The following is a 57,671-nucleotide window of genomic DNA, read 5'->3' on the forward strand; positions in this document are numbered from 1 at the left end:
TTATTACCGCCACCTGATCGCCTGCTTTGCTAACTTGGCAAAGCGTCGGAGAATGCCTGATAAAAGATGCACCAGATCCAAGCCTTTTAAATCTAAAAAAACAGGTAGTGCAACAGCCACTTGATCCAAACCGACGCAAAGATCAAGGCTATATTTAGGGCTGAGGATATAATACGTTTAGTTAAAAGTAAAAGCCCATCGTTTTACTAAAATGCCGCCTCCAAAATTTACAGTCAGCACTGGGAGGCACTATCGTTCCTGTAAATTTTGAAGCGGCGAGCTTTCTTTGCTTCTTTTCTTTCGCGGAGAAAGAAAGAAGTTAAAATAAACTTGACGCAGTTTTGCCCTAGAAAAAGTAAAAGAGATGGTGAATATTGTAGTTAATAATTTATCTTTGCCGTTTAATACGCATTATTCCCTACATGAAGCACATTCGCAATTTTTGTATCATTGCACATATCGACCACGGGAAGAGTACCTTGGCAGATCGTTTATTGGAATACACGAATACCATCACGCAAAGAGAGGCACAGGCGCAGCTCTTGGATAATATGGATTTAGAACGTGAGCGTGGAATTACGATTAAGAGCCATGCTATCCAAATGAATTATAGTTATGAAGGACAGGATTATGTCCTTAACCTGATCGATACCCCCGGACATGTCGATTTTTCTTATGAAGTATCTCGTTCCATCGCTGCATGTGAGGGCGCTTTGCTAATTGTTGATGCTTCACAAGGAATTCAGGCACAAACGATTTCTAATTTGTATTTGGCATTGGAACATGATTTAGAAATCATTCCTATTCTGAATAAAATGGACTTGCCGGGTGCGATGCCTGAGGAGGTAAAAGATCAGATAGTTGACCTCATTGGTGGAAAACGGGAAGACATCATCCCGGCATCAGGAAAAACCGGAATGGGGGTTTCTGAGATTCTTCAAGCGATTGTTGAACGGGTACCGGCACCTGTAGGTGACCCCGATGCACCATTGCAAGCTTTGATCTTCGACTCTGTTTTTAACTCTTTTCGAGGAATTATGGCCTACTTCAAGGTAGAAAATGGCGAAATTAGAAAGAACGATAAAGTAAAATTTATCGCAACGGGGAAGGAATATATCGCAGATGAAATCGGAACATTGAAGTTAACACAAGTTCCAAAAGATGTTATCCGTACCGGTGACGTAGGTTATATTATTTCGGGCATAAAGGAAGCACGTGAAGTAAAAGTTGGCGATACAATTACACATGTGAGTCGCCCGAGTAAAGAGGCGATCAAGGGGTTTGAAGAAGTAAAACCAATGGTTTTTGCCGGAATTTATCCTGTAGATACAGAAGACTTCGAAGAGTTACGGGAAAGCATGCATCGCTTACAGCTTAATGATGCCTCGTTAGTCTTTGAACCTGAATCGTCAGCAGCTCTTGGTTTTGGTTTCCGATGTGGCTTTTTAGGCATGCTCCATATGGAAATTATCCAAGAACGCCTGGAGCGGGAATTTGATATGACCGTTATTACAACGGTTCCGAACGTTTCTTACGTTGCACATACTACCAAAGATGGCGAAATAAAAGTGAATAATCCGTCTGATTTACCGGATCCCAGTAAGTTAGAATTCGTAGAAGAACCTTTTATTAAAGCCAACATTATTACCAAAGCGGAATTTGTTGGACCTGTTATGTCGCTCTGTATCCAAAAAAGAGGCGTTATTATTAACCAGAGTTATTTGACGGCTGATCGAGTAGAATTGGTGTTTGAAATGCCTATGGGCGAAATCGTATTTGATTTCTATGATAAACTGAAAACTATTTCGAAGGGATATGCTTCATTTGATTATCATCAGATCGGTTATCGGCAGTCAGACTTGGTCAGATTAGATATTCGGTTAAACGGGGAACCTGTAGATGCACTCTCCTCCCTTATTCACCGAAGTAATGCCTACGAGTTTGGGAAAAAGATTTGTGAGAAATTAAAAGAGCTTTTGCCCAGACAACAATTTGAAATAGCCATTCAGGCCTCCATAGGTGCTAAGGTAATAGCCAGAGAAAATGTACGTGCACTACGAAAAGATGTAACTGCAAAATGTTACGGAGGCGATATTTCGCGTAAGCGAAAACTGTTAGAAAAACAGAAAAAGGGAAAAAAGAGAATGCGCCAGGTTGGGAATGTGGAAATTCCACAATCCGCTTTCATGGCCGTGTTGAAATTAGATTAATCTTGGTTATTTGTTGTTTGTTATTAGTTATTGGCTGTGTATTTAATCACGTTATGACGAATAACGAATAACAGATAACTCATAACTAACAAGAAATGCAATTACTAGATGGTAAGCTCGTATCGGAGAAAGTTAAACAAGATATTGCCCGGGAAGCGGCTGAATTTTTTGCCTCAAATGGTCGAAAGCCTCATTTGGTGGCAATTTTAGTTGGCCATGATGGCGGTAGCGAAACCTATGTCGCTAGCAAGATGAGAAATTGCCAACAGGTTGGTTTTGAATCGACCAATATCCGTTATGAGGATGATATCACCCAAGAAGAGCTTATTGAAAAAATAAAAGAGTTAAATGGAGATAATGCAGTTGATGGCGTTATTGTACAACTTCCTCTACCGAAGCATATCGATCCCGAAATTATAACCGAGGCGATAGATTATCGTAAAGATGTAGACGGTTTTCACCCGGTTAATTTGGGGCGCATGCAGCGCAATTTGCCCTGCTTTATTCCTGCTACCCCCTATGGTATTATGCTTATGTTAGATCATTATGGCATCGAAACTGCGGGCATGCATGCCGTCGTTGTAGGGAGAAGCAATATTGTCGGCAGTCCCATGAGTATTCTTTTAGCGCGAAATGCACAACCCGGCAATTGTACAGTAACATTGACACATAGCCGTACTAAAAATTTGAAAGAAGAGGTTCTACGAGCGGATCTAATCGTGGCCGCTATCGGTAAAAAGAATTTCGTAACGGCAGATATGGTAAAAGAGGGTGCAATTATTATCGATGTGGGGATCAACAGAGAAGTAAGCAGCTTAACAAAATCAGGTTATAAGCTGTTTGGTGACGTTGATTTTGAACAGGTAGCACCCAAAACGTCTTATATTACCCCGGTTCCGGGTGGTGTTGGCTTAATGACGATTATTGGTCTGTTGAAGAATACACTTGCAGCAGCTAAGAAAGAGGTTTATCGTTCGTAGTTCTTGATTGTTCGTTATTCGGATTCAACTACTCCACTTCTCAACCAATAACTACGCAGCTATATAAACAATCTGGCATTTTTATTGTTATGTCTGAAAATGTAAACAAAAACTATTTATTCAGATGAAACCTACATAAATTACCAAGACAATAGAATATCGATAATTTATGTAAGCTTCATTGCCATTAAAAGAAAAATTTATTCAAATGAAAAAATTAAGTTTATTAGCTGCCTTAGCGGTAGCCTTCTCGTTTTCGGCCTGCAATAATTCTTCTAATAGCAGCGAAGGTACCTCTGATACCATTGTTGCCGATACCACTACGCTTGGTGAACAAATTGACGAGGGTGTTGACAGTATGAAAGAAGCTGGAGAAGAAGCGAAGAAAGATATTAATGCGGCAGCGGATGAAGTAAAAGCTGACGCTAAGACTACAGGAGAAGGCATTAAAGGTGATCTAAAGGCAGCGAAAGAAGATGTTGGTGACGCTGCGAAGGCTGCCGGAACAGACATTAAAGATGCAGCCAATAAAGTAGCCGACAAAACGAAAGAAGGTTATAATAATATTAAGGAAAGCTTAAAAAAGGATAGTACAAAAAAATAGGTAGAAGATTTTATTTTTATAACCAATCGATGGGACACCGAATAGGTGCCCCATTTTTTTTACATAAATGCATCAACCTCACGGTAGGCCGTTATTAAGCGCTGCTCCCCTTCTTTGCCGCTGCCAGATACACCATGCTCCATCCCGACTACGCCTTTATATCCTTTCTCATGCAGGTATTTGAATACGTTTTTATAATTGATTTCGCCTGTTGTTGGTTCTTTCCTGCCCGGGTTATCGCCTGTTTGTATATAAGCAATTTCGCTCCAAGTACGTTCCATATTAGCAATTAAATCACCTTCATTTCGTTGCATATGATATATATCATATAGTATTTTACAGGAAGGACTGTTTACGGCACGACAGATAAGGTAGGTTTGATTCGAAGTACGTAAAAATAAATCGGGTGTATCACTTAAAGGTTCTAGCACCATAACAATGCCATGAGGTTCAAGAATTTCTGCGCCCTTTCTCAATGCATCAATAACATTAGCTGTTTGAATGTCGAGCGAAAGATTTCTTGCGAAGTCGCCGGGCACAACCGTCGTTAATTTACCGCCACATCTTTTTGACACTTCGACCGCTTCATGACAACCTTTTAGAAAAATGTCTATATGCTCTTTTTTTCCGGCAGCTAATGTGTTTGCGCCGTTTCCACCTTTATTTAAGACAAATACGCCCATAGCCATACCCAATTTGGCCAATAGGCCTCCTATTTTTTGCTGTTCTTGAGGTGATCTACCGGGCATCCCATTATCTTCAATCCCGCGAAAGCCTTGATCATACATAAACTGAATCTGATCTAAAAAATTACTACCGGCTAAGTTCTTAAACATACCGTCATGCGGGCCGTAATTTAGGTTGAAGGTTTGTGCTGCCTTCTCGACCCCTGGTTGAGAGGATGCATTACTCGTTAGCGAACCGCCGGCGACAAGTGCGCCGGTAGCCATTAATCCTTTCTGTAGAAATTCACTTCTTTTCATTTGTTTTCTATTATATCAACTATTAGGCATCAAGTAGCAAGCAGCTATCATCGCCATTTAAATCTTTTTCTCTTTTTTGAGAACTCCTCCATCTCATTTCACCAGCAGGGGTTTAAATCCATGGGTCATGGTGTCTAATACATTCCCTTGCCTGTCGTGGTATATGATATAGGCTTCTAAATTAGGCTGTTTCGACACAAAATCGAGCGCATCTGGTAAATTCATGGCCATAACTGCATTATCATATCCATCAGCCGTTATCGCATCCATTGCATAAAGTGTAACACTTATCAATTCATTATCTAATGGGAAGCCCGTACGCGGATCAATAAGATGCGAAATTTTTTTGGACCCATTTTTTTTGAATTTTCGATAGTTTCCGGACGTTGTAATAGCTCCTTGGTTTAGTGCAACAACATGACGGATAACGGGGTCTCCGTTGTTTTCGGCAGGGCCTTCAATACCGATTTTCATGGCACTTCCATCCTCTTTTCTGCCCTCAATACGCAACTCTCCTCCTATTTCAACGATAAAAGATCTTATTCCTTTTTCTTTCAGAAAGCTTGCCACTTTATCAACGCTATACCCTTGCGCGATACCATTTACGTCGATACATACGCAAGGCTTTTTTTTGTAAAGGAAATTTCCCTTAAGTTTCAACAGTGAAGAGCCGACACAACCTTTAATGGTCGCAATTTCTAAGCTGTCCGGGTAGTGTGTGATGGCGTTATGTCCGAAACCCCATGCCTCCACCAAAGGACCGACAGTTATATCAAATAAACCACCGGTTTCCCGGGATATTTGTAACGATTTTTCGACAACCGTGCGAAAATCAGCATCAATTACGACACCTTTGTCGCTCTTATTGAATTGGCTGATAAGCGAATAGGGTTTATATATTGACATGGAGCTATCGATCCCGGCCAATAGGCTATCGATACTCTCTTTTCGAATGTTGGACGCGCTATTATAATAGGTGATTTGATAACTGGTTCCTTGAGCATATCCCGTTATTTGATGCTTGCCTTCTTCATGAGCATATTGTGAAAAGGAACAAAACAAGCATACCATAGTGATGGAGAATGAAAACTTTTGCCAACTATTGATGATGCCTGTTTTGTTCATGAAGTAGGGTATTACGCTTTTTCCCAATGGAATAATCCAGGCTGAGCTACCGGATAGAGACCATTTTCGTTCGGTAATATTTTGGGTTTGGCATCCCAGGTTAATGTTTCAGGCATCAGGGAATTATCCGCATTTAATGCGTCATCCCATTTTATAACTTGCCCTGAATAGGTTGCGTAACGACCAATGATTCCCGTAAGCGTACTTTTAGCACCGTACTCGGCATCCCAATGTTTATACTCCCCTTTACTAATTGTTTCGAACAATTCGTCATGTTCTGTTTGATAAGGATTGGCTTGTCCTTTCGTCGGGTGATTGAATAATAAATTGCCTTGGTGATCCCAGAGCTTGCCGGTATTGCTGGCAGATAAATAAGCTTTCCCTTTTGTACCGAAAAATGTTTCATCTACCCGGTTCTGAGTTCCTTCGAAATGCCTACATTGACTGTAAATGACGGAACCATCCGCATAGGTCAATTCAATTGAATGGTTATCATAGATTTCGCCGTACTCTTTTCCTGTACGCCAAGCTCTGCTTCCCGTACCTTGTATAGAGACCGGGTAAGAACCTTTGACCCAGTTGGCAATATCAATGTTATGAACATGCTGTTCAACGATATGATCGCCACAGAGCCAATTGAAGTAAAACCAATTACGCATTTGGTACTCCATTTCAGTTTGGTCAGGTTTACGCGGGCGTACCCAAACACCTCCGCTGTTCCAGTAGACCTGTCCGCCCACAATATCGCCAATCTCGCCGTCGTGTATGCGTTTAATAGCCTCCCGATAATTTTTCTGATATCGACGTTGTAAACCAACAACAACATTCAGCTTTTTTTTCTTCGCTTCTTCTGCAGTCGCCAATACCTTTCGTATACCAGGAGCATCAACAGCGACCGGTTTTTCCATAAACACGTGTTTGCCTTGTTTAATTGCTTCCTCAAAATGTATCGGCCTAAAACCAGGTGAGGTAGCCAAGATAACCACATCCGCCAAAGCAATGGCTTTTGCATAAGCATCAAAACCAACAAACTTATGATCTTCCGGTACATTTACCTTATCCTTGAATTTTTCAGAAAGGTCCTTATGACTGTTATCGAGTTGATCTCTAAATGCATCCGCCATGGCGACAAGCTGGAGGTTAAATTTAGTAGAAAGCGCCTGAGATGCTGCTCCCGTACCCCGCCCACCACAACCTATTAACGCAATTTTAATAGTGTCATTGACAGAAGAGTGTCCCATAAAAGGAATGCTGCTTAACATTGTGCTGCCAGCAATGACGGCGGAAGTTTTTAAGAAATCCCGTCGCTGTTGGTAAAGATTCAATTTATTCATTTCGGTTTATTGTTTGTTATTATCTGTTAATCGATTATTTATCAGGTATAGGTGCTTGGTTGTAATAAGCTTCTATCTCTTCCTTCGCTGGCTGAACTGCAGGCCGTACTAAACGGAAGCCAACAAAAGGTGCTTCGGGAAACCACCAATTACTTTTCGGTATTTGTGGGTCGAGCTGTTTCCAAGCAGGATCTGAAGCCAAGCGAGCTGCTGAACGTAATGCCGTTGCTTCATCATCGTAGGCTCCTCCCCTCACGCTGTGCGGGTATAATTTAGTGGGTTTATTCGCGGGGTTTACTGCAGGTGATGATGCGTAAAACACTTCGTCGTATTGATCATAAGTCCATTCTGATACATTACCATGCATATCATACAATCCCCAAGCATTTGGCTTTTTCTCACCTACTTTATGTGTAGTTCCGTTGCTGTTAGCTGTAAACCATGCGTACTCTCCCAATTTACCATCGTCATCCCCAAAAGCATATTCATCGGTGCTACCTGCCCGACAAGCATACTCCCACTCCGCCTCCGTAGGTAGACGATAGAACACGCCGGTTCGCTCATAGAGCCATTTGCAAAATTGAATCGCGTTATAATGTGTCATCGCAATTGCCGGATGGCCTTCTTTGCCCATGCCAAAGGTCATGTCTAAATAAGGTTTTGTAGGACGGGTGACAGCATCTACGTTGGAGGGAACTTTGCCGTCAATACTCTGCGTTACCTCGTAATCTTTATAAAGAAAGGGTTCAAAGAGATCCCAGGTGACCTCGTGGGTTCCAATCCAATAGGCATCTAATGTGACTTCATGTACGGGCTTTTCATCGGGGTTGCCTTTTTCACTTCCCATTTTGAAACTCCCTTTAGGAATTGCTTTCATGGTGAAATTTAGCTTCGTTCCGTTAATGGTTTGCGTATAATCTGCCACTTCTTGGGCTGAAAGAATGAAACTGGTGTACGTCAGAATTGATAAGAGGGCAAGTTTTTTATTCATTTCTTGTTGTAAATTGGCTCTGCTTACTAGTTTATAGTGATTAGTTTACTAAATAAGCTATATTTTGGAAGATATACAAGAGATAAATGAAATAATTGTGTATTTTGAACACTTTAGTGCAAAACAATCGATTGTGTGAATCCATCAACACAATAGTATTTGAAAATTGTTAGTAATATAACATGAAGCACGATAAGATATGCCTACTTTTAAATTAAAACGTATTTATGAAACACCCGATAAGGCCGATGGTTATCGGGTACTTGTTGATCGGCTGTGGCCGAGAGGCGTAAAAAAAGAAAATGCGCAGCTAAACGAATGGTTGAAAAATTTAGCTCCTTCAACCGAGCTAAGGAAGCGTTATCATCAAGGTTTGGAAAATTGGGACGATTTTAAACGGGAATATGATCTGGAGATTGAAAGCAATAAGGATATAAATAGTATCATAAAGCGGTTAAAAGAAGAGAACGTGGTTACGCTGCTTTATGCTGCTCATAATAAAGAACATAACAATGCAAAAGCCCTAAAAGAATACCTAGAGGCCCATTTTTGAAAAAAATATTTTGTATAATGTGTGTAGGAAATAAAAGATTTTATTAGCTTTGCATCGCTTTTAAGAAGTAGGCCTCGGTAGCTCAGTTGGATAGAGCAACGGTTTTCTAAACCGTGGGTCAGGGGTTCGAATCCCTTCCGGGGTACGTGAACATGAAGTCTCAGTGGAAACTGAGACTTCGTCGTTTATAGACTAATAGTATTTGAGAATAATTACCCTACCAATTTGGATCTTTCAACTAGTGCCTTGAGGTTCAATCAAAACTGGTCTAATTTTATCGGTTATTTTACCGATAAAATTAGATATCGGCTTTTTGACCGATCGATGAATTGTAGAATTCGAGTAAATGCCAATAGTCCGGGCAATTTTGATAATTACCTTTATACACACTGATCGCTGTATAACAAGCTTCCAGGAATCTTTTTGTATTAATGATCTTGGCCCATGGCATCCATTCTACTTCGAAAGGTGGTGGATTGTTGTCAAAATATTCTTTCAGTTCTTGCGGTGTCATGAGAAGTAATCTAAAATAGCGATCAAACTTAGGCAAATTGTGTTTTTTTTACAAGCGTTCATTTTGATGTTTGCATTTTTTATCCGAAAAATGTAGGAAGAATTCTTTATTTTCGCCCCTATATGGAAACAGTTGTCAGTGGAATCCGAAGTACCGGAAAACTACATTTAGGGAATTATTATGGCGCAATTAAGAATTTTATCAAAATGCAAGAAGAATATAACTGCTTCTTCTTTATTGCTGATTTACATTCATTAACGACCCATCCTACCCCTGAAAATTTACATGGTAATGTAAAGCAAGTGATCGTTGAATATCTGGCTGCGGGTATTGATCCTGAGAAGGCAACTATTTACGTGCAGTCGGATGTGCCGGAGGTTCTTGAACTATATCTTTACTTAAATATGAACGCGTACCTGGGAGAACTGGAAAGGGCTACCTCCTTCAAAGATAAGGTACGCGCTAATCCGGATAATGTAAATGCGGGATTGCTTACCTACCCCGTTTTAATGGCTGCTGACATTCTCTTGCATAAGGCAACGAAGGTGCCGGTTGGAAAGGATCAGGAGCAGCACTTAGAGATGACGCGTACTTTTGGGAATCGCTTTAATAGAATGTATAAACACGATTATTTTCCGGAAGCTTATGCTTTTAGCTACAGCAACAATTTAGTAAAAATACCAGGTCTGGACGGAAAAGGAAAAATGGGTAAATCGGAGGGCGATGCGAATTGCATTTACTTATCGGATAAACCGGAAGCGATTCGTAAGAAAGTGATGCGTGCTGTTACAGATGGTGGCCCGACGCAAGAAAATCAAGTTAAACCTGTAGAAATACAGAATTTATTTGACTTAATGAATGTAGTTTCGTCAGCTGATACACTTGCGCATTTTGACGACCTTTACAATAAATGTCAAATTCGCTATGGTGATTTTAAAAAACAATTAGCGGAGGATATGGTGATAGCAACGGAGCCAATGCGCTCACGTATCGAGGAAATTGAAGCCGATGCCTCCTATATTCGGCGGGTCGTTGATATTGGGGCGGAAAAAGCTAGAGAAAGTGCCCGAAGAACCATCAGGGATGTTAGGGAAATCATTGGATTTAAAGCGTTTTAAAAGCACGGAATTAAAGGGCTGCTTAGCAGCGTCAAGCAACAATAACAAATAACCAGAAACGAATAACGAAAAATGCATATAGCGATTGTAGGAAATATAGGCGCAGGTAAAACAACCTTGACGGGTTTATTGGCCAAACACCTAGGTTGGGAGCCACAATTTGAAGAAGTAGAAGATAACCCTTATCTAGAGGATTTTTATAGCGATATGAAGCGTTGGTCTTTTAATCTTCAAATATTTTTCCTTAATAGCCGCTTTCGCCATATCGTTGAATTGCAGAAAAGAAATGCAAATATTATTCAGGATCGTACCATTTATGAAGATGCCTATATTTTTGCAGAGAATTTGCATGATATGGGACTAATGACTACACGCGACTTTCAGAACTACAGTGATATATTCGAGAGTATTGTATCTTTTATTAAGGCACCGGATTTGTTGATTTATTTGAAAGCTTCTGTTCCTACTTTAGTTGACAATATACAACTTAGAGGACGCGACTACGAAGCTGGGATTCGCTTAGATTATCTTTCAAAACTGAACGACAAATACCAGAAATGGATTAGCAATTACCAGGAGGGTAAGCTTCTCATTCTAGATAAGGATAAATTGGATTTTGCTAATAATCCCGAAGATCTGGGATTTGTCATCCAGGAAATCGAAAAGAATTTAAATGGGTTGTTTTGAAAGGGCTTTAGGGCGTCGCTAGTCTCGCGGCGTTCTGTCTGTGAATAATTAACGAATAGCAAGTACATGAATATTATAGGTATCATTCCCGCGCGTTATGCTTCAACACGTTTTCCCGGCAAACCGCTGATCGATATAAACGGAAAAAGTATGATCAGGAGAGTCTATGAACAGGCACTCAAAGCGTCCACTCTTAAGTATGTTGTGGTTGCTACCGATGACGATCGGATTGCCGTTCATGTGCGCGACTTTGGTGGCAATGTGATTTTGACTGCCAATACACATCAAAGCGGCACTGATCGTTGCGCGGAGGTGATCTCAAAAGAAAGATCTTTCGATGTAGCGATTAATATACAGGGGGATGAACCTTATATTGACCCGAGCCAAATCGATTTATTGGCTGGTTGTTTCGAAGACAAGGATACACAAATTGCAACGCTTGTGAAGGAAATAAAAGACGATGAAGAGTTGTTCAATAATAATAGTCCAAAAGTATTGCTTAATACAGAACGAGAAGCCATCTATTTCAGTCGCGCTACTTTACCGTTTTTAAGAGGAATTCCGACAGAGAAATGGCTTGAACGTCATAAATTCTATAAACATATTGGTATTTATGGTTATCGTTGTGAAATATTGGAAGCGTTAACCGCACTTCCTATTTCAAGTTTGGAAAAAGCAGAATCCCTCGAGCAATTGCGCTGGATTGAAAATGGTTATCGTATTAAAACAGCAGAAACGTTGGTCGAAACCGTAGCCATAGATGAGCCAAGAGATTTAGGTAAAGTTAAACAATTAAAATAAGATAAGCAGGCCAACTGTAGGCGATGAATATCGTACATTGGCCCATTTTATAATTGCTAACGAGGATTCCAGATAACCTCTTGTGTGTTGTTATCTTTGGCAATTTTTCTCGCCAGTACAAAAAGATAATCACTCAGGCGGTTAAGATAAATAATGATATTTCCCGATACTTCGGATGAAGCTGCTAAATGTACGACAATACGTTCCGCTCTTCGGCAAATACAACGCGCAATATGTACCTGCGAAACGATGGAACTTCCTCCCGGTAATATGAAATTTTTTAAGGGTTTAAGTTCATGGTCCATATGATCAATAGCTTTTTCCAAAAACTTAATATCGTCGTTCGCAATAGTGTACAGTTTCATCTTTGACTTTTCCGGATCAGCTGCAAGTAAAGCGCCAATAGCAAAAAGTAGGTATTGTATTTCCAACAACTCCTTTTTTAATTCACCACCTATTTCATAGCTTATAATTAGGCCGATGTGAGCGTTCAATTCATCGATTGTTCCATAACATTCTACTCTCAAATGATGTTTCGGTACTCTGGTACCTCCTATGAGGGAGGTTAATCCGGTATCCCCGGTTTTTGTATATATTTTCACCTTATGTTGGTTATTTAGTGTTTTCGATGGTCGTACATTCACGACTGGATATTCCAAGAAAATTTATCCGGAACTTTATTAGACTATACAACGCATGCAAGCTGTTAGATTCCTTCGAAATCAGTGCCTTTTTCTCTTAATGCTGCCAAGCGAGGAGAAACATTCTTAATTTCAGGATTTGGATAATCGTCTTCTATCAGACCATCCCTCATACGGACAATACGATGTGCATGTTGTGCGATATCTTCTTCGTGAGTTACCAAAACAATGGTATTACCTTTGGAATGAATTTCTTCCAGCAGTCCCATGATTTCAACCGAAGTCTTGGTGTCTAGGTTTCCCGTTGGTTCGTCAGCGAGAATAATAGAAGGGTCATTTATCAAAGCGCGGGCAATAGCAACACGCTGCCTCTGCCCCCCCGACAATTCATTTGGCTTATGATCGACACGGTTTCCAAGGTTTACACTTTCTAAAGCCTTCTGCGCTTTTTCAATTCTTTCAGTTTTATTCAGACCGGCATAGATCAAGGGAAGTGCAACGTTGTCTAATGAGGTGGAGCGAGGCAATAGGTTGAAGGTTTGAAAAACAAAGCCAATTTCTTTGTTACGAACTTCTGCCAATTCATCGTCTGTCATATCGCTTACTTTTATGCCATTTAAAACATACTCTCCTCGTGTTGGTGTATCTAAACAACCTAAGATATTCATTAAAGTAGACTTGCCCGAGCCGGAGGGCCCCATTAGCGCCACAAATTCGCCCTTGTTGATTTGCAAGGTTACCGATTTTAGCGCATGAATGGTTTCAGCTCCAATGACATATTTTCTTCCTATCTCTTTGATATCTATAAGCGGTGATGACATAAATTGATAATGATATAACGATGAGACTTCAAAAGCATTATTTTGTTACACTAAAGATCGGAATTTAATTGCTTTTCAAATAGGGAGCGAACGTAATCTTTTAGATCATCGACATCATCAATTTTAAACTGTTGTGTTTCTATGGGGGATAGTCTTTCTATAAAAGAACACCCAGGTCGGCTTCCGCGCTTTCCTTCGTCCCATAATAATTTCCATAAATTGTGAATGACAATGGGAAGTATAGGGACCTGCTTTTCGATGGCTAATCTAAATGGTCCGTTTTTAAACGATTGTAAAACGGGCGGATAATTGTCATCAATTTTACCCTCCGGAAAGATGACAATGCTCCTACCCTCGTCTAATTTTTGTTGCGCCATTTTAAAGGCTCTGTAAGAAGAAATTTTACTGTTTCGATCTATAGGAATGTCGATCGTTTTAAAGAACATACGTGTGATCGGATTGTTAAGAAGTTCTGCTTTACCCATAAAAATAATGTCCTGGTTGCAGTAAATAACTAAAGCCGAAATATCTAGAATGGACGTGTGATTTGCGCAGATAATATAAGGGCGTTTCCAATTAATGTTTGCTGAAGCTTTAATCTTAAAAAAGAATCCGCTGCAAAAAGCACTTAGCTTCGCGATTTTTCTACGAACGCCTGCAATTAACGAGAAATGTTTCTGCGGGTTTTTTGCAGTTATCCATAGCATTGGATAAAATAATACAAAAAAAAAGACAACCCAGAAAATATAAATTCTTACGTGTATTTTTCTTAATAAATTCGTTACCATAAACCATGTAAAACAAAGGTTTTAAGATGCTTTGGAATCTTTATTGTCTCCGGAAGCTGCGGTACGTTTATTTCGGAATTTATCGTTTCTCTTTTTAAAACTTGATCGTTTCTTCTTTCTTTTTGTATCCTGAATAGGGATAATTTGAGGTCCTTCTCCAAGAAATTCAGGCAGTTGTACCTCTTCTATTTTTCTATCCATCATTTTTTCAATAGAAAGTAACTTTCTAAAGTCCCTGTTATTGACAAAAGTAATAGCTGTGCCTGTTCGTTCAGCACGGGCAGTTCTACCTATGCGATGAATATAATCTTCAGGATCACCCGGAACATCATAATTGACGACCAAGTCGATTCCTTCTATATCAATTCCTCGTGAAAGCACATCCGTACCCACCAAAATATTTAATTTTCGATTCTTGAAATCAAGCAAAATCTGCTCTCGTTCGTCTTGTTGTAAGTCTGAATGAAAAGCTCTGACTTTCAGATTATTTTTGAATAATTCTTTTTCCAAAAGCTTAACATTTTCTTTGGTGCCACAGAAAATAATAATGCTATAAAAATTATCTGTCGATAAAATATGCTTTAATAGATTTACTTTCTGCTCATCGAACGTTCTGAAGTATTGCTGTTTTATTTTTTCAGCTGGTTGAGAAATCGCTATATTAACCTGTTGCGGATTTTGCAGTAAAGCCTTTGCAAATAAGCGTATTTTCTGAGGCATAGTTGCCGAAAACAATAAAGTTTGTCTTTGTTCAGGGAGCTGCCTAACAATGCGCATGATATCATCCTTAAAGCCCATGTCTAACATACGATCTGCTTCATCCAAGATTAAAAAATCGATCTTTTCCAGTCTAACCACACTCGATGACATATGCGCTATCAGCCGCCCGGGCGTGGCAATCACGATATCCACTCCTTCCTTTAAGGATCGGCGTTGTTGTTCATAGCCAACTCCATCTCCCCCGCCATATACAGCAATCGAGGTGATCCCGGTAAAATAGGCTAAGCCTTGAATCTGCTGATCGATTTGCAGGGCGAGCTCGCGCGTAGGTGCTAAGATAAGCGCGCTTATTGATGGCCTATCCTCATTCTTGCAAATAGCATCCATTAAAGGTAATAAATAAGATGCCGTTTTTCCTGTGCCTGTTTGCGCACAAGCGATGAGATCGTGTTTCTCTGCGATGATAGGTATTGCCTGTTGTTGGATTGGGGTGGGTGTTTTGAAGCCCATACTCATGAGCCCTTCTAATAGCCTATCATCAAAATTAAATTCGCTAAAATCCAAAATGTATCGTTTTGATTATGACGGTAAAAATAGTAAATTATTTTGATAAGCTATCGGCTTTCCGCTTTCAGTAACAAGTACATTAAGCTGTAGGCTATAAGTTTTATGTTCGTAAAAGCCCATTTTCACATTGGCTAATCATCACATTGGCTAATTAACGACTCCACTACTCAACCATTCAACAACTCAACCACTTACCAATATTTGCTAAGATTTAATCAATATATGACAAAAAAGACCAAAAAAAATTCTACTTTTGTACCCCGTACAAGACAGGCTGTAATTAACTTTATTTTAATAAAACAGCACTAATTTTCCATTTTTATATCATGACCAAATACATCTTTGTTACGGGCGGTGTTACTTCATCTTTAGGTAAAGGTATTATTTCAGCTTCATTAGCCAAACTACTTCAGGCAAGAGGATACAGGGTTACTATCCAGAAATTTGATCCCTACATCAACATCGATCCAGGTACTTTGAATCCTTATGAGCACGGTGAGTGTTATGTGACAGAAGACGGTGCCGAAACAGATCTTGATTTGGGTCATTATGAGCGTTTTTTGAATACATCGACATCACAGGCGAACAATGTGACGACCGGTCGTATTTACCAACATGTGATTGAACGTGAGCGTGCAGGGGATTATTTGGGAAAAACAGTTCAAGTAGTACCTCACATCACAGATGAAATCAAACGTCGGATGCGCTTATTGGGGGAGACAGGTGAATATGATATTGTCATCACCGAACTCGGGGGTACTGTAGGCGATATTGAGTCCTTACCTTTTATTGAGGCGGTAAGACAGCTGCGTTGGGAGCTCGGTAACAACGACTCATTGGTGATTCATTTAACACTTGTACCCTATCTTGCTGCTGCAGGTGAATTAAAAACAAAGCCGACGCAACACTCGGTTAAGATGTTATTGGAGTATGGCATCCAACCGGATATTTTAGTTTGCCGGACAGAACACCGTATAGGGCATGATATTCGGAAAAAAATCGCATTATTCTGCAATGTAAATATAAACGCCGTTATTGAATCTGCCGATGCCTCGTCGATTTATGATGTTCCTCTTTTAATGTTAAAAGAACAATTGGACAAAACAGTATTGGCGAAGTTGAAACTTTCCAACAAAAATGAACCGGATTTAGAAAACTGGAAAGCCTTTTTAGGAAGGGTGAAAAACCCGACAGCAGAGGTTAAGATAGGTTTGGTAGGTAAATATGTGGAGCTTCCCGATGCCTATAAATCAATCAACGAATCCTTCATACACGCAGGTGCGCAAAATGAGTGTAAGGTAACCGTAAGAAGTATAGCTGCAGAGAGTGTTAATAACGACAATGTTGAAGAGAAATTAAAGGGCTTAGATGGCGTATTGGTGGCTCCCGGCTTTGGAGAGCGTGGCTTGGAAGGTAAAATTGCTGCTATCAAATATGTGCGGGAAAATAATATTCCGTTTTTTGGTATTTGCTTGGGCATGCAGGTAGCGGTGATCGAGTTTGCAAGAAATGTATTAGGATTGAAAGATGCCAATAGTTATGAGATGGATAAAAAAACCAAACATCCGGTTATTAACTTAATGGAAGATCAAAAAAATATAAAAAACATGGGAGGAACTATGCGTCTTGGGGCCTATCCCTGTGAGCTAAAAAAAGGTACCAAGGCATCTGCCATTTATGGGAAGCAGCGTATCAGTGAGCGACATAGACATCGTTATGAATTTAACAATGACTATCTAAAACAATATGAAAAAGCGGGCATGATCGCCTCCGGTATCAATCCTGACAATAATTTAGTGGAGATTATCGAGCTGAAAGACCATCCCTTTTTTGTGGGGGGCCAATTTCATCCGGAATTAAAATCAACAGTAGCAAATCCTCACCCACTTTTTGTTAACTTTGTGGCCGCTTCTTTAATAAAAGCGGGGAAACGGTAACAATTTGAAATAAATATAGTCAATTTCAATAAATATATTTTAGACTGATTCAGTAATATTAAAAGATGGATAGAAATACCTTTACTGGCCTGTTCCTGATTATGATCATCTTGGCAGGTTCGGTATTTTTTATGAAACCCTCGGAAGAGGAGATTAAAAAGGAACAACAGCTACAGGATTCCATAGCGCAGGCCAAAAGTCCTGAAACAAAAAAAACGACGGATAGTCTTTTTGCGGCACAACAAGGTTTAGAGGCCTCTACAGTAGATTCGACGCAAATGTCGGGTCCTTTTGGTGGCGCGAAAGTGGGAAACGAAGAACTTATTTCGCTTGAAAATGAATTTATCAAAGCAACAATCAGTACAAAGGGTGGCCGCGTTAAATCTGTTGAAGTAAAAGGAGAAAAAGATTACCTTGGAAAACCTTTGGTATTATTTGGAGGCGATAAAAATCGCTTTGGTTTACAATTTTCTACTGCCGGTGTCAATATAAATACAAACGACCTTTATTTTAGACCGCAGACTAAGGCTCCCATTATTGTAAAAAACACGGATTCGGCTTCTCTCACGATGCGATTAAGCTATGCCGAGAATAAATACATAGACTATATCTATAGCTTGAAAGGAAATAGTCATCAATTGGGGTTCACGATTGCAACTAAAGGCATGCAAGATGTAGTAGCCCCTACGGAAACTAAATTGGTATTAAATTGGCAAGCCGATCTTCCTCAGAAGGAAAAGGACATGAAGGACGAGCGAAATCGTTCTACTGCTTACTTTAAAGAGTTTGATGGGGATGTAAACGAATTAAGCACCACAAAAGATGAAACAAAGGATTTAGGGAAAACCGATTGGGTATCTTTTAAGCAACATTATTTTTCCAATGTATTGATTGCTAAGAATGGCTTTAGCGGAGGCTCGCTGAAGGTGACAACAGTTAATAACGATGAAATTGTAAAATCGTTTGCCGCGAACATGAGCCTTGATTTTAACAGACAGGATGTTAACACGTATCCAATGTCTTTTTACTTTGGACCGAATAAGTTCAGTATCTTGAAGGATCAAGGACACGATCTAGAAAAGCAAATCAACATGGGTTGGGGTCCGATGAAATGGATCAACCGTTTTATCACCCTTCCAGTCTTTAATTTGTTGGAGGGTTTTAACTGGAATTACGGCCTTATTATATTCGTATTAACTGTATTGCTGAAGCTGGTACTTTCACCGCTCACTTATAAATCCTACGTTTCAATGGCAAAAATGCGCGTATTGAAACCCGAAATGGATGAAATTAAAGCCAAGGTAGGTGAAGATAATCAAACGCTTTTACAGCAGGAATATCTTAAGCTGTATAAGCAAGCTGGGGTAAACCCAATGGGAGGATGTATTCCTATGGTTTTACAAATGCCTTTCATGATTGCTTTTTTCTTTTTCTTTCCCAATCTTTTTGAGTTACGAGGAGAGAGTTTTCTTTGGATGAAAGATCTTTCGACCTATGACTCAATCATTAATTTTCCGATGATACCGGTTATCAATATAAATCACATTAGTTTAATGTGTATATTGATGACGTGCGCTACCCTCCTATCCACTTGGTATAACAATATGGTTTCGGGTGCAACCGGACAAATGAAATATATAGGTTATTTCATGCCTCTAATATTTTTCTTTGTATTGAATAGCTATCCCGCAGGTCTTAATTATTATTATTTCTTGTCAACTTGTTTAACCTTTGTTACACAATTTTTCATCAGACAATCGATTAATGATGAGAAAATACATGCGATGATACAGGCCAATAAAAAGAGGCCGGAGTCAAGTAAAAAATCAACCTTTCAAAAAAGAATGGAAGATTATATGCGTCAGCAGCAACAAGCAGGTAAGAATAAAAAATAAAATTTCGTTTTGCAAAAATCGTAGGGCGCGTTTTAAACGCGCCTTTTTTGTTACAGTAAAAGTATTTATATTGGGTGCTTAAGGTGTTTATATGGAAACAGGGAAGCTACTTGAGGCGATTATTCGCAATGCGATTGATGGTATTATTACAATTGACAACAAGGGGATTGTAGAGTCAATCAATCCGGCTGCTATGGCCTTATTCGGTTACTCCGATAACAGCGAAATCATTGGTAATAATATTTCGATGTTAATGCCAGAACCCGACCGCAGTCGGCACGATTCATATATCCACAATTACCTGACGACCGGTGTAAAACATATTATAGGAATAGGTCGTGAAGTAAGGGGAAAACGTCGGGATGGAACAACCTTTCCGTTTCGTTTAGCAGTAAGTGAAGTGAATTATAAGGATCGGAAAATCTTTACGGGTTTTATTCATGATCTTTCTAAGCAAAAAGAGGCGGAAGAGAAATTAAAAGAATATACTGCAGAACTAGAGATGAAGGTTACGGAACGAACCAAGGATCTTATTAAACTGATTGGTGAGTTAGAGGAAGCGAAAGCGGATGTTAGCTTATCTTTAGAAAAGGAAAAGGATCTTAACCAGATGAAATCCCGATTTGTTTCTATGGCTTCTCATGAATTTAGAACTCCCCTTAGCTCCGTACAACTTTCCGCATCTTTAATTGAAAAGTATCTGGACAAACATGATTTTGATAATATTACCAAGCATACGAATAAAATTAAAGGATCCGTTCAATTGCTTACGAATATTCTCAACGATTTTCTATCCTTGGAACGTCTGGAAGCAGGAAAAGTCACTGCTGTTGAGGAAGAAGTCAATTTAATTAGATTAGCAGAAGATATTATTGAAGAAATGCAGCTTTTGGCGAAGCAGAATCAACATATTGTTTACCAGCATACCGGTGAGATTGGTAAATTTCGAATCGACCCGAATCTTCTCAAGAATAGCATTCTTAATCTTATTTCAAACGCTATCAAATATTCGGGTGAAAACACGTTTATTGAGTTCAATAGCGAAATAAACGGAGATTCCTGTATTATTACAATCAAAGATAATGGGATAGGAATTCCATATGATGAACAAAAAAACCTATTTGAACCCTTTTTTAGAGCGAATAACACAGGAAATATTCCAGGTACGGGTCTTGGATTGAATATCGTAAAGCGATACGTACATTTAATGAAAGGTGAAGTAATGTGCAAGAGCGAAGTTAATAAAGGAACGACTTTTACATTGATCTTTAAAAATTAATCGATTAATGGGTTCATGTGTTTGGCAAGCAGATAAAAAATAGTTTTGATGAAGAATGTATTGATCATTGAAGATAACGATGATATTAGAGAAAGCACGGCGGAGATTTTGGAACTGGCCGGGTATCGGGTGTTTAGTGCTACAGAAGGCAGATCAGGTGTTGATCTGGCACTAAAAAATAAACCTGATATTATACTTTGCGATATTATGATGCCTAACCTGGATGGTTACGGTGTTTTGTTTCTATTAGGAAAGCATCAGGAAACTGCAAGCATTCCCTTTATTTTTCTTACAGCAAAGGCTGAGCGTGCCGATATGCGAAAAGCAATGGAAATGGGGGCCGATGATTACCTGACGAAACCTTTTGACGACATAGAATTGCTTAATGCGATCGAAACGAGACTGAGAAAGAAGGAGATTACTGATAAAAGGAAACCTTTGCATATAGTAAGTGAAGAAGATCAAAATAATCTCCTCAACGATTTGCATCTTAAAGGAAGGGCAAAAAATTATAAAAAAAAGCAGAGCATTTATGAAGAAGGGGACAATCCGCTTTATATCTACAAGGTTAAATCCGGAAAAGTTAGAAGCTATCTCTTTTATCATGATGGCCGCGAATTATCTACTAATATCTTTACAACGGGAGATTATTTTGGTTATGAGGCACTTTTGGCACATGAAAAATATTCTGATAATACCCAAACGATTGAGGAAACGGAACTATGTTTGATTAATAAGGATGTTTTTTTTGAGCTGCTATACCAAAACCCGGCCATTGCTCAGAAATTTATTGGTTTACTTTCTGAAAACATACGGGAAAAGGAGGAGCAATTGCTACGGTTGGCTTATCACACTGTACGAAAAAGGGTTGCCGACGCCTTGGTGGTTGTATCGAAAAAATTTTTAGGAGACCAAAATGCCGACGAATGTGTGATCCGTATTTCCAGGGACGATCTTGCGGCCCTTGCGGGGACAGCTAATGAAACGATTAGCCGAACCTTAGCAGATTTTAAAGAGGAAAAATTACTTTCAAAAGAGGGGAATGCAATTCGTATTCATTCTATTTCTAAGCTGAGTACTATTAAGCAATGATTATTGAGGTGTGTTTATCCTGTCATACAAAAAAGTAATGAATATTACTTTTTTGTATGACAGGATTCATCGTGTTCGTGCTCGATTCAATTTAGCTTTGTTTCGGCGCTATAAAAATAGCGATAACGAATCAGCACTATGAAAGCCACCGCTTACAGTATAAATGTCGATGAAAAAGAACACCTTGTTCGATCAAATGCCAAAACGCATGATTTAACGCTTATTTCGAATGCGTTGAATGCTTCCACCCTACCTTATTGCGCAGGAAAGACTGTTATTATTGTTTCGGGAACAGATGTTTTGGGCAAGTCCTTACTTATTTCTCTTAAACAAATGGGCGTAAAGCATGTGATCACCCGATCGAAATCTACTGCCCATATCGACTTAGCAAGTGCTGCGGAACTAGGTATTAAAGTAGCCAATAATCCCAGCGACGATCAGTCGATTGAAAATACAGCCAAACAGACCATTCACAATTTAGATTTATGGGAGGCCGGCCGCTGTGTCGGTCGTGCCTGTTGCTGTCATGACTGCAATAGTACAAATAAACGTGATACGGAAGGGAATCTAACGAAGTAGTATGGAAAAGCAATTGATCAATTTCGCGAAAAAATATAATATAGCTGCACCGCGTTATACAAGTTATCCGACCGTCCCCTATTGGGTAACCACTGATTGGACGACTGACCAGTGGTTATCGGCTGTGCAGGCTGCCTCCCATGTGACTGGCGAAATCAGTTTGTATATACATCTGCCCTACTGTGAGCGCTTATGTACCTATTGTGGTTGTAATACACGGATTACAAAAAATCATAGCGTAGAAAGACCTTATATCGATTCAGTACTTCAAGAATGGCAACTGTATTTGGCACAATTGAGCGTAAAACCAAAAATTGTAGACCTTCATTTAGGAGGTGGAACCCCGACTTTTTTTAGTTCGGAGAACTTAAGCTATCTCGTCAAAGAAATTGTGCAGTATGCGCATGTTGATGAACATGCAGCTTTTTCTTTTGAAGCCCATCCTGCAAATACAACACGTGAACACCTGCAGGCATTGTTTGCGCTGGGATTTCGACGCTTAAGTTTAGGAATTCAGGATTTTGACACCGAAGTGCAACGTATAATCAATAGAAAACAAAGCCCTGCGGACGTTATTCGTGTTACGCAAGAAGCAAGACGGATCGGCTATACATCGATCAATTTTGACCTTATTTATGGTTTGCCAAAGCAATCTCTAATGCGTATCAAAGACACCATTCAAATGACTATCGCTATGCATCCGGATCGAATCGCTTTTTATAGTTATGCGCATGTTCCATGGATGAAGCCCGGGCAGCGTCTATATACGGAAGATGATCTGCCATCGGATGAAGCAAAATTGGAATTCTATCATGTTGGAAAGGAGATGATTGTAAATGCGGGCTACATGGATATTGGCATGGACCACTTTGCTTTTCCGACCGATAGTTTAGCACTTGCCGCTAAAGTAGGTAAGCTTCACCGCAATTTTATGGGGTATACCGATATCAGGTCTTCCCTCCTATTGGGACTGGGTGTTTCGGCGATCAGTGATGTAGGAACAGCCTACGCCCAAAATGTAAAAACAGTAGAAGAATACCGGAGCATGATCGAAAAAGGACAGTTCCCGCTTCAAAAAGGCCATTTACAAACGGAGCACGATCTTTCCGTAAAAAACCAGATACTTCGCTTAATGTGTGAAGGTAGACTTCCTTTGTCTGAAGTACAAGGTTCACCGGGAGTTCTAAAAAGACTAAACCCACTTATCGTAGACGGTTTAGTTTTACTTGGAGCAAAAGAACTGATTGTAACCGATCTTGGTAAGTCATTCCTACGCGTTATTTGTATGGCTTTTGACGAATATCATCATGCTCAAACGACCAATGAACCATTATTTAGTAAAGCTGTATAAGATATGACTCCGCTTAAGGATGTGCAAAAGGAGCAGCGTTGTTTCCATTGTGGTGACGTAGTTGTAAAAGCGAATTATGAGGTTGACGGCCATGATTTCTGTTGCTTAGGTTGCAAAAGCGTTTATCAGGTATTAAACCAGCACAAACTTACACACTATTACAAGTACAACACACATCCCGGCATCTCCATCCGTAAAGATAAGAGTCAATACTTTTATTTAGAAGATGAAGGCATCGCAAATAGCTTGCTGGATTATAAAGATGATCATATAGCCGCCGTTACCCTTTATGTCCCCACTATACATTGTAGTTCTTGCATATGGTTATTAGAGAATCTTCATAAACTTCAACAAGGTGTAACCAATACACGAGCCGATTTTCTGCGGAAAGAGGTACGTATTACATTTTGTCACGACATCATAAAGCTAAAGCAATTAGTTGAACTACTCACAGAAATCGGTTATGCACCGATCATTACCCTGAAAGACACATTGTCGAAGAGCGAGAAAAAAGACAGCAATAGACTGGTGAGAAAAATAGCTGTTGCGGGTTTTTGTTTTGGCAATTCAATGATGATCAGTTTTCCGGAGTATTTTGGACTGGGGACTTTTGAGAGAAACTATGCCCAGCTATTTGGTGTTGTCAATTTGCTTTTTACCTTGCCCATTATGCTCTATAGCGGGCAAGATTATTTCGTTTCTAGTATTAAAAGTATCCGGCAAGGGCATCTAAACTTAGATATTCCGCTCACTTTAGGTATAATTGTTCTTTTTCTTCGCTCTGTGTGGGAGATTTTAAGTGGCTCGGGAGCCGGGTTTTCCGATACACTTTGTGGTTTACTATTCTTTTTACTGATTGGGCGATGGGTACAACAAAAGACGTATCATCATCTTTCATTTGAAAGGGATTATCGATCTTACTTTCCGGTAGCGGTTACCAAAATTGATGCAGGTGAAGAAAAAACAGTGGCATTGTCCGCTTTACAGGTTGGTGATCGTATTTTGATCAGAAACAATGAAATTATTCCGGCAGATGCGATTTTGTTAAAAGGAGCTGCGCGTATTGATTTCAGTTTTGTAACCGGTGAATCAAGCCCTGTTGATAAAATACTTGGCGAAATTATTTATGCAGGTGGCAAACAAACCGAACAAGTAATTGAATTAGAGGTGGTGAAACCCGTGTCACAAAGTTATTTAACAAGCCTTTGGAATGATCAGAAAAATAAGAAAGAGCAAGTTTTCTTTCAATCGTTCAGCAATAAAATCAGTCGTTATTTTACACCCATTCTCTTATTGATTGCTTTCATAAGTTTATTCTTTTGGTTTTACATAGGTGAACCCGGGCGAGCATGGTCGGCCTTTACGGCCGTTCTCATTATCGGTTGTCCCTGTGCACTGGCTTTAAGCTCTCCGTTTACGCTGTCAGCGGTACTTAGCGTTTTTGATCGAAATGGTCTATTTATGAAGGATACATTGGCTATTGAAAAAATGGCGGGGATCGACACGCTGGTGTTTGACAAAACAGGGACCATCAGTACGCTTCATCAGAAGGAACTCCCATTCAAAGGTAGTTTGCCAGCTATGGAAGCATCCATGGTGTTTTCCGTATGTCGAAATTCCAACCACCCGCTCAGTCGTAAAATAGTACAATCATTACAGGATACTTGCGAAATTTTACCGATAAGCTCTTATGCTGAAATACCGGGAAAGGGGATACGAGCGATCATAAAAAATAAGGAAGTTTTAATCGGAAGTTATTCTTTTGTTGTTGGTACCGATGTGCAGTTCTACAAGGGGCCAGGCACCTATGTACGAATTGATGAACATGTAAGAGGTGTTTTCTCCATGGAGCAAAAATGGCGAGATGGACTGGAATCGCTTATCAAAGCACTCAGCAGTTCGTATGAACTACATTTGTTATCAGGGGATGTTGATCGAGATTCAAGCGTCTTATCGTCTCTTTTTCCTCAGCGAGATTATTTGAATTTTAATCAGCTACCGGCCGACAAGTTGCATTATATAAGCAGCTTACAGCAAAATGGGAAAAAAGTTGCGATGATCGGTGATGGTTTAAATGATGCAGGGGCCCTCAAGTGTGCTGATTTAGGATTAGCGGTGAGTGATGACGTTAATAATTTTTCACCTGCTTGTGATGCCATTATGAGCGGGGCTTCTTTTAGTAAGTTCTGTCGGTTTCTCGGGTTTTCAAAAAAAGCTATGCATATTATTTACTGTAGTTTTGCTATTTCCCTTCTATACAATATAGTGGGCATGTATTTCGCGACACAGGGCAATCTATCGCCCTTGTTAGCTGCGATTTTAATGCCTTTAAGCACCATCACCATTATTAGTTTCACCAGTTTGACAACCAGGCTTTATGCTCGTAAATATACTTTGTAATGAGCGCAATATTCTTTTTGATAGCTTGTAGTGTGTTCATCGCGTTATTCTTTTTAGGCGCCTTTTTTTGGGCGAATAAGAATGGACAACACGATGATACTTATACACCGGCCATACGTATTCTTTTCGAAGATGATGTTATTTCCGATGGGCAAGAAAACGAAAAAGGGGTAGATGAGAGCGAATTAAATAAGTGATAACAATCACCTTTTAGTCCGATCAATATCACTCGTCTGTTATTTGGGCCATCGTACTTTTACCTCCGTAAAAATACTAAACTATGCAGCTTGAAACATTCAATTACGATAACAAAATTGTAAGAAATTTTGGTATAGCCACTATTTTCTGGGGAATTGTAGGGATGTCTGTCGGACTTCTCGTAGCGGTACAATTGGTCTGGCCTTTCATGAATTTTAATACCCCCTTTACGACCTTCGGAAGAATACGACCTCTACATACCAATGCCGTTATTTTCGCCTTTGTCGGTAACGGAATTTTCATGGGCGTCTATTACTCCCTACAGCGCCTTCTCAAAGCCCGTATGTATAGCGATTTATTGAGCCGTATTCACTTTTGGGGCTGGCAATTGATTATTCTCGCAGCCGCGATCACTTTACCGCTTGGTTTTACCACCTCACATGAATATGCTGAGCTTGAATGGCCAATTGACATTGCGATAACGATTATCTGGGTCGTATTTGGTATCAATATGTTCGGAACGATTATCAAAAGACGGGAGCGTCATATGTATGTTGCCATCTGGTTTTATATAGCAACCTTCGTAACCATTGCAGTGCTTCATATCGTAAACTCAGTTGAATTACCGATTGCTGCTTGGAAAAGTTATTATTTATATGCGGGAGTACAAGATGCACTGGTACAATGGTGGTATGGTCATAACGCCGTGGCTTTTTTTCTGACAACGCCCTATTTAGGTATGATGTACTATTTTCTTCCAAAAATGGCGAACAGACCGGTTTACTCTTATAAACTAAGCATACTCCACTTTTGGTCGCTCATATTCATCTATATATGGGCCGGGCCACACCATTTGCTGTATACTTCTTTGCCAAGTTGGGCGCAATCGTTAGGTGTTGTGTTTTCAATCATGCTGATCGCTCCAAGTTGGGGCGGTATGATTAATGGTTTATTGACCTTGAGAGGTGCTTGGGATAAGGTACGTACGGAACCTACTTTAAAATTTATGGTGGTTGCACTAACTGCTTATGGTATGGCAACTTTTGAAGGACCGATGCTCTCTTTAAAACAGGTAAATGCAATTGCGCACTTTACCGATTGGATTGTAGCACATGTGCACGTAGGGGCATTGGGTTGGAATGGTTTCATGACTTTTGCCATTTTATATTGGGCTATTCCGAAGATCTATGGTACGGCTTTACACTCTAAAAAAATGGCTAGTGTGCATTTTTGGGTTGGTACCCTTGGCATTCTCTTTTACGCCATACCAATGTATTGGGCCGCGGTAGTTCAAGGGCTTATGTGGAAGGAATTTACGCCAGAAGGTGTGTTGAAATATCCCACTTTTCTGTCGACGACTCTACAGATCCTTCCAATGCATATGTTGCGGGCAATAGGTGGTGCTTTATACCTTAGCGGTGCTTTACTAATGACCTATAACCTTATTCGTACCATGCAGAAAGGAAAACTAATCGCCAATGAACCGGCAGAAGCGATGGCGCTTCCTCCCATCCATACGAATGAGAAATCAATTCATAGAAGACTGGAACGTAAACCGGCACTTTTTATGGTCATTGCCCTTATTGTTATATTGATCGGTGGTATGGTTGAAATGATGCCAACCTTCATGATTTCATCAAATGTTCCTACCATCAGTAGCGTGAAGCCCTACACGCCTTTAGAACTTCAAGGTCGGGATATTTATATCCGAGAGGGTTGCGTTAATTGTCACTCACAGACCGTTCGTCCCTTTCGCTCAGAAACCGTTCGATACGGAGAGTACAGTAAGGCTGGCGAATTTGTCTATGACCACCCTTTTCTTTGGGGATCAAAACGCACAGGGCCCGATTTGCATCGTGTCGGTAAAAAATATCCAAATAAATGGCACTATGATCATTTGCTAGATCCTACCCTCACCTCGCCGGGGAGTATTATGCCTCCTTATCCCTGGTTGATTAATCAAAAAATAGATACAGCGAGTACCGCTGCAAAAATTACAGCCATGCGTAAATTGGGCGTTCCCTACCCGAAGGAATATGAAAATTACGCAAATAAAGACCTGCTACAGCAAGCGAAATCTATTGTAGACGATTTGAAACAAAGTGAGGTAGACGTGCTAAGTGACCGAGAAATTATTGCTATAGTAGCTTACCTACAGCGTTTAGGTACGGATATAAAAGTAACTGAAAAATAAATATTTAAATATGTTTAAGCAAATAATAGATTTAGGAGGAAATGAGTGGTATCTTATTCTCTCGTTATGGATCTTCTTTGTGTTTTTTGTTTTTGTGGCCATATGGCTGCTTCGTATGAGAAAGCCATACAGCGATTACATGAGCCAACTTCCACTGGAAAATAAAAAAATGGAAAAAGAACAGTTTTTAGATTAACGATCAGGTATGAATAACTTATTATTACAGATAAATAATGCGACGTCCGAAAGGGGCTGGGGAAGCGGAAATATCCATCAGGATGTTTTACTGATAAGCCTAATAATCGTGGTGTTGACGGTGCTAATTGCGGCGATCGTACTAAATAAGGCGTTTAAAACGATTGTTCATGTGATGATGCCCGAAATTGAGGCTGCTGCGAAAGCGGCTACCAAAGCTAAACAAAAGGAAAAGCGTGCGCACTTAAAACAATGGTGGAATAATGTAATGGGATTACGTCCGCTTTCGGAGGAAGAAGACTTAGTAATTGACCATGCTTATGATGATATCAGAGAATTGGATAATCCAACACCCGCCTGGTTTATGGGGCTTTTTTACGCAACCATGGTATTTGGTGTCGTTTATTTATCCGTTTACCATGTTTTTGGTTGGGGGATGAATCAAGACGATGAATATAAGAAGGAAATGCGCGTGGCCGAGCAAGAGCGTAAAGCCTATTTAGCGAGTCAAGTAGACAATGTGGATGAAAATTCAGTTGAAGTAGACAAAAGTCCGGAGGTCCTTGCCGAAGGAAAAGCAATCTTCGATCAAAACTGTATTGCCTGTCACGGTGCCGTTGGAGAAGGGGGAATCGGTCCGAATCTCACGGACAATTATTGGCTTCATGGGGCCAGTATAAAAGACGTATTTAAAACCATAAAGCGCGGCGTGCCCGATAAAGGTATGATTGCTTGGGAGCAGCAGTTATCACCTTCTAAAATAGCACAAGTAGCCAATTATATTTTATCACTTCAGGGTACCAATCCGCCAAATGCAAAGGCTCCCCAGGGAGATCTTAATGAACAGCACCAAAGCCCAAATTGAACATATGCTAATGAACAAAAGAACAGATGAAAGAAATGGCCTTAGCAACCAATACCCCAAAGAGTAAGAGGCGCTGGATTTATGCAAAAAAGGTTACCGGTAGACTTTTCAGCTATCGACAATATGTCGGATATTTCCTGTTAACGCTGTTGTTACTAGCTCCCTTTCTCAAAATTGGAGGTGAACCTTTTTTGATGTTCAATATAGTTGAGCGCAAATTTTGCGTTCTCGGAGCGGTGTTTTATCCACAGGATTTACACATTTTTGTGTTTGGCATGCTGATAGCCATGGTCTGTATTGTGCTTTTTACGGTTGTATATGGAAGGGTTTGGTGTGGCTGGGCCTGTCCACAGACTATTTTTATGGAATTGGTTTTCAGGCGCGTTGAATATTGGATAGAAGGTGATGCCAATGAGCAACGGCGCTTAAATGAAGGGGATTGGACCAAAGAGAAATTGATAAAAAAAATAAGTAAGCATACGCTGTTTTTTCTTATTTCCTTTGTGATTGCTAATTTATTTTTGAGCTACATTATCGGTATAGATATGCTTTTTTCTATCATAACCGACCCCTTGCAAAATCATCTCGTCGGCTTTATTTCCATTATGCTATTTACGCTTGTATTTTACGCCGTATTTAGCTTTGTTCGCGAAATTGTATGCACAACGATTTGTCCTTATGGACGATTGCAGGGGGTGCTTTTGGATGAGCAGAGCATTTCCGTTGCCTATAACTATAAACGTGGGGAACCAAGAGGGCCTATTCGAAAAGGGCAAGAAGCTGACTTGCTTGGCGATTGTGTGGATTGTCACTTATGTGTGCACGTATGTCCCACCGGAATAGACATCAGAAACGGGATTCAGATGGAGTGCGTTAATTGCACAGCATGCATTGATGTGTGCAATGGGGTTATGGAAAAAATTCATCGTCCAAAAAATCTAATCGGTTTTTATTCACAGAATGAGATTGAATTTGGATCCGCGCAAAAGAAAAATAAACGTGCGATTGCTTATAGCGCGGTTCTGGTTGTACTTATCGGCGTATTCTCGAGCTTGCTGATTACTAGAAATGTAGTAGACGGAACCTTGCTACGGGCAAGCGGTACAAGTTATATTTTCAGAGATGATGGTACTGTTACCAATCTGTATAATATGGAGCTTACAAATAAATCGTCCAAGGATATCCCTTTTGATCTTAGCTGTGTTGATAAGCATTTTTCAGTTCAAGTGCTTCAAACTAAAAAGGTATTGGCACCAGGTGAAACGGTGCGGTTCTCCCTATTCCTGATAAGACCTAAAAAATCTATCAACATATATAAAACCGATGTCGTAGTAAGGATTAGTTCTGAAGGGAAAATCCTGAAAAAAATGAGGACCAATTTTGTTGCACCGCCCGTAGCCTCAAGTAAATAAGGATTGTTATTAATAATTAGGATATGAATTGGGGAATGAGAATCGTTATAGGAATGGCCATCGCCATGTCATCCATCGTTGCTGTTGGAATCTATATGGTCAACCAAGACACAGACACGCTTGAAGAGACAGACTATTATGAGAAGGGATTAGACTATGAACGTGTATATGAAAAGAAGGAAAATCTTGTTCGGTATCAACGAAAAGTTACCTTGAATGTCGTGAGAGATAGTCTGGTGCTTTCTTTTGCAGAAGAAAATAATAAGGGAGTGGTCGACTTTATAAGGTCATCCAACAGATCTTTAGACCGACGTGTTCATTTTATTACATCAAAGTCGGTCTACCGTCTCCCAATTAAAGACCTGAAAAAAGGAGTATGGCATATTAAGCTCGACTGGGAGAGCCAGCAACGGTCTTACCTCCAGGAAGAGCAATTATATTTGAACTGAACTTTGATTATTAAAATATGATTCTTGCTTTCTTTATTGGAGTAATTTCTAGTGTTCATTGTGTAGGTATGTGCGGACCTCTTATGTTCGCTTTACCGGCAATGAACGTATCGTGGGCAAAGCAAGTGGGTACACATCTTTTATATCAGTTAGGAAGGATTCTCACTTATGGCCTTTTGGGCTTTGTATTGGGATTACTTGGGGCAGGCACTTTAATACGGGGCTGGCAACAATATATGAGTCTTGTTACCGGCATTATCTTGCTCTTATTTGCCCTTTATTATTTTTTACAGCGGTATGGAGGAGGCTCATTTTCATATGGAGGTACTTTTTGGCAACCGTTGTTCAATAAAATGGGTTATTGGATCCAACGTCCCGGAGGGCATTTTGTTGTAGGTCTGCTAAATGGCTTGCTTCCTTGTGGAATGGTTTATCTTGCATTGGCAGCAGCTTTGAACACGGGGTCTCCTGTTAATGGGTTTATTTTTATGGCATTCTTTGGTTTAGGAACGGTTCCAATCCTACTCCTTGCCCTTGTTTTTGGTCATTATTTTCGAAAACGAATTCGTTTGAATTTTATCGGATGGATTCCATTCTTGTTTCTTATAATGGGTGTCTGGTTTATTCTTAGGGGGGCAAACTTAGATATAGCCTACTTGAGCCCACTACTCTATCCAAAGTCCGGAACAATGCTGTGCCATTAAATTACCCGCGAAATATACGTTGAAAAAAATTCCGTTTAATACCTACATACCAGTCTTCTCCTCGTTTTTCCAAGGCATATACGTTAATATAATTACCTTGCCCGGCTGCTCCATGCCCATTAGATAGATCAAAAGCATGTCGGTGATACGGACAGATGATCTGTTTATTTTCGCACCACCCCGCGCTTAGATCTGCACCGGCATGTGGGCATTTGTAGCTTGTAGCAAAAAGTTCCTGCTCGTAGTTGATTAAGCAGAGTGTCTTTCCGCCAATCCGAATCTTTTTAATTGCATTTACGGCAGGAAGCAAATCCGGATCTATCTTGTGCCAATAAAGCATGGATTATTCGTTGTTGGTTATTAGTTATTCGTTATTAGATTTTGTGTTTAATTTTTTACATTAGAAGTACGAATCCATATTATCTCTTGTCCATTTTCAGTATTGTCGGATAAAAATCAGTTTTGTTGTCATCAAAAGTAATATTTCAATGAAAGTTAATGAAAAAATATTAAACAGACTAAGAGAAGCCTTAATGGATATCCCAACAATTAAGGAAAAGACGATGTTTGGTGGTATTTGTTTTTTGGTAGCGGATAAAATGTGCATATGTGTCAGGGACGACCGTTTGATGTGCCGAGTGGGCCCCGCCGTCTATGATCAATGCCTGGAAATACCCGGGTGTGAACCAATGAGACATGGAAAGCGTTTCGTAAAAGGTTATGTTTTTGTTTACGAAGAAGCTTTTTCAAACCCGGCTTCTTTTGATCATTGGATTTCCCTTGCGTTAAAATATAATAGAGAACTTAATAACCCTAATTCAGGTTAATAAAAAGGAATAACAGGCTGGTGGCTAATATTTTGTATATACGAGCTGGTTTGACTAAGTTTGCAGCATGTTACATGTCGCAGAGAAATACTCAAAATTAATTAAAGAAGAAGCGAAACGTTTGGGTTTTGTTTTCTGTGGCATCGCGAAAGCAGATTTTTTAGAAGAAGAAGCACCGCGTTTGGAAAAGTGGCTAAAAGCACAAATGCATGGTGAAATGTATTATATGGAGAACCATTTTGATAAGCGTTTGGATCCTCGTCTTTTGGTAGAGGGAGCTAAGTCAATTATATCGTTAGGTTTTAATTATTTTACTTCTGATATACAGCTAGATAAAGATTCTCCAAAAATATCCAGATATGCTTATGGTGTCGATTATCATACGGTAATTAAAGATAAACTTAAGTCGTTCTTACACTTTATGCAGGACGAGATTGGGGAAGTAGGCGGACGGGCATTTGTGGATTCGGCTCCAGTGCTGGATCGCGCTTGGGCCAAACGTTCAGGATTGGGATGGATTGGAAAGAACAGTAACTTAATTAATAGAAAACAAGGATCTTTCTTCTTTTTATGTGAACTAATAATTGATGTTGAACTGGCCTATGATATACCGGCTACAAAGGATTATTGTGGAACTTGTACGCGGTGCATCGATGCGTGCCCCACGCAGGCTATTGTTGCCCCCCAGATTGTAGATGGAAGCAAATGTATCTCTTATCTTACCATTGAGCTCAAAAATGAGATTCCTGATCAGTTTGTAGGTAAAATGGATAACTGGATGTTTGGATGCGATATATGTCAAGATGTTTGTCCTTGGAATCGTTTTGCTGAACCGCACGAAGAGGACGCTTTTAAACCCCATCCCGAATTATTGGAAATGACAAAACAGGATTGGGAAGAAATTACGGAAGAAACTTTTCAGCGAGTTTTTAAGAAATCGGCTGTTAAGCGCGCAAAATTTTCAGGCTTAACTAGAAATATTAAATTTTTGGAGAAAAGTTGAGTTGTTAAGTTGTCTAGTGGTTTCGCTTCCACTACTTAACTATCCCCCTTTTGACTACTCAACTTTTTACAGATACGTTTTATTAAACCTGGACCTTCATAAATGAAACCAGTATATAATTGTATCAAGGAAGCACCTGCTGCCAGTTTTTCCAAGGCGTCCGATTCGCTGTGAATGCCGCCAACGCCGATGATAGGAAATGCCTTATTTGATCTTTCGGAAAGATATCGTATCACTTCCGTCGAACGTGCTGTGAGCGGTTTTCCACTCAATCCTCCTACTTCCTTCGTCAACGCATTTGGTGAGCGAAGATGGTCTCTTCCAATCGTTGTATTCGTAGCAATAACACCAGCGATACCTGTATCGGTGACAATTTCGATAATATCATCTAATTGACTATTTGTTAGGTCAGGTGCTATTTTCAATAAGATTGGACGAGATAGGCCATTTTTTAAATTACGCTGCTGCAGGCTATTTAAAATATGCATTAAGGGTCCTTTTTCCTGTAGATCCCTTAATCCGGGTGTATTAGGTGAGCTGACATTGACGACAAAGTAATCCACGACATCAAAAAGTGCATCAAAACATATAATATAATCATTCACAGCGTCCTCATTAGGTGTTAATTTATTTTTTCCAATGTTTCCACCTATGATTACTTGTTCTCTCTTCTTTAAAAATTTTAGCCTTGTAGCGGCTACATCCACTCCCTGGTTGTTAAAACCCATGCGATTAATCAACGCTTCATCGGCTGTTAAACGAAACATTCGAGGTTTGTCATTTCCGGGTTGTGGCTTGGGAGTAACCGTACCAATCTCGATAAATCCAAATCCTAAATCAACTAGTTCATCAACATATTCTGCATTTTTATCGAAGCCTGCAGCCAGGCCTACCGGATTTTTAAATGTTAAACCGAAAACTGTTCTTTGTAAACGCGGATCTTGGTAATTAAAAGCCGCTCTGATTAGACGGCTCCCTCCCCAGATTTTGTTGGCTGCTTTTAGACCTCCCGTCACATTATGATGAGCCGACTCCGGGTTCATTAAGAAAAATAAGGGTTTAACTAGCTTGTACATGGCGCAAAGATGATGAAAAATAGGCAATGAAACAATTGGCTGACTGAGGCAACGTAAAAAAATCGTACTTTTGCACCCGCTATGATCGCAATTAATAATTTAACTTTTGAAATAGGGGCCAGAGCATTGTATGACGATGCAAATTGGCACATCAAGCCAGGTGATAAAGTGGGCCTAATAGGCGCCAATGGAACAGGTAAAACGACACTGCTACGAATCATAGTGGGTGAATATACGCCAACGTCGGGAACCATATCGATGGCAAAGGATTTGAAGATTGGTTATCTTAATCAGGATTTATTATCCTACGAATCCGAAAAAAGTATCTTACATGTAGCCATGGAGGCATTTGAAAGGCAGAATCAACTGCATGTAGAGATAGAAACCTTGCTTAAGAAAATGGAGACGGACTATAGTGAGGATTTGATTAACAAACTTAGCGATAAGCAAATGGAATTCGAAGCCTTGGATGGTTATAATATTGAATACCGTGCGCATGAAATTTTAGCGGGTTTGGGATTCGATGATGAACAGCAGAATAGAAAGCTTTCTGAATTTTCAGGGGGGTGGCGAATGCGTGTCATGTTGGCCCGTATCTTACTTCAAGCACCCGATATTTTGTTGCTGGATGAACCTACTAACCACTTAGATTTACCTTCTATTAAGTGGTTAGAAGCTTATTTGCAAGCATTTGAAGGGGCCATTGTTATTGTTTCGCACGATCGCTATTTTTTGGATCGTGTCATTAATAAGACCGTAGAATCTAGAAAAGGAAAGCTTACTTTATATGCAGGAAACTATAGCTTCTATTTGGAAGAAAAAGCCATGCGTAACGAGATCCAAGCCGGACAATTTAAGAACCAACAAGCTAAGATTAAGCAGGAGGAGCGATTGATTGAGCGTTTTCGGGCTAAGGCGAGTAAAGCAAAAATGGCTCAATCCCGTATAAAAGCACTCGAACGGATGGAACGTGTGGATGATGTAGATGATGATAACCCATCTGTAAACTTCAGTTTTAAATTCAGCAAACAATCAGGGCGTCATGTTGTACGTCTGGAGCATGTAACGAAGGCTTATCCCGGAGTACCCATTTTGAAAGATACGCATGCGGTTATTGAGAAAGGTGATAAAATTGCGTTAATAGGTGCCAATGGAAAGGGTAAATCTACCTTATTACGTATCATTGCCAATGCAGATAAAGATTTTCAAGGAAAGAGTGAGACGGGCCATAATGTAACAACCACTTTTTTTGCTCAACATCAATTAGAAGCACTCCATTTAGAAAACGAGATTTTACAAGAGTTGCAGACCTTTGCTCCTAAACACACCGAAACAGAGTTAAGATCAATTTTAGGGTGTTTTCTATTTACTGGAGATGATGCTTTTAAAAAGATAAAAGTCCTTTCAGGGGGTGAAAAATCGCGCGTTGCTTTGGCAAAAGCGCTGACTGCTGATGCTAATTTTCTGATTCTTGATGAACCTACCAACCACCTTGACATTCAATCGGTCAACATCCTTATTCAAGCACTTCAGCAATATGAAGGAACGTTAATTACGGTGTCGCATGACCGCTATTTTTTAGATAGTGTTGCCAATAAGATCTGGTACATTGAAAACCAGGAAATTAAAGAGTACCCGGGAACCTATAAGGAATATGAAGAATGGCAAGCGAAAAGACCGGTAGTGAAGGAAAAAATACCTGTAGCGACGACTTCCAGTAAAGAGGAAAATAAAAAAAGCAATCCTATTCAACCAGTAACTCCTGATAAAAGCAAACAATTACAGAAGTTGAACAAAGAATTAGCTGCTTTAGAAGAGCAGGTTGGAAACTTGGAAAAGGATATTGCTGTAATTGAAGATCAATTGGCCGATCCGGCTTTATATAATGATCAGCAGCAATTAAAAGAAACCAATCTACTCTATGATAGCAAGCGATTGGCGTTGGCAGAATTTCAGCAAAAATGGGAGGCGTTGGCAGAAGAGATTTTAACATTGGACGGGGTATAAAAATCGAAGGAGGTATAGAAATTCTTATAAAGAAGTATTGTTCATATTCTATATAACCAATTAATTGATGAGATTTTTTTTTAGCTTAATAACCGTGCTTGTTATGTTGAATTTACAAGCAATGGCGCAAAAAAAAGGGAAAAAGCGAATCCAGGTGGAACGTTCTCCCGAACAACAACTTCGATATGATAACATAGATTATTTACCGATTATCAAGTCGGTCCAATTTTATCAAGCAAAGGAAGAACAATCGCTTCCGCTTATAACATTAGGCAGCGGCGATCAACTCTTTCTTTCTTTTGACGATCTTCGTGCAGATAATCGAACCTATTATTACACAATAGAACATTGCACTTCGGATTGGCAAAGTAGCAATCTTTCAACGATTGAGTATATTGATGGTCTTACCGAAGACCGTTTATACGATTCTAAGAGTTCGGTGAATACGCTTCAGACTTATACGCATTATGAACTTCGATTTCCAAATGAAGGTAGCATGGTCCCGAAATTGCCCGGTAACTATCTGCTCAAGATATATGAAGATGCCGATAAATCAAGATTGATAGTAACTAGGCGTTTTTATGTTTTAAATCAGGAAGTAACGGTAGGTATTAAAACACTCCCGTCATTTAATGTTGTAAAAAGAAAAGAACATCAAAAATTGAATATCGAGGTTAATCTTGGTACTATACATCTTAATAATCCTTATCAGGATATCAGGGTGCTTGTAAAGCAAAATCGTAGAGATGACGTACAGGAGGTTTTGAGCAAACCTATGTTTGTGAAGGAAAATCAATTGGTATACAATAATAATGCAACCTTGGATTTTGATGGAGGAAATGAGTTTAGAAATTTAGATCTGAGAAGCTTTCGGTTATTATCCGGGCAAATTAGTGCAAGTAGCAAAGATAGTATTCGGCGGATGAACGTTATACCTGACCACGATCTATCGGATGAATCTTATAGCTTCTCCTATGATGAAGATGGGAAGTTCTTTTTGCGTAATAGCGATTTTGAGAACAGCGATATTGAGGGAGACTATGCCGCCGTATCATTTACTTTAAATACTTCCTCTCCACCTGCTGCAAATGAAAAGGTTTATATTGCCGGTTTATTCAATAATTTTAAAACGGATACCGATAATGAAATGAAGTATGATCCGGAACAAAAGCAATGGATCGGTAACTTATTTCTTAAGCAGGGGCTTTACCATTACACATATATAAGCAAGATTGCAGGTAAAGAACAACTGAATAGGTATGACGGACATCATTTCGAAACAGGTAATACCTATGATATATTTGTTTACTATCGAAAACCTGCGACACGCTGGGATGAACTAATAGGATTTGGTACCGTCAACACCTCAAGTAAAGGACCTATCCGGGATTAATAATTGGTGAGGTTTATCTATCTTTGCGACATGAATAAGAAATTTGCTAAGGAATCATTCACCATTATGAATGAATTGGTTTTACCCAACGATACCAATACACTTAATAATTTAATGGGTGGAAGATTGTTGCATTGGATGGATATAGCCGCAGCTATATCTGCTCAAAAGCATTGCAATCGGATTGTGGTAACCGCTTCTGTCGATAATGTTTCATTTCGGCATCCCATTAAATTAGGTGATGTGATTAGCATAGAAGCGCAGGTTACAAGAGCATTTAACACTTCCGTTGAAGTACGTCTTCAGGTATATGCTCAAAATATTCCGTCAGGAAGTAGAATTAAGTCGAACGAAGCATTTTATACTTTCGTAGCCATTGACCAAAATTCGCGCACCATCGCTGTTCCCGAATTAACACCTGAGACAGAAGAAGAAAAGGAATTATATGAGGGTGCTTTGCGCCGCCGCCAATTACGATTAATCCTTGCAGGGAAGATGAAACCGGAAGAAGCTACTGAATTATATAATTTTTTTAATCAAATAGGTGCTTAGTATTCTCCGAAACTAGCTTCCCAATTCTACAATGCGATCAAACTCTTCGCGGGCTAATGGCATAACAGATAGTCGTCCTTGTTTAACAAGTGCAACATCTTGCAACTGATCATCTGCCTTTATGGTTTCTAGTGTAACCGGTTTTTTTAATGTTTCAAAAGGCGCTAAATCCACTACGACCCAACGCTCATCATTGGTCGTTGGATCTTGGTAAGCTTCTTTCACAACTTTCGCAATTCCGACGACCTCTTTCCCTTCATTACTATGATAAAATAATACCAGATCACCTTTTTTCATCGCTTTCAAATTATTTCTTGCTTGGTAATTTCGGACGCCATCCCAAAAGGTTTGCTTATCTTTTAAAAATTGTTGCCAGCTATATTTAAAGGGTTCTGATTTAACCAGGAAATAATTCATATGTAATAAAGTCTATCGCTGCTGCGAACTTACGTAAATTCACTTTTTTTCACAAGTACTCATTTTGTAGTTCAAGATCGCTCCGCGAATGCTTCAAATTAGAAGAGATATAAAAATAAAAAGGAGCGCCGCAATGGCGCCCCGTTTAAAAGAATAAGAAATTTCTAATATTAGTGTCCACTATCTCCGTCAATTCCGTGCGCGTGTCCATGCGACAGTTCGTCTTCGGTAGCCTCGCGTACATTTAAAATCTCAATATCGAAGTGTAGATTCTGTCCAGCCATGGGGTGGTTAAGATCAACGACTACCGCTTCGGGACTAACTTCTACGACACGTGCGCGAAACTGATTACCTTGATTATCTTGTAGGGGAAGGATTTCGCCTACAGGAGGAATGCCAGACTCTTTAAACATATCAGCAGGAAGCTGTGCAACAGCGCTTTCGTCCTTTTCGCCATAGGCATCAACAGCCGGCAATTCAAAATCGATGGTATCCCCTTGTTTAAGTCCCCCGATGTTCTCTTCGAATTTTGGAAGCATCATCCCTACTCCATATAAAAAAACAAGCGGATTTGATTTGTCTGCTTCTTCAACAAACTCTTTTTCTCCGTTGTTGATTGTGTGCAATTTGTAAGTAAGCGCTACTACGCTGTTTGGTGAAATGGTCATTTTTATAAAATTATGGAAACCTTTTCTGATCAGGCTTCCGGTTTAAGAATTAAATTTTCTACGTCCTTTAAATTATCAACTGGTAAACTGCACGTATTGTTTTTACAAACATAGATTAGATTATGTTTGGCAACTCTGTTCACTAAAAGTGGTAAGTTCTCTTCCTCTCCTCCTAAAATAACTTTATTTGGAATGTAAAGATGCTGATCTAAAGCGATTCGTAAATTTTTGGCCTCTGGCCCGGTAATCGCTATTTCATTAAAACCGCACACTTCCTCCAGTAGTCTAATTGCCCAGTTTGAATAAGCGGATCCATAAGTTCTAATTTGCGGAAAAACATTTGCCAATAACTGAGCCGAAATTTCTTTATAAGTAGGATCCTCAAAAATTACGCCTAACTTATTTAGCTGATGTGCCATAACCGAATTGGAAGATGGAATTACATTGTCCATTATCTCAAATTTACGGGTAATCAATACGTCATTTAGGTCTGAACTATAGTAGAATGCGGTCGATTGTTGGTCATAAAAATGCCTAAGCGTGTAATCCATTAATGATTTCGCTCGGTCCAACCAACTTTTATCAAAGCTTACCTCATAGAGTGTAATAAAGGCGTCAATAACAAAAGCGTAATCATCCAAAAATGCAGTTATTGTCTTATAGGGCGTTGCAGGCTGGTGTAAAAGCACGCCGTCTTTCGTTATCAACTTATCAAGGATAAAGCTTGCACTTCGTTGTGCTACTGTAAGGTATTCGGGTTTGTTAAGAGTCCTATAAGCATCTAAATAAGCTTTTAGCATCATTGCGTTCCAACTAGTCAGTATTTTGTCGTCAGTACCTGGACGTATGCGTTGTGCTCTATAGTGCAGTAATTTCCTTTTGATATCTTTTAAATACGCTTGCCATTCCTCGAAGCTATAACCCGCCTGTTCTGCCAATCTGTCAGCATCAAAACTCGTTCTCAGTACATTTGTTTTTTCTTCCAACCAATTGCCTTCGGCTGTTATGGAAAAATATTCAATGAGTAAAGGCGCATCTTCACCCAGTACTTTTTCGATTTCTTCCTGCTGAAAAGTATAATATTTTCCTTCTACGCCTTCACTGTCAGCATCTAAAGCACTAAAAAAGCCCCCTTCTGCCGAGGTCATTTCACGATTGACCCATTCGAGCGTTTCCTCTATTATACGTTTATAAAATGGATCACGATTTTGCAAATAGGCTTCGGCATATAAGCTTACTAATTGAGCATTATCATACAGCATTTTTTCAAAGTGCGGAACATGCCATTGTCCGTCCACTGCATAACGTGCAAAGCCTCCACCTAGCTGATCGTATATGCCACCAGAGGCAATATGTTTCAACGTAAAATGCGTATGACTTAATATCTTGGTATCATTTGTTAAATGTCCATAGCGAAGAAAGAACACCCAATTGCTCGGTAACGGAAATTTAGGAGCTCTTTTATAACCTCCATTTGCAAAGTCAAAGGTCTCCCTCCAAGGTTCTACAATCTCTTTCAGGTCTTCTCTGCTGTATTTGTCAGGAATTTTATTGATGCTAAAGGTCTCACTTGCTGTAATTCCTTGTGCTAATTTCTCTGCATAATTAATGGCTGTTTCAGCTTCGTTTGTCCATAAAGTTTGCACCTGGTTCAAGATGTTCACCCAATCGGTCGATCGAAAGTAGGTACCACCATAAATCGGTCGACCATCCGGAAGGCAAATGCAATTCAAGGGCCACCCACCGGCATTTGTCATAAGTTGAACAGCTGTCATATATAGCTGATCAATGTCGGGTCTTTCTTCCCGATCCACTTTGATAGAAACAAAGTGGCTGTTCATTACATGGGCAACATCTTCATTTTCAAAACTTTCTTTTTCCATGACATGACACCAATGGCACGCTGAATAGCCAATGCTAACAATAAGTAATTTGTTTTCCGTTTGAGCCTTCTGTAAAGCATCATCTCCCCAAGGGTACCAATCTACGGGATTACGCTGATGTTGTTTGAGATAGGGAGATGTTTCGTTCTGAAGGTGATTTGCCATAATATATGTAAAGGTAATATTATAAACCTGAATACGAATTTTATCTTAAAATAGTGGGACTTCGATGAAAACATTTATCTTGCAAACTGTACTGGTGAGAGGTCAGGTTTGCGTTTTAATATAGGTATCTTGCTTATCTTATCGAAAGCGTTTCGGTCTCTCTTGCTTTTGAATTTTTCAATCATGCTGATTTCACATATCGAAATTTTTAGGTTTAGTATCAAAATGGAGCCTTTTGTAATTGCGACGGGCACAATGGATTACGCACAGAATATCTTGATAAAGATTTATACAGATGTAGGATTGAGTGGGTATGGAGAATGTTCTGCTTTTCCGATGATTGTCGGCGAAACACAAAATACTTGTTTGTCGCTGGCGCAAGATTTTGGTCGTATATGGAAAGGCAAAAATGCACTTTTATTAGATGAGCGAATGAATGAACTACATGCCTACATCGCTAAAAATTCAACTATCAAAAGCGCTTTTGATATGGCCTTGTACGATTTGGCTGCCAAGTACGACAATAAACCCCTTTATAAATACCTAGACGGATCGATCAGACCAATAAAGACCGATATTACTGTTGGGATTGCTTCTCCTTCAGAGATGGCCGAAAAAGCTTTGTCTTTCGTTAAAAATGGCGCTTCAATTTTGAAAATTAAACTCGGGAAGAAACCGGAAGAGGATATTTTAAGAATCCAGGCGATACGCAGGGCGATCGGAAATAACATTCCTATTCGCTTAGATGCCAATCAAGGCTGGACCTATGAAGGTGCGTTGCTTGCTTTAGATGCATTTGCAGATCTTAATATTCAATTTTGCGAACAACCAATGCGGTCTTATAATGACCATTTACTACCGCTTTTAAGGGAAAAAGTGCGTATTCCCATTATGGCTGATGAAAGTTGTTATGACCATCGAGATGCTGAACGGTTGATAAGTACAGGCAGTTGCGATGCAATTAATATTAAATTGGCTAAATCGGGTGGTATTCTTGAAGCGCTGAAAATTCACCAAGTTGCAAAGCAGAATCAAATTCCTTGTATGATTGGTGGTATGCTGGAAACTCGCTTGGCCTTAGCCGCAAATGTACACCTTGCCTATGCATGTGAAGGCGTTATATACCACGATATGGACACTTGTATGATTGGTCATCTTGAAGATCCTATTATAGGTGGCGTGAAATTTGACGCTTACGATCTTAGCTTGGAAGATAGCCCGGGAATTGGCGCTGAAGTGAACGAAGCTTTTTTAGAAAGATGTGAACGCTGGATTGTGTAGTGCAAAAAAGGAACGCGCGCTAGATTAGGACCTAAAACCCGTTCCTTTTCCTTCTATCAAAAAACAATGGCCTCTGGTCCCGAAACCTTGTTTATATGGCATTCACAGCGTCCTCCACTGATAACAAAATCAGTCTTTTTTATCTGTCCGTTACTTGGATGGGTTCCGCTGACCACAATGGTATCCCCTTCGATGCTAAGGGCGCTTTTATCACCATCAGATGCAATCATATAAAACGGATTTGACGCATCTGCTGACTGCTCTGTGCCACTTGGGAGCTTTTTCCCGGTCGTTTTAAGTGTGGCAGAAAAATCTTTCACCTGCAATGTGTCCCCATTATTATCTGTAAAGACAACACCGACCGTTCTAAATTCCATCGTACAGGGCTTAGGGGGGCAGTCGACTTCGGCTTGCTTATTCCTTTTACTTGCGCAAGATAAGAACGCAGTGAAGACGATCATTAAGGGTAATATTATTCTAAGAGACATATGAATGTATTTAATTTTCAATATTGTTTAAATCAGCCATGTATATATCAAAAACCATTGATATGAAGATAAAGGTAAAAATTTCATTCATAAAAATAGTGTTATCCTTCCAGTTTTGATAACATATATATAAATAAAAACACGACACACGCGTCTTCCATTTATTTTAATTTTTTTCAAAAAAAAGCGCAGTAATGGTACCACAATTAGTAAATTGCGCCAAATATACATGTATTATGACATATTTTGAAAAGCTGTCTGCCATTCGTAAACAGATGTCGGAGCAGCAGATAGATGCCTATATCATTCCTTCATCTGACCCGCATATAAGTGAATATCTTCCGGATCGTTTCAAATGTATTGCTTTCGTTTCAGGTTTCACCGGTTCTGCCGGAACATTGGTTATTACGCAAAATTTCGCAGGATTATGGACAGACTCACGCTATTTTGTACAGGCGAATGATCAATTAAAGAACACCGGGTTCGAACTGGTGAAACTAAAAACACAAGGTGCTGCCGAGTACATCACCTGGTTGACGGAACATTTGGAAGCTGGAAACACCGTTGCATTTGATGGGAAACTTGCCTCCGTTTATGTCGCCAAACAACTTATTGATCAATTACAGCCTCATAAAATTTTGATCAACGGAACGGTGGATCTATTGGACCGGATTTGGCAAGATCGGCCTGCATTGCCGAAAGAAAAGGCTTACATACTCGAAAATGAGCTTGTTGGCGAAAGTATCCCGGAAAAGATCTCGAAAGTAAGAGAAGCGATGAAAAAGTTCAATGCAGGTTATCACCTGGTTTCTTCATTGGATGATATTGCTTGGATCTTTAACTTAAGAGGAAGCGATGTGAAATGCAATCCGGTGGTTTTGAGTTTCGCACTCGTTGAACCAGCAAAAACAACCCTTTTTATCAACGGCAATAAGTTGGTGCAGGGCGATAAAGAAATGCTCGAAGGACAAGGTGTGACGATCGTTGAATATGACGCACTTGAAGAAGCGCTTCGCCAATTACCTGCAGGCGAAACCGTTTTGTTGGATCCGAAGCGAACCTGTTATGCCGTATATACACAAATACCCCAATATGAACGTGTTATTGAAACGTTGAACCCGAGTACAACGCTAAAAGCTTGCAAAAATGATATCGAAGCCGAGCATACTCGACAAACCATGGTGAAAGATGGTGTAGCACTTACCGAATTTTTCAAATGGCTTGAAGAACAACTTGGGAAAGAAGATCTTACAGAGATTGGTATTGCAGAGAAGCTACTAGCCTTTCGTCAAAAGCAGCACGATTTTGTAAATGAAAGCTTTGATACTATTGCCGGGTATATGGAACATGGCGCCCTTCCTCATTATAAAGCAACAGAACAGAGTAACGCTGTTTTAAAAGAAGAGGGGTTACTGCTCCTTGATTCGGGAGGTCAATATAAAACAGGCACCACTGACATCACCCGCGTTGTATCTTTAGGATCCACAACGGATGCAGAACGAATGGATTATACACTGGTATTAAAAGCTATGATTGAGGGTAGCACTGCTATTTTTCCGAAAGGAAGTAAGGGATATCAAATTGATGCGATTACAAGAAAACCCCTCTGGGACCGACTGCGGAATTACGGACACGGTACCGGGCATGGAGTCGGTTTTTTTCTAAATGTGCACGAAGGACCACATGTATTTAATACTGCAAATATCGATATTGCCATTGAGGAAGGCATGATCACGTCTATCGAACCCGGGCTGTATCGTGAAGGCCGCTATGGTATACGTATCGAAAATTTAGTTCTGAGTGTCCGCGATCAGGAGACAGAGTTTGGTGAATTTATGGCTTTTGAGACATTAACGTTGTGCTATATCGATACCAGCTTGGTCGACAAAACTTTATTGGATCAAAAGCATATCGACTGGTTAAATCAATATAATAACATGGTTTACGAGCGCTTGTCTCCCCATCTAGATGCGACACATCAGCAATGGTTAGCACATAAAACAGCAATCATTTAAGACGGTATAGCGCAAGGCCTTTTATCAAAGGCCTTGCGCTATACCGTTTCTCTTCGATCTTTTTCTTTTAAGTATATCTTTTTTATTATGCCACATATAGCACCAGTTAAGCAAAACACGCCAACCGAAGCTTTTGATCGGTTATTGGAAATTTTGAATACGTTACGTTTAGAATGTCCATGGGACAAAAAGCAAACAATGGAATCGTTAAGGCACTTAACCATTGAAGAGACCTATGAACTGGCAGACGCTATTTTGGATAAAGATCTACCCGAAATAAAGAAGGAATTGGGAGATTTAATGATGCACCTGGTATTTTATGCACGTATAGCAGAGGAAACGAATGATTTTGATATTGTAGATGTCCTTAACAGTGTATGCGACAAACTTATCAATAGACACCCACATATTTATGGAGATATTGAAGTAACAGATGAAGAAGATGTAAAACGTAATTGGGAACAACTAAAACTAAAAGAGGGAAATCACTCTGTTCTTTCAGGGGTGCCGAAAAGTTTGCCCGCCTTGGTAAAGGCTTATCGGATTCAAGACAAGGCAAGAGGCGTCGGTTTTGATTGGGAGGATAAACACCAGGTATGGGAAAAAGTTGAAGAGGAATTGGCTGAGTTTAAAAATGAACTGGATATTACAAAAAGTGAAGTAGTTGATTTAGAGAAAGCAGAAGCGGAATTTGGCGATCTCTTGTTTTCACTAATAAATTACGCAAGGTTTCTAGGTATTAATCCGGAAAATGCTTTGGAAAAAACGAATAAAAAATTTATACAACGTTTTAATCACTTGGAAAAAAGAGCACAGGAACAGGGAAAAAATTTAAAAGATATGTCTTTGGCTGAAATGGATATTTATTGGAACGAAGCCAAACGATAAAGGTCGTTACTTAAATCGAATAGCTTTAATAGGTGTAATTCGGCTGACTAGGCCCGAGGGAACTAAAAGAGCTAACAAACATAATAACGTTGTACCTACATTGAGCAGTATAATCTCTTGCACACCAATGTCGATTGGAACATATGCAATGTAGTAATCCTTTTCGTCCAGTTTAAACAAATGCGTATAATATTGCAAGGCACATAAACCGATACCCAATATATTTCCAAGTAAAAGGCCAAAACCAATAAGACGAAGTGCATTATAGAGGAACACTTTTCGGATAGAAAGATTAGTAAGACCTAAAGCTTTCAATATACCGATCATATTTGTTCGCTCTAAAATAAGAATGAGCAAGGCAGATATCATATTAATACTAGCTACTAAAATCATCAGTATGAGAATAATCTGCGAATTAATATCTAAAAGCGCTAGCCAATCGAATATCTCAGGAAATTGAGAGACAACTGTTACTGACAGCAGCTGGATGGGCAATAAATCCAATACTGTCTGATTGACGTCTTCAACCTTTTCAAAATCCGTGGTCATGATTTCATAACCGCCGACCTCGTTGTCCGACCATTTATTTAAGCGCCTTATGATTGATATATCACCAATCACGTAGGTTTTATCAATTTCCTCAACACCTAAATTGTAAATCCCCACAATAGTGAATTTCCGCTTTCTCAGAGGGTCCTGAACAAAGTACATGAGGAAATCATCCCCTAATTTAAGTTTTAATCTATTGGCGGTATAGCGTGAGATAAGTATTTGTTGCTGCGCCGGGATGCTGTCCGCAAAGTTAATTACGTTTCCTGCAATTAGCATTTTTCGTAGGTTCTCCTGATTATAAGCGCTATCAATCCCTTTCAGTACAACCCCTTCTATTTCGTCTTCGGCATTTATGATGCCAGGTTTGGTAGCAAAAGCATTAAGCTCTTTAACGCCCTTTAATTTTCTGACCAGCAGCAAGCTATCCGGTTGGATACTAAAAGGCGAGCTTTCGTAGGAGCTGTTTAGGTTGTGTTTATAAATAGTAATATCACCATTGAAGCCTCTTTCTTTTTCAATGATGCTTCCTTTGAAACCTTTCAAAATAGCAATGGCAAGTATCATCACCGAAAGCCCTAACATAATACCCGCAATCGCTACGCTCACGATTAGCCTTGAGTATTTGCGTGCACCGCTTTTAGAAATCCTATTTGCTAAGTATAAAGGGAAATTCAAGTCTGACTATTTATTTTGTACCTTAGCAAAGGTAAAGATTGAAGTGTTTTTTAAAGAACGTAAACAGAAAAATAATGCGAATTATATTTATGGGGACTCCTGAATTTGCGGTGGCTTCTTTGGCTGCGTTGCTAAAAGCAGGTGAAAATGTGGTGGCTGTTGTTACGGTTGCGGATAAGCCAGCAGGGAGAGGACAAAAGATACAAGAATCAGCGGTAAAAAAATTTGCCCTTTCAAAGGGCATTCCCGTTTTGCAACCAGATAAATTAAAAGATCCGAATTTCATTCAGGCCTTAGCCGCATATCAAGCAGATTTACAGGTCGTAGTAGCTTTTAGAATGTTACCTGAAATCATTTGGAATATGCCATCTAAAGGAACGGTCAATTTACATGCCTCCCTCCTTCCAGAATATCGAGGTGCGGCTCCGATAAATCATGCAATAATGAATGGGGAAGCTGAAACAGGCGTTACGACTTTCCTTTTGCAGCATCAAATAGATACTGGAAACATTCTATTGCGTGAGAAAGTGGCGATTGAAGCAAATGATACAGCAGGAGATTTACATGATAAATTGATGCTTGTGGGCGCTGAGCTATTGGTAAAAACCGTGCAACTTATTAAGGCTGACGAGCATCGTGAGATCCCACAGGCAACTATTGCCAATGAGCAGGGATTAAAACATGCCCCAAAGATTTTTAAAGATGATTGTAAAATACAGTGGAATAAACCCGTCGAAGAGGTATATAACTTTATTAGAGGATTAAGCCCCTATCCTACTGCTTTTACAACATTTCAGCAAAAAACGTTAAAAATTTTTGCATGTCGTCCGTTAAAAGAACTAGAGCCATTGAAAGACGAACCAGGGAGTACGCTGACCGATGGGAAGCATTATCTACGATTTGCAACACAAGATGGTTACATCGATGTACTCGAACTGCAATTGGAAGGTAAAAAAAGGATGTCAATGGAAGAATTTCTTAGAGGCGTCCGGTTTGACTGAGGACGATAATATTTTATTTATTGGAAAGCAGTGGAAATCCCCCTGCTCTCCATAATATTGAAGCGTATCACTCCTCATTTAAATCAGAGGTAAGTTGCCATTTGCTTAATTTCTCCTGTAATTTTTTGGAGAGGTGGTTGAAGTATCGTTTCTTTTTATATCCCATTACCCAATAAATACCGTGTATTGCATTCGTTAAGAACATCTCATCCGCTTCGTGTAGTATTTCCGGGCTAATTTGTGCCTCCACCACTTCTATCCCATATTCATTAGCCATTTCAATAACTACTTTTCGCATAACCCCAGCAATACAACCTTCACTTAAAGCCGGTGTGTACAGTGTTTTGTTATACCAAACAAAGATATTAGAGCTCAGTGATTCACAAAGGAAACCATCATTGTTTAGGATAAGAATATCGTCACAACCTAAACGCTTTCTTTCTATACCAGCCAGTATGTAAATAAGTGCATTATTGCTCTTTAGGTGAGATAGGCTGTTAATCGACTTTTTATGTTCGCGGTAAACATCGATGATTACGCCCGTTTTATTAAGGCGATATCCATCATGATCGAGTGGATTGGCTTCCAAAAGATAATTCGCCTTATTAGTTTCAGGACTATAAAGGCCTGCTCCCGATCGGTAAACGTTTAATCGAATGCGCGCATCTGTTCCCAGCTTGTTCTTTCTTACCAGTTCGGCGGCTTTTTCGCGAATAAAATAGGCATCAAATTTTGACGACCCTTCCAAGTGGAGGAGCTCCATGCTCGTTTGCAAACGCTCAATATGATATTGAATGAAGCGGATATCACCGTCCATCCAACGCATGGTTTCAAAAATTCCATCTCCATATCTTAAACTTCTATTGGTGCTTGGTATTGCGAGCTGGTTTTCCGGCATCAAATTACCGTTATGATTTATATATCTATCGTTCATTGTTAACTTAACGGGAAAATCTAGAAAAAATTCTGTAAAAAATTACTTGTTTCGTTCGTATTGTACGTAGGATTTCCATTTATCCAGACACATGGCAAAGTCTGCCGGAAGATCGCACTCAAAATACAATAGTTCCTTCGTTTTGGGATGTGTGAAGCCCAGACTTCTAGCATGCAAAGCCTGGCGAGGCAGCAAAGTGAAGCAATTGTCTACAAATTGTTTGTATTTTGTAAAAACCGTTCCTTTTAAAATTTTATCCCCACCATAAAGTGCGTCATTAAACAAGGGGTGGCCAATAGACTGCATATGTGCCCTAATTTGATGCGTCCTACCAGTTTCTAATTGGCACTCAATCAATGTAACATAGCCAAGACGCTCAAGAACCTTATAATGCGTAACGGACCACTTACCTTTGTCTTCATGATCGTAAACCGACATTACTCGACGATCTTTAAGGCTTCGGCCAATATAACCTGAAATTATACCATCCGCTAAAAGATCTCCCCAAACCAAGGCAATATATTTGCGTTGAATCGTGTGGTCAAAAAATTGCTTTGCAAGATTCGTAATCGTCCACTCATTTTTTGCTATTACCAGTAAACCGCTTGTATCTTTATCAATGCGATGTACCAAGCCGGGTCTGCCGTCGTTACCCGGTAATTGAGGTAGCTGACTAAAATGATAAACTAATGCGTTTACTAGCGTACCGGTGTAGTTGTTATAACCAGGGTGGACCACCATTCCCGCAGGTTTGTTTACAATTAGCAAATCATCATCTTCATAGCGGATATCTAAGGGAATATTTTCCGGATAAATCTCTGTATCCCTTGGCGGATGTGGCAATACAACCGTAATCACATCGCCGGGCTTTACTTTATAACTTGCTTTGATTGGTCTGTTGTTGACCAATACGTTTTCTGCATCAATGGCGTTCTGCACTCTATTTCGAGAAGCATTTTCAACGCGATGCATTAAAAATTTATCGATACGCAACAAGGTTTGGCCTTTATCGACGACCACCCTTAAATGTTCAAATAAATCCTGTTCGCCGTTATCTTCAATATCGAAAGCTGCTTCGTCTTCTGCCATGCTGCAAAAGTAAATATTATTTGGTTTCCATTAAGCAGTCTAGTGAAAATAACGTTTTTCAACAAACTTTTTCTTTTATTTTAAGGAAATTTCTTTGCAATTTAGCGCTTGCATCCAAGAGACGTTTAAAACGAAATAAAAAATATTCATGTCGTATCATAACAACAATATTCGATTAGCTATAGTGGATGATCACCAGATTGTTATTCAAGGGCTTAAAACGCTCTTGACAAACCATCCTGAGATTGAAGTTGTGGATAGCTTTATTAGCGGCACTGAGTTTATGACTTTTTTGAATAGTCATGAAGTCGACGTTGTTCTTCTAGATGTTATGTTACCTGATGGTAGCGGTATCGACTGGTGTAAAGAGATCAAGATTAAGGCACCAAGTGTGTCGGTTCTGGCTTTAAGCAATCATGCAGAACGAAGTTTTGTTATGAAAATGTTGCAAAATGGTGCAAGTGGATATTTATTGAAAAATGTATCTGTGGACGATCTTGTTCGCGCCATTAAATCTGCCTATAACGGTGAAATTGCTTTTAGTACCGAGGTAAACGAGATTATCGCCAAGCCCACGTTAAATGAACTTAAGGGACCTCCACAACTTACAAAAAGGGAAAAGCAGATTTTAGAAATGATTGCTGAGGGGAAGACTACGGCTAACATGGCTGAGGCCCTTTTTCTTAGTCCGCTAACGGTAGAAACACATAGACGAAATTTACTACATAAATTTGAAGCAAAGAATGTGGCCGAGCTAATTAAAGAAGCGTTGCAGCAAAGATTATTGTAAAAAAAAGTTCTTTTTTCTAAGAAAAAGTCTAAATTTGGGCTCCCGATACAGAAAATAAATGACTTCGTAGCTCAGTTGGTAGAGCAACTGACTCTTAATCAGTGGGTCGAGAGTTCGAGCCTCTCCGAGGTCACATCTTTAAAAGTCCTTTTTACAAAAAGGGCTTTTTTCATATATAAACCATACTGATCGTCTCACATTTTTATGTACATATAGAACCTTTACGAATAAGTATTATATGTTATAAAAGAAGTAGCCCCTCTGGGAAAGGGGCTATTCTGCTAACCAATTATAAACCTATATTAAACTGAGGGGCTATTTTAACAACAAATTGATTTTTTTATCATTTTGTTGATGCAAATATAGTAAAAAAATCTATTATCAAAATATTTTTCTCATTTTTTTTTCAATAAAAAAACATTTGTACTTTATTTTTTATTGAAAAAGAATATTTATTGAATACAATACCTATTATTTGAACTTTTTTGTTAGTTTTTAAACAAAAAAGAAAATATCATGAATATTTTATACCATTATATATATTAAAAATATGTTATTTTGCGTTTTTTATTGGTGTAAAATTTTATTTCATTGGTTTTTTTATACTTAAAAAATATTTTTTGTTAAAAAAGTACTTTTAAAACCAAAAAAAACCAATATTATCTTACATATAAAGACATATTTTCTTTTTGTTATCAACAATAAGATAAAAACTTCAATATTATTTCGTAAGTAAACGTTTTTTTTGACAACAGCCAACATGTCGAGTTATGCAAGGTCTTATCAAAAGCTGGATTCTTATTATGAACAATTTGGTTTCCACAAACGTTGAACTTAAATGATGTAAGGAAAAATAAATATGAATGCGATAGTAATTACCGAATACGGCGCACCTGACGTTTTGAAAATACAAGAAAAATCAGATCCGTTACCAAAATCCGATGAAGTACGTATTCGGGTTAAAGCTGCCGGAGTTAATCGTCCAGATGTTTTCCAACGTAAGGGTAAGTACCCGGCACCTACCGGAGCCGTAAGCGACATACCTGGATTAGAAGTTGCAGGAATAATTGAGCAAATAGGTTCGGAAGTAAGTAAATGGTCGATTGGTGATCATGTCTGTGCCTTGGTCGCTGGAGGCGGTTATGCGGAAGAAGTGGTTGTCTGTGCCGATCATTGTCTTTCTATCCCCACAGGCTTTAGCTTTACCGAAGCGGCGAGTCTTCCCGAAACCGTCTACACCGTATGGGATAATGTATTCCGTCGTGGACAATTAAAGAATGGAGAGGGATTTCTGGTACATGGTGGGTCAAGTGGTATTGGCGTTACGGCTATTCAGTTAGCCAAAAGTATGGGAGTAAAAGTATATGCGACAGCCGGTTCTGAAGAAAAGTGCAAGGCTTGTCTTGATCTGGGCGCTGACATTTGTATCAATTACAAGGTTTACGACTTTGAGAAGGTTCTTTCCGGTGAAAAAATAAATGTGATCTTGGATATGATCGGTGGCGTGTATTTTCAAAAAAATATCGATATTTTAGATGAAGATGGTCGCTTGGTCTACATTAACGCAATGAAGGGTAATTTTGTGGAGTTGAATATCATGGAAATTATGCGTAAAAGAATCAGCGTGACAGGGAGTACATTACGCGGTAGGGATAAGCATTTTAAAGCGCAATTGACTGAAGATATATTGATTAATGTCTGGCCTTTAATGAATTCAAGACATTTCAAACCCTTAATCCATGCGGTGTTTCCGCTATCAGAAGCAGGACGGGCGCATGAACTAATGGAAGAGGGAAAACACATTGGAAAAATAGTATTAAGTGTAGATTGATTTTTTTTTGATTGAATTACAGTATTTTGCATATATATATCGTTAAAAGACATAATTCGTCTTGCATTATAGATGTAAAGATCATACCTTTGCAGCTCTTTCAAAGAAACCTAGTAGGTTTCAAACAAAAAGATTCCGTAGCTCAGCTGGTAGAGCAATACACTTTTAATGTATGGGTCCTGGGTTCGAATCCCAGCGGGATCACAAAGCCTCAACAAAAGTTGGGGCTTTTGTCATTAAGCTGGGAGGCGAACGAAGGGTTGGGTAGGTTCGAACGCCGAAGGCCTCTTGAGCGGGTTAGTGTCTGGATTAAGGGAGCGAAAAATCCCAGCGGGATCACAAAGCCTCAACAAAAGTTGGGGCTTTTGTCATTAAGCTGGGAGGCGAACGAAGGGTTGGGTAGGTTCGAACGCCGAAGGCTTCTTGAGCGAATTAATGTCCGGAATGTGGGCTAAACAAAAGCTTGACAGGCTTGGCTCCATTACACGTTTACATGATTAAAAAATAACGAACTGATACTTAGTGTATAGTTGAAAAATGTTGTTTTTTTTGTTTGAAAATTTGGTGCATATGGATAAAAAATATACCTTTGCACCCGTCAGCAGTTCAGAAATGAAATAAAATTCTGAAAAATGAAAGTTGATAATATTTAATTTTTAATTAGGTATTTAAACAACGATAGGATTCCGTAGCTCAGCTGGTAGAGCAATACACTTTTAATGTATGGGTCCTGGGTTCGAATCCCAGCGGGATCACAAAGCCTCAACAAAAGTTGGGGCTTTTGTCGTTAAGCTGGGAGGCGAACGAAGGGTTGGGTAGGTTCGAACGCCGAAGGCCTCTTGAGCGGGTTAGCGTCTGGATTAAGGGAGCGAAAAATCCCAGCGGGATCACAAAGCCTCAACAAAAGTTGGGGCTTTTGTCGTTAAGCTGGGAGGCGAACGAAGGGTTGGGTAGGTTCGAACGCCGAAGGCCTCTTGAGCGGGTTAGCGTCTGGATTAAGGGAGCGAAAAATCCCAGCGGGATCACAAAGCCTCAACAAAAGTTGGGGCTTTTGTCGTTAAGCTGGGAGGCGAACGAAGGGTTGGGTAGGTTCGAACGCCGAAGGCCTCTTGAGCGGGGTTAGTGTCTGGATTAAGGGAGCGAAAAATCCCAGCGGGATCGCAGATGGTGAAGGTTAATACAGGTGTTCCCTTATTAAACCGGAACACCTGTATTGAATAGATTAACGTTTTTTTAATCTCTTAGCCTCTTCTGAAATTTTAGCAAAAGACTTATCCCTTTTGCGTTTTTCATATTCAGAAGCAGAAAAGTACCAGGATTCTTTTCGTAATTTGAGATAGCTATTGTACACGTCCAGTTCTAAAAGGCCGTTGTTGACGGCTTCGATAACTTTACAACCAGGTTCATCAACATGTTTACAATCCTCAAAACGACAGGATTCTGCAAAATCAGAAACCTCGAATATGGTTGCTAATGTTTCCGAACTATCGGAGGCTAGACCAAATTCTCTGACACCTGGTGTATCTATCAAGATGCCATTATCTTCCATCAATACCATTTCCCTTCGCGTTGAAGTATGTCGCCCTTTACCTGAAGATTTGCTTATCTCAGACGTAGTCAAAACTGTCCGTCCACACAGTGCATTGATCAACGAACTTTTCCCAACCCCCGATGATCCCACAAATACGATCGTTTCACCCCGTTTGATTGATTCTCGCAGAGGAAGTATAGTTTCAGGTAAAAGGATGCTTGTGAAAAATATCGGCATTTGATGACCCATATGTTTTAGCGATTCGTCTATTTGCCGGCGATTAAACGACAAATCAGATTTAGTTAGAACCAATATCGGTTGAATATTCCCTTCTACTATCTGCACCATAAAACGTTCCGTCCGACGAATACTAAAATTAGCATCAAGGCTTTGTACGATGAATGCCTTGTCAACATGGGATGCAATAGCTTGCCTGTCTGATACAGTGCCACTCTTTTTTCTGTATAAGGTATGTTTACGTGGTAAAATATCAACAATTATCCCTTTGTTATCGTCAAAAGGTTGAAAGATAATCCAATCGCCTGTACATGGAAGTTCAGATGACGGCCTCCCATAAAGCACATTACCAGCTAGTTCGCACAACAGTCGACCGCGCTCGGCAATAACTTCATAATTGGTCTTGTTCACGGCAGTAACTCGGCCATGAAAAAGATGTTTGTATTGTGAAATTTGTTTGAGTTGGAACAGATCGTCGTTCCAACCATATGATGATAGGCTATTCACTGCTTAATAGTTTAAAATGATGAAATAAAATGATTAAATCCTCTTTTATCCGAATGGTTTGTTACATATAAATCACCTTTGGCAAGGTAGTGATTACCACGCCTATGATTTTAGAAACAAGTCACCCGGAATTAGGCAATCATTCCAGTCGTTACACTACAATATGTGAATAGTTGCTTTTGCATAGGCTGTAAAGATAAAAAAAATTAGTGAACTCTTATTCCGTTCACCCAGGTTTGTCTTATTTTCGTGTTCCTTATTTCAGGCAATGGAATCTTCATAATATCTTTTTCCAGCCAAATAAAATCAGCTTGCTTCTCCTTTTCGATGCTTCCCTTTCGGTCGTCCTGAAAACATGCATAGGCAGCCCATCGCGTCAATCCCATCAGTGCCTCCTCTCGTGTTAAAGCGCTCTCGACCTGAAACCCACCTTCCGGTTTTCCATTTTTATCTGTTCGGGCTACAGCTGCATGAAATTGGTAAAGTGGATTTATATCCTCCACCGGAAAATCACTTCCTAATGCCAAACTGCCAGCAGCACGCAGTAATTGTTTGTAAGCATAAGCGTAACGCAATCTATCATTTCCTAATCTATCTTTTGCCCAATACATATCCGAAGTAGCGTGGCTTGGCTGCACTGAAGGAATAAGACTAGCCGAAGTAAATAAAGGGTAATCGTCGGGTTGAACAATTTGAGCATGTTCTATACGCCAACGTTTCGTATTATTGTTTTTGAGGTATTTATTGAAGGTATGAAGAATGAAGCGATTGGTCGAGTCGCCGATAGCATGCACATTAACTTGAAAATCAGTTTGTGCTAATTCACGTATTATTGTATCCAATATGGCTGGTTTTTGCAACAAAAAACCTTGTTGCGTTGCTGCATCGCTATATGGATGTAGCAGACAAGCTCCTCTAGACCCCAATGCGCCATCCGCAACAATCTTAAATGAACGCATCGTTAATTGTCCGTGTTGATACATTCCTTTCTTTACGACATCGCGGAAAGTGGCGGTGTCGAGCATGGCCATGGCATACTCTCCTATTCGTAATCTATTTTGCTTATATAGTTTTTTCAGTAAATCGATCTCTTCGATAGACAAACCAGCATCGCCTAAACTTGTCAAACCTACGGAAAAACAAGCCTTCTCCGCTTCTAATAGCAGTTCTGTTAACTGTGCTTCGGAAGGAAGCGGTATTTTTTGTTGTACCAAATCCATCGCATTATCAATAAGAACACCTGTCGGCATATTCCCCTCTCTTACGATTAAACCACCTACTGGCTGATTTTGAAGAGAAATATTTGCTAATTGAAGTGCAGTGTTATTTGCTAAAGCTGCATGTCCATCAATCCTGCTTAAATAAACGGGTACATCCGGAAAAACTGTATTTAGCTCCTTGTTATCAGGAAAGTTCTTGTTGGTCCATAAATTTTGATCCCAACCATGTCCGATAATCCAAGCATCTTTTGGAAACTTCATGCGAAATGTTTTCACTCTTTCAATGACCTCTTCCATAGAATTTGCTCCAACCAAGTTGACTTGATGTAATCCGTGTGCTAAGGCAAAAAAGTGACAATGGGCATCGTATAAGCCCGGATAGACTGCTTGATTTTTTGCATCGATTACATGTCTGCTTTCATATCTGCCCAAAATAGATCGATTTGAACCAATATCCAGAAACTTTCCATCTTTTACCGCAAATGCTTGCTGCACCGAGCATGTGCTATCTACTGTGTAAATGGTAGCGTGATGAAGAATCAAATCGACCTGTTCTTTTTGTTTGCAGCATACAAAAAGAGATAAGCATGTAAAATTTATTAGGAGCGCGCTCAAGGTCTTCATAATTGGTGAAAATTTGTTTATAAATATAAG

52 protein-coding genes and 4 tRNA genes are annotated in these 57,671 nt (G+C 39.6%); 36 read left to right on the forward strand and 20 right to left on the reverse strand.

Going from position 1 to position 57,671, the window contains the following annotated elements:
• The first annotated feature begins 422 nt into the window (after positions 1-422).
• From lepA to RYH73_RS22730, 3 genes are all read left to right on the forward strand, one after another.
• Complete coding sequence (gene lepA, locus RYH73_RS22720; protein ID WP_335315787.1) at positions 423-2,210, forward strand: translation elongation factor 4; 1,788 nt, start codon at positions 423-425, stop codon at positions 2,208-2,210.
• Between the two features lie 95 nt (positions 2,211-2,305).
• Positions 2,306-3,190 (forward strand): bifunctional 5,10-methylenetetrahydrofolate dehydrogenase/5,10-methenyltetrahydrofolate cyclohydrolase, encoded by an 885-nt coding sequence (locus tag RYH73_RS22725; RefSeq protein ID WP_335315788.1) that lies wholly within the window; start codon positions 2,306-2,308, stop codon positions 3,188-3,190.
• A gap of 208 nt (positions 3,191-3,398) precedes the next feature.
• Positions 3,399-3,794: a hypothetical protein gene (locus tag RYH73_RS22730; RefSeq protein WP_335315789.1), complete on the forward strand. Its 396-nt coding sequence runs from the start codon at positions 3,399-3,401 to the stop codon at positions 3,792-3,794.
• A gap of 59 nt (positions 3,795-3,853) precedes the next feature.
• Here the strand turns inward: RYH73_RS22730 and RYH73_RS22735 are convergent, their stop codons facing one another.
• From RYH73_RS22735 to RYH73_RS22750, 4 genes are all read right to left on the reverse strand, one after another.
• Positions 3,854-4,777, reverse strand: coding sequence for a hydroxypyruvate isomerase family protein (locus RYH73_RS22735; protein ID WP_335315790.1), 924 nt, complete (start codon positions 4,775-4,777; stop codon positions 3,854-3,856).
• Between the two features lie 93 nt (positions 4,778-4,870).
• Positions 4,871-5,902, reverse strand: a complete 1,032-nt coding sequence (locus RYH73_RS22740) for an FAD:protein FMN transferase (protein ID WP_335315791.1) — start codon at positions 5,900-5,902, stop codon at positions 4,871-4,873.
• 11 nt (positions 5,903-5,913) lie between these two features.
• Positions 5,914-7,236, reverse strand: coding sequence for a Gfo/Idh/MocA family protein (locus RYH73_RS22745; protein WP_335315792.1), 1,323 nt, complete (start codon positions 7,234-7,236; stop codon positions 5,914-5,916).
• A gap of 34 nt (positions 7,237-7,270) precedes the next feature.
• A complete protein-coding gene (locus tag RYH73_RS22750) occupies positions 7,271-8,227 on the reverse strand; it encodes a formylglycine-generating enzyme family protein (protein ID WP_335315793.1) in 957 nt (318 codons plus the stop codon).
• Between the two features lie 199 nt (positions 8,228-8,426).
• Between RYH73_RS22750 and RYH73_RS22755 the strand changes: the two genes are divergently transcribed.
• Positions 8,427-8,780, forward strand: a complete 354-nt coding sequence (locus RYH73_RS22755; protein WP_335315794.1) for a DUF488 domain-containing protein — start codon at positions 8,427-8,429, stop codon at positions 8,778-8,780.
• A gap of 71 nt (positions 8,781-8,851) precedes the next feature.
• Positions 8,852-8,925: transfer RNA gene (locus tag RYH73_RS22760), tRNA-Arg, on the forward strand.
• 153 nt (positions 8,926-9,078) lie between these two features.
• Here the strand turns inward: RYH73_RS22760 and RYH73_RS22765 are convergent.
• Positions 9,079-9,294, reverse strand: coding sequence for a DUF6965 family protein (locus tag RYH73_RS22765; RefSeq protein WP_335315795.1), 216 nt, complete (start codon positions 9,292-9,294; stop codon positions 9,079-9,081).
• Positions 9,295-9,416: 122 nt separating this feature from the next.
• On the opposite strand from RYH73_RS22765, the gene trpS reads away from it, so the two are divergent.
• From trpS to kdsB, 3 genes are all read left to right on the forward strand, one after another.
• Positions 9,417-10,412, forward strand: a complete 996-nt coding sequence (gene trpS / locus RYH73_RS22770; RefSeq protein ID WP_335315796.1) for a tryptophan--tRNA ligase — start codon at positions 9,417-9,419, stop codon at positions 10,410-10,412.
• 72 nt (positions 10,413-10,484) lie between these two features.
• The gene (locus RYH73_RS22775; protein WP_335315797.1) at positions 10,485-11,099 is read left to right on the forward strand and encodes a deoxynucleoside kinase; all 615 of its coding nucleotides are present in this window, start codon (positions 10,485-10,487) and stop codon (positions 11,097-11,099) included.
• A 66-nt stretch (positions 11,100-11,165) separates the two neighbouring features.
• Complete coding sequence (gene kdsB / locus RYH73_RS22780; RefSeq protein WP_335315798.1) at positions 11,166-11,900, forward strand: 3-deoxy-manno-octulosonate cytidylyltransferase; 735 nt, start codon at positions 11,166-11,168, stop codon at positions 11,898-11,900.
• Between the two features lie 56 nt (positions 11,901-11,956).
• On the opposite strand, the gene RYH73_RS22785 is transcribed toward kdsB, so the two are convergent.
• From RYH73_RS22785 to RYH73_RS22800, 4 genes are all read right to left on the reverse strand, one after another.
• Positions 11,957-12,502 (reverse strand): cob(I)yrinic acid a,c-diamide adenosyltransferase, encoded by a 546-nt coding sequence (locus RYH73_RS22785; protein ID WP_335315799.1) that lies wholly within the window; start codon positions 12,500-12,502, stop codon positions 11,957-11,959.
• 104 nt (positions 12,503-12,606) lie between these two features.
• The gene (locus tag RYH73_RS22790) at positions 12,607-13,362 is read right to left on the reverse strand and encodes an ABC transporter ATP-binding protein (RefSeq protein WP_335315800.1); all 756 of its coding nucleotides are present in this window, start codon (positions 13,360-13,362) and stop codon (positions 12,607-12,609) included.
• Positions 13,363-13,412: 50 nt separating this feature from the next.
• Complete coding sequence (locus RYH73_RS22795; protein ID WP_335315801.1) at positions 13,413-14,069, reverse strand: lysophospholipid acyltransferase family protein; 657 nt, start codon at positions 14,067-14,069, stop codon at positions 13,413-13,415.
• A gap of 102 nt (positions 14,070-14,171) precedes the next feature.
• Positions 14,172-15,434 (reverse strand): DEAD/DEAH box helicase, encoded by a 1,263-nt coding sequence (locus RYH73_RS22800; protein WP_335315802.1) that lies wholly within the window; start codon positions 15,432-15,434, stop codon positions 14,172-14,174.
• A 329-nt stretch (positions 15,435-15,763) separates the two neighbouring features.
• Here RYH73_RS22800 and RYH73_RS22805 point away from each other — a divergent pair, with 329 nt between their 5' ends.
• From RYH73_RS22805 to RYH73_RS22870, 14 genes are all read left to right on the forward strand, one after another.
• A complete protein-coding gene (locus RYH73_RS22805) occupies positions 15,764-17,374 on the forward strand; it encodes a CTP synthase (RefSeq protein ID WP_335315803.1) in 1,611 nt (536 codons plus the stop codon).
• Between the two features lie 65 nt (positions 17,375-17,439).
• The gene (gene yidC, locus RYH73_RS22810) at positions 17,440-19,269 is read left to right on the forward strand and encodes a membrane protein insertase YidC (RefSeq protein ID WP_335315804.1); all 1,830 of its coding nucleotides are present in this window, start codon (positions 17,440-17,442) and stop codon (positions 19,267-19,269) included.
• Positions 19,270-19,360: 91 nt separating this feature from the next.
• On the forward strand, positions 19,361-20,548 hold the full coding sequence (locus tag RYH73_RS22815) for a PAS domain-containing sensor histidine kinase (RefSeq protein WP_335315805.1): 1,188 nt from the start codon (positions 19,361-19,363) through the stop codon (positions 20,546-20,548).
• 48 nt (positions 20,549-20,596) lie between these two features.
• The gene (locus RYH73_RS22820) at positions 20,597-21,640 is read left to right on the forward strand and encodes a response regulator (RefSeq protein ID WP_335315806.1); all 1,044 of its coding nucleotides are present in this window, start codon (positions 20,597-20,599) and stop codon (positions 21,638-21,640) included.
• A 138-nt stretch (positions 21,641-21,778) separates the two neighbouring features.
• Positions 21,779-22,219: a lactate dehydrogenase gene (locus RYH73_RS22825; RefSeq protein ID WP_335315807.1), complete on the forward strand. Its 441-nt coding sequence runs from the start codon at positions 21,779-21,781 to the stop codon at positions 22,217-22,219.
• 1 nt (position 22,220) lies between these two features.
• A complete protein-coding gene (gene hemN, locus RYH73_RS22830) occupies positions 22,221-23,570 on the forward strand; it encodes an oxygen-independent coproporphyrinogen III oxidase (protein ID WP_335315808.1) in 1,350 nt (449 codons plus the stop codon).
• A gap of 3 nt (positions 23,571-23,573) precedes the next feature.
• Entirely contained in the window at positions 23,574-25,970 is a 2,397-nt protein-coding gene (locus RYH73_RS22835) for a heavy metal translocating P-type ATPase (RefSeq protein WP_335315809.1), read from the forward strand.
• Entirely contained in the window at positions 25,970-26,167 is a 198-nt protein-coding gene (gene ccoS, locus RYH73_RS22840) for a cbb3-type cytochrome oxidase assembly protein CcoS (RefSeq protein ID WP_335315810.1), read from the forward strand. Before RYH73_RS22835 ends, ccoS begins: the two co-directional genes overlap by 1 nt.
• A gap of 83 nt (positions 26,168-26,250) precedes the next feature.
• Entirely contained in the window at positions 26,251-28,362 is a 2,112-nt protein-coding gene (ccoN, locus tag RYH73_RS22845; protein WP_335315811.1) for a cytochrome-c oxidase, cbb3-type subunit I, read from the forward strand.
• A 10-nt stretch (positions 28,363-28,372) separates the two neighbouring features.
• Complete coding sequence (locus tag RYH73_RS22850) at positions 28,373-28,558, forward strand: hypothetical protein (protein WP_335315812.1); 186 nt, start codon at positions 28,373-28,375, stop codon at positions 28,556-28,558.
• A 9-nt stretch (positions 28,559-28,567) separates the two neighbouring features.
• Complete coding sequence (locus RYH73_RS22855) at positions 28,568-29,422, forward strand: cbb3-type cytochrome c oxidase N-terminal domain-containing protein (RefSeq protein WP_335315813.1); 855 nt, start codon at positions 28,568-28,570, stop codon at positions 29,420-29,422.
• A 26-nt stretch (positions 29,423-29,448) separates the two neighbouring features.
• Positions 29,449-30,834, forward strand: coding sequence for a cytochrome c oxidase accessory protein CcoG (gene ccoG, locus RYH73_RS22860; protein WP_335315814.1), 1,386 nt, complete (start codon positions 29,449-29,451; stop codon positions 30,832-30,834).
• A 23-nt stretch (positions 30,835-30,857) separates the two neighbouring features.
• Entirely contained in the window at positions 30,858-31,283 is a 426-nt protein-coding gene (locus tag RYH73_RS22865) for a FixH family protein (RefSeq protein WP_335315815.1), read from the forward strand.
• Between the two features lie 17 nt (positions 31,284-31,300).
• Positions 31,301-31,987: a sulfite exporter TauE/SafE family protein gene (locus tag RYH73_RS22870; RefSeq protein ID WP_335315816.1), complete on the forward strand. Its 687-nt coding sequence runs from the start codon at positions 31,301-31,303 to the stop codon at positions 31,985-31,987.
• 1 nt (position 31,988) lies between these two features.
• On the opposite strand, the gene RYH73_RS22875 is transcribed toward RYH73_RS22870, so the two are convergent.
• Positions 31,989-32,327, reverse strand: coding sequence for a Rieske (2Fe-2S) protein (locus tag RYH73_RS22875; RefSeq protein WP_335315817.1), 339 nt, complete (start codon positions 32,325-32,327; stop codon positions 31,989-31,991).
• Positions 32,328-32,475: 148 nt separating this feature from the next.
• Between RYH73_RS22875 and RYH73_RS22880 the strand changes: the two genes are divergently transcribed.
• Both RYH73_RS22880 and queG read left to right on the forward strand, forming a co-directional pair.
• On the forward strand, positions 32,476-32,814 hold the full coding sequence (locus tag RYH73_RS22880; protein WP_335315818.1) for a TfoX/Sxy family protein: 339 nt from the start codon (positions 32,476-32,478) through the stop codon (positions 32,812-32,814).
• Between the two features lie 67 nt (positions 32,815-32,881).
• On the forward strand, positions 32,882-33,817 hold the full coding sequence (gene queG, locus RYH73_RS22885; RefSeq protein ID WP_335315819.1) for a tRNA epoxyqueuosine(34) reductase QueG: 936 nt from the start codon (positions 32,882-32,884) through the stop codon (positions 33,815-33,817).
• Between the two features lie 35 nt (positions 33,818-33,852).
• Here queG and RYH73_RS22890 read toward each other — a convergent pair whose 3' ends face one another.
• Complete coding sequence (locus tag RYH73_RS22890; RefSeq protein ID WP_335315820.1) at positions 33,853-34,893, reverse strand: quinone-dependent dihydroorotate dehydrogenase; 1,041 nt, start codon at positions 34,891-34,893, stop codon at positions 33,853-33,855.
• A gap of 81 nt (positions 34,894-34,974) precedes the next feature.
• On the opposite strand from RYH73_RS22890, the gene RYH73_RS22895 reads away from it, so the two are divergent.
• The 3 genes from RYH73_RS22895 (at position 34,975) to RYH73_RS22905 (ending at position 38,845) form a co-directional block, all read left to right on the forward strand.
• Positions 34,975-36,900, forward strand: a complete 1,926-nt coding sequence (locus tag RYH73_RS22895; RefSeq protein WP_335315821.1) for an ABC-F family ATP-binding cassette domain-containing protein — start codon at positions 34,975-34,977, stop codon at positions 36,898-36,900.
• 103 nt (positions 36,901-37,003) lie between these two features.
• On the forward strand, positions 37,004-38,293 hold the full coding sequence (locus RYH73_RS22900) for a type IX secretion system plug protein (RefSeq protein ID WP_335315822.1): 1,290 nt from the start codon (positions 37,004-37,006) through the stop codon (positions 38,291-38,293).
• Positions 38,294-38,323: 30 nt separating this feature from the next.
• Positions 38,324-38,845 (forward strand): acyl-CoA thioesterase, encoded by a 522-nt coding sequence (locus tag RYH73_RS22905; RefSeq protein WP_335315823.1) that lies wholly within the window; start codon positions 38,324-38,326, stop codon positions 38,843-38,845.
• A gap of 12 nt (positions 38,846-38,857) precedes the next feature.
• On the opposite strand, the gene RYH73_RS22910 is transcribed toward RYH73_RS22905, so the two are convergent.
• The 3 genes from RYH73_RS22910 to RYH73_RS22920 form a co-directional block, all read right to left on the reverse strand.
• Positions 38,858-39,262, reverse strand: a complete 405-nt coding sequence (locus tag RYH73_RS22910; RefSeq protein ID WP_335315824.1) for an EVE domain-containing protein — start codon at positions 39,260-39,262, stop codon at positions 38,858-38,860.
• Between the two features lie 170 nt (positions 39,263-39,432).
• The gene (locus RYH73_RS22915) at positions 39,433-39,930 is read right to left on the reverse strand and encodes an FKBP-type peptidyl-prolyl cis-trans isomerase (RefSeq protein ID WP_335315825.1); all 498 of its coding nucleotides are present in this window, start codon (positions 39,928-39,930) and stop codon (positions 39,433-39,435) included.
• 29 nt (positions 39,931-39,959) lie between these two features.
• Positions 39,960-41,978 carry a thioredoxin domain-containing protein gene (locus RYH73_RS22920; RefSeq protein ID WP_335315826.1) on the reverse strand — a complete coding sequence of 673 codons (2,019 nt, stop codon included), beginning with the start codon at positions 41,976-41,978 and terminating at the stop codon, positions 39,960-39,962.
• A gap of 183 nt (positions 41,979-42,161) precedes the next feature.
• Here RYH73_RS22920 and RYH73_RS22925 point away from each other — a divergent pair, with 183 nt between their 5' ends.
• A complete protein-coding gene (locus RYH73_RS22925; protein WP_335315827.1) occupies positions 42,162-43,259 on the forward strand; it encodes a mandelate racemase/muconate lactonizing enzyme family protein in 1,098 nt (365 codons plus the stop codon).
• A 56-nt stretch (positions 43,260-43,315) separates the two neighbouring features.
• On the opposite strand, the gene RYH73_RS22930 is transcribed toward RYH73_RS22925, so the two are convergent.
• Positions 43,316-43,747 (reverse strand): hypothetical protein, encoded by a 432-nt coding sequence (locus tag RYH73_RS22930; RefSeq protein WP_335315828.1) that lies wholly within the window; start codon positions 43,745-43,747, stop codon positions 43,316-43,318.
• 236 nt (positions 43,748-43,983) lie between these two features.
• Here RYH73_RS22930 and RYH73_RS22935 point away from each other — a divergent pair, with 236 nt between their 5' ends.
• Both RYH73_RS22935 and mazG read left to right on the forward strand, forming a co-directional pair.
• Positions 43,984-45,762 (forward strand): aminopeptidase P family protein, encoded by a 1,779-nt coding sequence (locus tag RYH73_RS22935; RefSeq protein WP_335315829.1) that lies wholly within the window; start codon positions 43,984-43,986, stop codon positions 45,760-45,762.
• 87 nt (positions 45,763-45,849) lie between these two features.
• Entirely contained in the window at positions 45,850-46,650 is an 801-nt protein-coding gene (mazG, locus tag RYH73_RS22940) for a nucleoside triphosphate pyrophosphohydrolase (protein WP_335315830.1), read from the forward strand.
• A gap of 6 nt (positions 46,651-46,656) precedes the next feature.
• Here mazG and RYH73_RS22945 read toward each other — a convergent pair whose 3' ends face one another.
• Entirely contained in the window at positions 46,657-47,877 is a 1,221-nt protein-coding gene (locus tag RYH73_RS22945; protein ID WP_442946139.1) for an ABC transporter permease, read from the reverse strand.
• 74 nt (positions 47,878-47,951) lie between these two features.
• On the opposite strand from RYH73_RS22945, the gene fmt reads away from it, so the two are divergent.
• Positions 47,952-48,878, forward strand: a complete 927-nt coding sequence (fmt, locus tag RYH73_RS22950; RefSeq protein ID WP_335315832.1) for a methionyl-tRNA formyltransferase — start codon at positions 47,952-47,954, stop codon at positions 48,876-48,878.
• 67 nt (positions 48,879-48,945) lie between these two features.
• Here fmt and RYH73_RS22955 read toward each other — a convergent pair whose 3' ends face one another.
• Both RYH73_RS22955 and RYH73_RS22960 read right to left on the reverse strand, forming a co-directional pair.
• The gene (locus RYH73_RS22955; protein ID WP_335315833.1) at positions 48,946-49,812 is read right to left on the reverse strand and encodes an aminotransferase class IV; all 867 of its coding nucleotides are present in this window, start codon (positions 49,810-49,812) and stop codon (positions 48,946-48,948) included.
• Positions 49,813-49,854: 42 nt separating this feature from the next.
• A complete protein-coding gene (locus RYH73_RS22960) occupies positions 49,855-50,901 on the reverse strand; it encodes an RluA family pseudouridine synthase (RefSeq protein ID WP_335315834.1) in 1,047 nt (348 codons plus the stop codon).
• A 148-nt stretch (positions 50,902-51,049) separates the two neighbouring features.
• On the opposite strand from RYH73_RS22960, the gene RYH73_RS22965 reads away from it, so the two are divergent.
• From RYH73_RS22965 to RYH73_RS22985, 5 genes are all read left to right on the forward strand, one after another.
• The gene (locus tag RYH73_RS22965; RefSeq protein ID WP_335315835.1) at positions 51,050-51,691 is read left to right on the forward strand and encodes a response regulator transcription factor; all 642 of its coding nucleotides are present in this window, start codon (positions 51,050-51,052) and stop codon (positions 51,689-51,691) included.
• A 60-nt stretch (positions 51,692-51,751) separates the two neighbouring features.
• Positions 51,752-51,824: transfer RNA gene (locus RYH73_RS22970), tRNA-Lys, on the forward strand.
• 726 nt (positions 51,825-52,550) lie between these two features.
• On the forward strand, positions 52,551-53,522 hold the full coding sequence (locus RYH73_RS22975) for an NAD(P)H-quinone oxidoreductase (protein ID WP_335315836.1): 972 nt from the start codon (positions 52,551-52,553) through the stop codon (positions 53,520-53,522).
• A 131-nt stretch (positions 53,523-53,653) separates the two neighbouring features.
• A tRNA-Lys gene (locus tag RYH73_RS22980) sits at positions 53,654-53,726 on the forward strand.
• Positions 53,727-54,204: 478 nt separating this feature from the next.
• Positions 54,205-54,277: transfer RNA gene (locus tag RYH73_RS22985), tRNA-Lys, on the forward strand.
• 467 nt (positions 54,278-54,744) lie between these two features.
• On the opposite strand, the gene rsgA is transcribed toward RYH73_RS22985, so the two are convergent.
• Both rsgA and RYH73_RS22995 read right to left on the reverse strand, forming a co-directional pair.
• Positions 54,745-55,797, reverse strand: a complete 1,053-nt coding sequence (gene rsgA, locus RYH73_RS22990) for a ribosome small subunit-dependent GTPase A (protein WP_335315837.1) — start codon at positions 55,795-55,797, stop codon at positions 54,745-54,747.
• Positions 55,798-56,003: 206 nt separating this feature from the next.
• Entirely contained in the window at positions 56,004-57,641 is a 1,638-nt protein-coding gene (locus tag RYH73_RS22995; RefSeq protein WP_335315838.1) for an amidohydrolase, read from the reverse strand.
• Positions 57,642-57,671: the final 30 nt, after the last annotated feature.

Source organism: Olivibacter sp. CPCC 100613 (assembly GCF_036959255.1).
Taxonomy (GTDB): domain Bacteria; phylum Bacteroidota; class Bacteroidia; order Sphingobacteriales; family Sphingobacteriaceae; genus Olivibacter.

What these genes read in the sequence shown, in the direction of transcription:
- lepA (WP_335315787.1), top strand. Translation starts at nt 423, where the DNA reads ATGAAGCACATTCGCAATTTTTGTATCATTGCACATATCGACCACGGG.
- RYH73_RS22725 (WP_335315788.1), top strand. Translation starts at nt 2,306, where the DNA reads ATGCAATTACTAGATGGTAAGCTCGTATCGGAGAAAGTTAAACAAGAT.
- RYH73_RS22730 (WP_335315789.1), top strand. Translation starts at nt 3,399, where the DNA reads ATGAAAAAATTAAGTTTATTAGCTGCCTTAGCGGTAGCCTTCTCGTTT.
- RYH73_RS22735 (WP_335315790.1), bottom strand. Translation starts at nt 4,777, where the DNA reads ATGAAAAGAAGTGAATTTCTACAGAAAGGATTAATGGCTACCGGCGCA.
- RYH73_RS22740 (WP_335315791.1), bottom strand. Translation starts at nt 5,902, where the DNA reads ATGAACAAAACAGGCATCATCAATAGTTGGCAAAAGTTTTCATTCTCC.
- RYH73_RS22745 (WP_335315792.1), bottom strand. Translation starts at nt 7,236, where the DNA reads ATGAATAAATTGAATCTTTACCAACAGCGACGGGATTTCTTAAAAACT.
- RYH73_RS22750 (WP_335315793.1), bottom strand. Translation starts at nt 8,227, where the DNA reads ATGAATAAAAAACTTGCCCTCTTATCAATTCTGACGTACACCAGTTTC.
- RYH73_RS22755 (WP_335315794.1), top strand. Translation starts at nt 8,427, where the DNA reads ATGCCTACTTTTAAATTAAAACGTATTTATGAAACACCCGATAAGGCC.
- RYH73_RS22765 (WP_335315795.1), bottom strand. Translation starts at nt 9,294, where the DNA reads ATGACACCGCAAGAACTGAAAGAATATTTTGACAACAATCCACCACCT.
- trpS (WP_335315796.1), top strand. Translation starts at nt 9,417, where the DNA reads ATGGAAACAGTTGTCAGTGGAATCCGAAGTACCGGAAAACTACATTTA.
- RYH73_RS22775 (WP_335315797.1), top strand. Translation starts at nt 10,485, where the DNA reads ATGCATATAGCGATTGTAGGAAATATAGGCGCAGGTAAAACAACCTTG.
- kdsB (WP_335315798.1), top strand. Translation starts at nt 11,166, where the DNA reads ATGAATATTATAGGTATCATTCCCGCGCGTTATGCTTCAACACGTTTT.
- RYH73_RS22790 (WP_335315800.1), bottom strand. Translation starts at nt 13,362, where the DNA reads ATGTCATCACCGCTTATAGATATCAAAGAGATAGGAAGAAAATATGTC.
- RYH73_RS22795 (WP_335315801.1), bottom strand. Translation starts at nt 14,069, where the DNA reads ATGCTATGGATAACTGCAAAAAACCCGCAGAAACATTTCTCGTTAATT.
- RYH73_RS22805 (WP_335315803.1), top strand. Translation starts at nt 15,764, where the DNA reads ATGACCAAATACATCTTTGTTACGGGCGGTGTTACTTCATCTTTAGGT.
- yidC (WP_335315804.1), top strand. Translation starts at nt 17,440, where the DNA reads ATGGATAGAAATACCTTTACTGGCCTGTTCCTGATTATGATCATCTTG.
- RYH73_RS22815 (WP_335315805.1), top strand. Translation starts at nt 19,361, where the DNA reads ATGGAAACAGGGAAGCTACTTGAGGCGATTATTCGCAATGCGATTGAT.
- RYH73_RS22820 (WP_335315806.1), top strand. Translation starts at nt 20,597, where the DNA reads ATGAAGAATGTATTGATCATTGAAGATAACGATGATATTAGAGAAAGC.
- RYH73_RS22825 (WP_335315807.1), top strand. Translation starts at nt 21,779, where the DNA reads ATGAAAGCCACCGCTTACAGTATAAATGTCGATGAAAAAGAACACCTT.
- hemN (WP_335315808.1), top strand. Translation starts at nt 22,221, where the DNA reads ATGGAAAAGCAATTGATCAATTTCGCGAAAAAATATAATATAGCTGCA.
- RYH73_RS22835 (WP_335315809.1), top strand. Translation starts at nt 23,574, where the DNA reads ATGACTCCGCTTAAGGATGTGCAAAAGGAGCAGCGTTGTTTCCATTGT.
- ccoS (WP_335315810.1), top strand. Translation starts at nt 25,970, where the DNA reads ATGAGCGCAATATTCTTTTTGATAGCTTGTAGTGTGTTCATCGCGTTA.
- ccoN (WP_335315811.1), top strand. Translation starts at nt 26,251, where the DNA reads ATGCAGCTTGAAACATTCAATTACGATAACAAAATTGTAAGAAATTTT.
- RYH73_RS22850 (WP_335315812.1), top strand. Translation starts at nt 28,373, where the DNA reads ATGTTTAAGCAAATAATAGATTTAGGAGGAAATGAGTGGTATCTTATT.
- RYH73_RS22855 (WP_335315813.1), top strand. Translation starts at nt 28,568, where the DNA reads ATGAATAACTTATTATTACAGATAAATAATGCGACGTCCGAAAGGGGC.
- ccoG (WP_335315814.1), top strand. Translation starts at nt 29,449, where the DNA reads ATGAAAGAAATGGCCTTAGCAACCAATACCCCAAAGAGTAAGAGGCGC.
- RYH73_RS22865 (WP_335315815.1), top strand. Translation starts at nt 30,858, where the DNA reads ATGAATTGGGGAATGAGAATCGTTATAGGAATGGCCATCGCCATGTCA.
- RYH73_RS22870 (WP_335315816.1), top strand. Translation starts at nt 31,301, where the DNA reads ATGATTCTTGCTTTCTTTATTGGAGTAATTTCTAGTGTTCATTGTGTA.
- RYH73_RS22875 (WP_335315817.1), bottom strand. Translation starts at nt 32,327, where the DNA reads ATGCTTTATTGGCACAAGATAGATCCGGATTTGCTTCCTGCCGTAAAT.
- RYH73_RS22880 (WP_335315818.1), top strand. Translation starts at nt 32,476, where the DNA reads ATGAAAGTTAATGAAAAAATATTAAACAGACTAAGAGAAGCCTTAATG.
- queG (WP_335315819.1), top strand. Translation starts at nt 32,882, where the DNA reads ATGTTACATGTCGCAGAGAAATACTCAAAATTAATTAAAGAAGAAGCG.
- RYH73_RS22890 (WP_335315820.1), bottom strand. Translation starts at nt 34,893, where the DNA reads ATGTACAAGCTAGTTAAACCCTTATTTTTCTTAATGAACCCGGAGTCG.
- RYH73_RS22895 (WP_335315821.1), top strand. Translation starts at nt 34,975, where the DNA reads ATGATCGCAATTAATAATTTAACTTTTGAAATAGGGGCCAGAGCATTG.
- RYH73_RS22900 (WP_335315822.1), top strand. Translation starts at nt 37,004, where the DNA reads ATGTTGAATTTACAAGCAATGGCGCAAAAAAAAGGGAAAAAGCGAATC.
- RYH73_RS22905 (WP_335315823.1), top strand. Translation starts at nt 38,324, where the DNA reads ATGAATAAGAAATTTGCTAAGGAATCATTCACCATTATGAATGAATTG.
- RYH73_RS22910 (WP_335315824.1), bottom strand. Translation starts at nt 39,262, where the DNA reads ATGAATTATTTCCTGGTTAAATCAGAACCCTTTAAATATAGCTGGCAA.
- RYH73_RS22915 (WP_335315825.1), bottom strand. Translation starts at nt 39,930, where the DNA reads ATGACCATTTCACCAAACAGCGTAGTAGCGCTTACTTACAAATTGCAC.
- RYH73_RS22920 (WP_335315826.1), bottom strand. Translation starts at nt 41,978, where the DNA reads ATGGCAAATCACCTTCAGAACGAAACATCTCCCTATCTCAAACAACAT.
- RYH73_RS22925 (WP_335315827.1), top strand. Translation starts at nt 42,162, where the DNA reads ATGCTGATTTCACATATCGAAATTTTTAGGTTTAGTATCAAAATGGAG.
- RYH73_RS22930 (WP_335315828.1), bottom strand. Translation starts at nt 43,747, where the DNA reads ATGTCTCTTAGAATAATATTACCCTTAATGATCGTCTTCACTGCGTTC.
- RYH73_RS22935 (WP_335315829.1), top strand. Translation starts at nt 43,984, where the DNA reads ATGACATATTTTGAAAAGCTGTCTGCCATTCGTAAACAGATGTCGGAG.
- mazG (WP_335315830.1), top strand. Translation starts at nt 45,850, where the DNA reads ATGCCACATATAGCACCAGTTAAGCAAAACACGCCAACCGAAGCTTTT.
- fmt (WP_335315832.1), top strand. Translation starts at nt 47,952, where the DNA reads ATGCGAATTATATTTATGGGGACTCCTGAATTTGCGGTGGCTTCTTTG.
- RYH73_RS22955 (WP_335315833.1), bottom strand. Translation starts at nt 49,812, where the DNA reads ATGAACGATAGATATATAAATCATAACGGTAATTTGATGCCGGAAAAC.
- RYH73_RS22960 (WP_335315834.1), bottom strand. Translation starts at nt 50,901, where the DNA reads ATGGCAGAAGACGAAGCAGCTTTCGATATTGAAGATAACGGCGAACAG.
- RYH73_RS22965 (WP_335315835.1), top strand. Translation starts at nt 51,050, where the DNA reads ATGTCGTATCATAACAACAATATTCGATTAGCTATAGTGGATGATCAC.
- RYH73_RS22975 (WP_335315836.1), top strand. Translation starts at nt 52,551, where the DNA reads ATGAATGCGATAGTAATTACCGAATACGGCGCACCTGACGTTTTGAAA.
- RYH73_RS22995 (WP_335315838.1), bottom strand. Translation starts at nt 57,641, where the DNA reads ATGAAGACCTTGAGCGCGCTCCTAATAAATTTTACATGCTTATCTCTT.